Raw genomic sequence first — 57,671 nt, 5'->3', positions numbered from 1 at the left:
TCCTGATTTAATAAGGCTTGGATATCTTCTCCTGAAAAAGTCAGTTCTGTATCACCTAACAAATCTGTATGTGTGGCGTAAACCGGTTTTCCGATCTGGCTTTTACTATGTGCAAAGGCAATATTTACATTCGGATGATTAATGACAATTCTCAATAATTCTCCTCCTGTATAACCTGCGGCACCGATGATGCCTATATTTATTTTATTCATCTTCACTTAAATTAAAACGATCATTAGCAGTCGTCGGTTGGGAGCTTAAAATAAATTCAAGATCGTTTTCTGTCTGATTCATGATCCGATGTTTTCTTCCGGCTTCGATATGAATACCTTCTTGCTCACCTATTTTTATAAATTCTCCTTCAATTTCAATCGTAGCAGTGCCACTCAGAATGAAAAAAAACTGTTGTGACTTCTTATGGTAATGCAATTGCTCTGCTGTTCCAGCAGGCATTTTTTCCTGTTTAACAGATAATCCTTCTGTCTCAACAAATACCCAGCCATCACAATCTTCTCCCCATTTGTAATGATTTAAAGAGATATTTTTATTTACTGCCTGAGCCATAAGCCAATTAGTTAAGAACAAAATTGTGATCATGCTAATCATTAACAATTAACCCTTAATCGCACCGGCGACCCGGAATTAATCATTACTCTCGCTTACTTTCTGATAAATCATCACCTGATTTGAAGCAACTTTTGAGAATCCTCTCACGTCATCACCTGTCCATGCATTATTCATTTCACCATAACTTCCAAATTTCGAAGACATCAAATCAAATGGAGATTCAATTCCTTCTACATAGAAGCGGTAAGGAGCAAGGTGTACATGCACTTTTCCAGTTACATGCGACTGTGTATCAGACAAAAACGCTTCAATATTACGCATAACCGGCTCAACAAACTGGCCTTTGTGAAGAAGCGTGCCGTATGTGTTAGAAAGTTGTTCTTTCCAGTAAAGTTGCTGCTCGCTCAAAACGTGTTTTTCAAGTGTATGATGGGCTTTGATGATGATCAAAGGAGCTGCGGCTTCAAATCCAACGCGACCTTTGATACCAATAATTGTATCTCCAACATGAATATCACGTCCAATTCCAAAAGGCTGCGCAATGCCTGCCAATTTCTGAATGGCCTGAACCGAATTTTCAAAAGATTCGCCAGCAACACCTTTCAATTCACCTTCAACAAATTCCAAAGTAATTGTTTCAGGTTCTGTTTTAGAAACCTGCGTTGGCCATGCTTCTTCCGGCAAGTATTTTTCAGAAGTCAAAGTTTCCTTTCCACCAACCGAAGTTCCCCAAAGTCCTTTGTTGATACTATATGCAGCCTTGGCCCATTCACGACCAACTCCTTTTTTAGTAAGATATTCAATTTCAGCCTCACGCGAAAGTTTCAAATCACGGATTGGCGTAATAATTTCAGCTTCCGGAATGATAATGCGGAATGCCATATCGAAACGAACCTGGTCATTTCCTGCACCAGTGCTTCCGTGTGCAATCGCAGTGGCACCGATTTCTTTTGCATATTCAGCAACGGCAACTGCCTGAAAAACGCGCTCTGCACTTACGGAAAGCGGGTACGTATTGTTTTTCAAAACATTACCAAAAATCAGATATTTAATACAATCGTTGTAATAATCAGCTGTTTTTGAAATGGTTGCGTGATGTTTCACACCTAATGAATAGGCATTTGCTTCAATTGTTTTAAGCTCTTCTTCTGAAAAACCACCTGTATCAACCAACACAGAATGAACTTCGTAGCCTTTATCTTCGGCTAAATATTTTACACAAAAAGAGGTATCCAATCCTCCACTAAACGCTAATACTACTTTGGGCTGTGACATTCTATTGTTTTATTCTGGTGTTAATTAAAATGGAATTACAAAGTAACGAAAAATACCTCGCATCGGAGTTTAAAAGCTGCCGGGCGAGGTATTCAGAATGATATAATAATCAATAATATGAGTGCTGTACTTAGTGTACGAGCATCGCCTCGGCATTTTTCTTTTTGGCACGTTCTTCCCTTCGCAACAAAATACGTTGCTTGATACGCATCCAACGCTCGTAAAGACTGGATTCTTTAAGAAAATCCCAAGTGTCTTTTTCTGGCTGTGCTTCGGTTTTTTTATGTTCCTCAGGATTGTACATCATACCAGTACATAAGCAATGCTTACGGTTCGTACGGGTAAGTACGTCATAATTAACGCAACTCGCGCAGCCTTTCCAGAAAGCATCATCCGCAGGGAGTTCGCTAAATGTAACGGGCTCATAACCAAGATCAGAGTTGATCTTCATTACAGGCAAGCTGGTTGTGATACCAATAATTTTGGCATCAGGATATTTTTGACGTGAAAGTTCAAAAGCTTTTTGCTTGATCGCTTTGGCCATACCGCTCTGACGAAAATCCGGATGTACGATAAGGCCGGAATTGGCCACGAACTTTCCGTGTTCCCAGGTTTCGATATAACAAAAACCAACCCACTCTCCGGTATCAGTAGTGGCAATAATCGCTTTTCCTTCTACCATTTTTTCCATGATATAAACAGGAGAGCGTTTTGCTATACCAGTACCACGTTTTTTGGCACTCTCTTCCATTTCCGCACAAATAGTATCTGCGAAATGGAAATGATTTTCATTGGCGGTTTGTATAATGAACTTACTGCCTACTACTTCGGTATTTTTCATTTATGAATGTACTGACGAAAAATTGTTCGAAACAAAAATTAAATTCCCAGAAAACTACGATGGGACGTTTCAAAAATTTAAAAAAGATAGGGATAGAAGTTTTACCACATAGGTAAAAGGAAGTTAGACGGTCCTGGGGGACCTAAACCTGAAAGGTGTAGTATGAAGCACAGTATGTATTCCGTTGCTATTCATTTGACTTGGTTGGTCCGTCTAAGAGGATGCAAATTTTGTAAAAAAAAATGTTACTTGAAAGAAACAGGGATTATATTTTTATAGTTCGTCCAATGGAAAAAATATTCGGGAGTAACGACAAATTTTTTAGCTTGCATCGGTCTTATGAATTTGAATGAATTTTTGGAATGACAACCCTGACAGCTGACGATCTTCTTTACGGATATATCAACGGAATTTTCCCCATGGCAGAGCCGGATGGAACAATTTACTGGTATTCCCCCGATCCCAGGGCAATTATTCCTATAGACTCGTATAAACCACACAAGTCACTAAGATCGGTCATTAATAAAAGAACCTTTGAAATCCGGGTCGATTTTGACTTTGAAGGCGTCATGCACGGATGTGCCGGTCCGCGGGTTCAGGAAGATGGGACGTGGATTTCTAACGATATTATCTTTGCATATACCAATTTACATAAACTGGGTTATGCGCATAGCGTTGAGGCTTATCGTGAAAATAAATTGGTTGGAGGCTTATATGGCGTCTCCATCGGCGGCGTATTTTTTGGAGAATCTATGTTTTACAAAGAGGCAAATTCTTCCAAAGTTGCCTTCCATTATTTAATAGAAATTCTTCGCGCAAACGGATATCAGTTATTGGATACACAGTTTATTAACGACAACGTTTTACGATACGGGGCAATTGAAATTCCTCGTACGGATTACATGGAAAAGTTGAAAAAGGCGCTTCAACTGAATCGGAAATTTCTTCTAAATCCACCGCAAACTTCTTCTCCCAAACATTCTGCTTTTTAATAACCGGGTAACTAAGTAATTTTAGCCTGAAAAGTTAGTTTTTGCGTAAGAAGTATTTAAGTATTTACAAAGTGTCAAAACCAATTCTTGTTATCAAGTTCGGGACGGCGTCTATCACGCTTCCTTCCGGTGAGCCCGATGTTACGATTATTTCAGAAGTTGCCCGTCAGGTTTCGTTGCTTCATCCCAGATACCGCATCATCATTGTTTCATCGGGAGCAGTAGGTGCCGGGAAAGCTTATATCAATGATTATAAGGGAACGATGACGCAGCGGAAAGCAGCTGCTTCTGTCGGAAATCCTTTATTGGTTGGACTTTATGCCAGTTATTTCGCGCCAAATGGAATTTTTATTGCCCAAAGTCTTTGTGAGCGTCAGCATTTTGCAAACCGTAATAAGTTTTTGCAGCTGAAAAACACGTTCGAAGAATTATGGCAGAATAACATTATTCCTATCGTAAACGAGAATGACGTTGTCAGTGATCGTGAGCTGAAATTTTCGGATAATGACGAACTGGCTACTTTGCTGGCAGTTGGGTTTGGAGCGGAAACGTTGATGTTTTGTACTTCGGTGGGAGGATTACTGGATGAAGCAGGAAATATTATTGGGAACGTATCCAATGTTAATGAGGTTTTTAAATTTGTACGGACCGATAAATCTTTCCTGGGATTAGGCGGAATGGCTTCCAAATTGACATTCGCCAAACTTGCTACCCGCATGGGCATCAAGGTTTTCATTTTTGGAATGAAACAGCAGGACGAATTATTGAAAGCGCTGGAAGGAAAAGCCGGCACGGAAATGAGTCCTGAAAAAAGTACCCTATCTGCAAGAAACCGCTGGTTAGGAAGTGGGGGATTAGTATCGGGAAGATTACAGGTAGATGAAGGCGCATCCAAAGCTTTATTGAAAAGAAAGAGTTTGCTGGCTGTCGGCGTGACGGAAGTAACCGGAGATTTTGAAGCGGGAGAGATTATCGAAATTTATTCTCCTGAACAGGAAATGATCGCAGTAGCACGGGCGAGAGAAACGTCCGGCGCGATAAAGGTGAATTTGAAAACATTGAATTTTGAAGTGGCACACGCCAACGATATCGTTTTATTATAATGGAATTGGAATCTATAATACCTCTTTTAAAAGCAACGAAAGACGCCTCGGTGGCGGTTCGGAAATTATCTGGCAAACAGAGAGCGGATTTGCTTAATGCTTTGGCTGAAAAAGTTTTGGCGAATAAGGCCAATATCATCACAGAAAACCAAAAAGATCTGGTGTCAATGGATGATGCCGACCCCAAAAAAGACCGTCTGCTTTTGAATGAAAAAAGGATTATTGATTTAGCTCAAAGTTTGCGTGATGTAGCCGGTCTGCCGGATCCAACGGGAGAAGTTTTGCTGGAAAAAACGATCGAGCAGGGTATGTCATTGCAAAAACTGACCGTACCGCTTGGTGTGGTTGGCGTTATTTACGAATCCAGACCAAATGTTACGTTAGACGTAGCATCGCTTTGTTTGCGTTCTGGAAATGCCTGTGTTTTGAAGGGTGGAAAAGAAGCGCATTTCTCGAATAGTTATCTGGTTGGCTTAATTCATGAAAGTCTTGCGGAAATGGGAATTGATGAAGCTGCGGTGATGCTTTTGCCAACGGATCGAAAGTTTGTCAATGAACTTTTAACTGCAACCAAATACGTGGATATCATTATTCCACGTGGTTCGGAAGGACTTATTCAATTTGTCCGTAAAAATTCACTGGTGCCAACCATTGAAACCGGAGCAGGTGTTTGTCATACGTATGTTGACAAAACAGCCGATCTTGAAAACGCAAAAAATATAGTAGTGAATGCGAAAGTTTCCCGTCCTTCCGCTTGTAACGCATTGGATACTGTACTTGTTGACCGCGAAATTGCAGCTGCGTTTTTGCCGACATTGAAAGACGATTTTATCAGCTGGAATATTGAAGTTTTTGCAGATGAAACTTCTTTTGCAATTCTTCAAAAAGCCGAATATCCATTTTTACAAAAAGCAGAACCGGAAGATTTTGGAAGAGAATTTCTTGACTATAAATGTTCGATCAAAATAGTCGATGGATTAGATGCGGCCATTGACCATATCTATAATTTCTCATCAAGTCATTCCGAAGCGATTATTTCAAAAGATGCTGCTGCGATTGAAAAGTTTTTGAATGAAGTAGATGCCGCAGCGGTTTATGCCAATGCCTCAACGCGTTTCACGGATGGCGGCGTTTTTGCCTTGGGTGCCGAAATTGGAATTTCAACACAAAAATTACATGCCCGCGGACCGTTTGCTTTGGAAAAACTGGTTACTGAAAAGTGGGTTGTGAGAGGGGATGGGCAGATTAGAGCTTGATGAAATACTAATTGAAATGAGTATGGTATAAGCCAATTCATTTTTTACCACGAATGCACGAATTTTCACTAATATTAATCTAATGTATTCGTGAAAATTTGTGTATTCGTGGCATTTTTTCTTTTTATACCTTTGCCCAAAATATTGTTGTACCAGAAAGCCTGAATATGTCTTCTTTAACTGATTCTGAAAATATCCAACAACTTACGCAGGAAGTAATTTCTTTACTTAGAAAGCTGATTGAAACACCATCATTTAGTAAGGAAGAAGATCATACAGCTGCTTTGATCCAGGATTTTTTCAGACAAAAAGAGATTCCTTTTCAGACAAAAAAGAACAATATCTGGGCTTACAATGAATATTTTGATCCTGCAAAACCAACAGTTCTTTTAAATTCTCATCATGATACAGTTAAACCAAATAAATCCTGGACACTTGATCCTTTTCAGGCTTTGGTTGACGATGATAAGCTTTTTGGTTTGGGTAGTAATGATGCCGGTGGTTGTCTGGTTTCGCTGATTGCTACTTTCTGTCATTTCTATGATCGGAAAGATCTGACTTATAACATTGTTATTGCTGCGACAGCAGAAGAGGAAATTTCAGGAAAAGAAGGTTTGGAAATTGTTGTTCCTGAGCTTCCGGAAATCTCATTTGCCATTGTGGGCGAACCTACCGAAATGCATTTGGCAGTAGCTGAAAAGGGTTTGCTGGTACTGGATTGTACTGCAAAAGGGAAATCCGGGCACGCGGCAAGAGAAGAAGGAGACAATGCCATTTATAAAGCAATCCAGGATATTGAGTGGATCCGGAATTATAAATTTCCAAAAGTTTCCCCCACTTTGGGGCCGATAAAAATGTCAGTGACGATCATTAATGCAGGAACACAACATAATGTTGTTCCGGATACCTGCGTTTTTACAATTGACGTTCGGGCGACGGATCAGTATACTCTGGAAGAAATCATTGAAGTAATCCAGGAAAATATTCAGTCCGAGGTAAATGCGCGTTCGATTCGTTTGCGCCCTTCGAGTATTCCTATGGAACATCCGATCGTGCAGGCAGGTTTGAAAAGAGGAAGAACGGCTTATGGCTCACCAACAACTTCGGACCAGGCATTGCTTGATTGTCCGTCCTTGAAAATGGGGCCGGGACATTCGGAGCGTTCGCACACAGCCAACGAATTTATTTATCTGCATGAAATTGAAGCTGGTATTTTACAATATATCAGTATGCTTGAAGAAGTTGTGACTATGTAATTTCACATTAACACTTGTCAATTATGCTTTTTTTCAAAGAAGAAGACGTTGCGAAATTTGATACAATTCAGTTTCTGTTTATCAAAACTTCTTTGAAAGGAAATATTTTTGAAATCACGCTTAACCGCCCGGAAAAGCGAAATGCCTTCACACCAACAATGGCCAATGAAATTGCATTTGCATTGGCTTACGCAAAAAATCAAATTGAGATTCGTTGTGTTATCATCAAAGCAAAAGGTCCTGTTTTCTGTGCAGGCGCCGATCTTAACGCTTTTCATGATCCAACAATAGATCAAAAAAATCAAACACTTCCCGAACCAGTAGAAGAAGTCAGATTAGGTGATGCTTTTGCCAATTTACACAAACCGTGTATTGCTCAGGTGGAAGGTTCAGTCTTTGCCGGAGGATTTTTGATTATTTGTGGATGTACTTTTGTTGTGAGTATACCAGAAGCAAATTTCAGTTTACCCGAAGTAAAAAGAGGCATATGGCCTATGCAGGTTATGGCTTCTCTAATTGATATTATTCCAAAAAGAAAAATACTTGAAATGTCGATAACAGGAAAAAGTTATTCGGCAGAAGAAGCGCTTCATTTGGGTATCGTTACCCAAATTTCAGACAAGGAATTAATTGAAGAGGAAGTTAATAAACTTGCAAATCTGATCTGTTCAAATGCCCCTTATGCCATAAAATCGGGAATGGAAGCACTTCAAAACTTATCGGAAATAGAAGAAGACAAACGTCACAATTATCTAAAATCCCAATTAGAAAATCTACTTAAATCCGAAGATGCCAAAGAAGGCACAGCCGCATTCAAAGACAAGCGAACCCCGATCTGGAAAGGGAAATAAAGGAATAAACGAAAATATCTCAGCAGGGAAATGCCAGGGTCGCCCCGCCGAAAGCTGATTGCCGAAAGCCGAAAGCTAATAAATTAGCTTCCCGGAACAATCTCAATTTCCTCCCCATACTTATTATGGAATTTGAAATCGATAACGCCTAACGAAGTATCCTTAATCAGTTTAACCCAGGTTTTGTATTGGAAGAACCATTTTACCTGCTCAGAAATTATTCCTTTCGTGAAATAGGCATAAATAAACGGATGAAGCGCGATGGTAATACCACGTTCATTTTGTTTCGAAAGAATATAATCCAGGTTTGACAAGATAATATCTGTTACCAGAATACTGGCCTGAATTGTTCCCGTACCGCCGCAAGTAGGACAGGTTTCGCGGGTTACAATATTCATCTCGGGTCTTACACGCTGACGTGTGATTTGCAGTAACCCGAATTTTGAAAGCGGAAGGACTGTATATTTTGAACGGTCTCCTTTCATTTCGTCGCGCATCATATCAAAAAGAACGCGTTTGTTTTCCGCTTTCTTCATGTCAATGAAATCGACAACGATAATTCCACCCATATCACGCAAGCGCAACTGGCGGGCAATTTCTTTCGCTGCTTCGATGTTTACACTGAGCGCAGTCGCTTCCTGATCTTCTTCTGAATTGGACTTATTTCCACTGTTCACGTCGATAACGTGCAAAGCTTCCGTATGTTCAATAATTAGATAACCACCGTTTGGCAAACTCACCGAACGGCCAAAAAGAGACTTAATTTGCTTCTCTAAACCGAATTGTTCAAATATCTTATTCTTGCCGTTATGCAGTTTCAGGATATTTTCTTTGTCCGGTGCAATGTTGTGGATATAGGCTTTAATGTCTTCGTAAACCTCTTTCGAATCCACTGTAATACTGTCGAACGATTCATTCAACATGTCACGGATAATCGAAGAAGCACGATTCATTTCACCGATTACACGGTCACGAGGCTTGGCATCACGAAGCGTTTTGATACCGTTTTCCCATTTGTCAAGACAATCCTGAAGATCTTTGTTCAGTTCGTCTACATCTTTTCCAGTAGCAACAGTACGGATAATAACACCGAAATTGGCTGGTTTAATAGAAGACATCAGTCGCTGCAAACGTGTTCTTTCCTGTTTGTCAGTAATCTTTTTAGAAAGGTTTACTGAGTTTGAGAAAGGAACCAGAACGATGTAACGACCTGCAATGGAAATATCACACGATAGGCGGGGGCCTTTTGTTGATATTGGTTCTTTTACAATTTGAACCAGAATCGGTTGATTCTTAGAAAGTACTTTATCAATCTTGCCAAGTTTCTCAATTTCGGGCTCCATTTTGAAGTTACTCAACTTGCCCGAATTCGTACGCTTGGAAATTACATCTTTGGTTAACTTGTTGAGAGAGTTAATATTTGGCCCTAAATCCAGGTAATGCAAAAAAGCATCCTTCTCAAATCCCACGTCTACAAATGCGGCATTAAGCCCAGGCACAAGCTTCCTAACTGTACCAAGGTAAATATCCCCAACGGTAAAGCTCTGATCCGGTGTTTCGACGTGGTATTCTAACAGACGTTTATCCTGCAAAAGGGCTATACGTTCTCCCTTTTGAGTAGAATTTATTAGTAATTCGTTACTCAATGTTCAACCAACCAAATGGCTATATAAAGTTAATACTCAACCTCCTGCTTTACATTTAAAGACAGGCAACATATATATCGTAAGAGATAATATGACCGGATTCATAAGTTATACAAATCCGGTCACATATCAATTATTTCTTCTTATGTCTATTTTTTCTAAGACGTTTCTTTCTCTTGTGAGTGGAAATCTTATGTCTCTTTCTTTTCTTTCCGCAAGGCATAAATTTATGTCGTTTATATAATAAAAAATAATTGTTTTACTTATTTAATTGTCAAGACGCTCCTGAAGTTCGATAAGAGCCTGTTGGATAACGGGATCTTTCTCTTCTTTTTTAACTTCTGCCAATACTTTACGGGCCTCATCTTTGTTCCCTAATTCAACAAGTGTCAATCCTAAATAGAATTTTGCTTTTGTGTTAGCAGGGTTGTTAGTCAATATTTGTCTGAATCTGTCTGCTGCTTTCGAGTACTGATTCGAACGCATAGATAGAATACCAAGATTAAACAAAGCTAGTTCATTTGTTGGGTCCGTATCCAAAACTTCGCGCAACATCATAATTCCCGCCATCGGGTTTTCAGTGTTCACGTAAGTCATGGCCATATTAGCTTTTGCAGCCAGCAAACCAGGATTTTTTTCAATTGCCTTGCCATAAAATTCACGTGTTTTGTTACCAAGACTTTTCGCTTTGGCATCATCTACTGCAAATCCGTATGCTTCATAATAACGGTCACCAGCTTTTGTGATATTTTCAACAGAAGGTGCTAACTGCGCTACTTTTTCCGCATAACTGGCGGCGCTGTCAAACTTTTGAAGTTTGGCAAACGTATCAGACAATTTTAATCCGGCAGCTATTTTGTCTTTTCCGGTTGCGTGATTGAAGCCACTTCTCAGCAAATCAACGTTCTTTTGTTGTTCAGGGGATAAAGTGGCTCCATCATGCATGTTTGAGGGAGTTTCGGAAGCCGGAGTCGTTGGGGCCGAAGCACCAGGTGCCGCCGCTACTTCACTCTTCTCGGTGTCCACTTCCTTTGCTTTTGTATTGACAACCACCTTTGGAAGACTGTAAAGTGTTCCAACCAGGGCCAACGCCAATACACAAGAAAGAATTATAGACTTTTTCATACTGTTTTAATCAAACCTATTAAGGCAAATTATTTTTCAGCTAGATCTTTCAATTTGTCACTCACTTTAACTTGCTCAACAAAAACTTTTGCTGGTTTGAAGCTTGGTACAAAATGTTCGTCAATGATCATTGAAGTACCTTGTGAGATATTACGAGCTACTTTACGGGCACGCTTTTTATTGATGAAGCTACCAAAACCTCTAACATATAGATTTTCACCCTCTGCAAGCGAGTCCTTCACAACTGTGAAAAACGATTCTAGCGTTTGTTGAACATCGCCCTTGTCTACACCTGTTTTCTCGGAAATTTGTGCGATTACGTCTGCCTTAGTCACTTTGATTGTTTACTTTAAGTGGATATTATTTCGTTTATTTATTTCCTCCTCTAAATTTTGGGAACACAAAGGTAGGGTAATTTTACCATAATTTAAAAGGTTAGCATTTTCATTTTTTTTCTAATTGGTTAAAAAACAGTGTATATAAGTCAAAACGTTATGCTACCCGATCATTTACAACTACTTGAATTTAACGCAAAACTGAAATCCTGGTACCTCGAAAACCACCGTCCGCTGCTTTGGAGGCAAACCACCGATCCATATAAAATTTGGCTTTCCGAGATAATTTTACAGCAAACACGTGTAGCTCAGGGCACTCCGTATTATGAAAAGTTCCTGATCAACTATCCGACAGTATTTGATTTGGCGGCTGCTGATGAGCGTGATGTACTCAGACTTTGGCAAGGTTTAGGTTATTATTCACGCGCCAGAAATATGCATCATACGGCGCGTCATATTGTGGAAGAATGGGAGGGGAAATTTCCAGAAAGTGCTTTGAAACTTGCCAAACTGAAAGGTCTTGGTGCTTACACAGCTGCCGCGATCGCTTCTTTTGCATTCAATGAGGCTGTTCCGGCAATTGACGGAAATGTGTACCGTGTGATGTCCCGCCTCTTTGGAATTTTTACTGATATATTAAGTTCAGGTGCAAAAAATGAATTCACAAATCTGGCAAAAGAGATTATTCCTCAGGACGATCCTGCCACCTATAATCAGGCCATGATTGAATTTGGCGCGTTGCAATGTGTGCCGGTTTCGCCTAATTGTTCCGTTTGTCCTTTTACTTATATGTGTTATGCATATGAGTTTGGCATGCAAAATAAATTGCCGGTTAAGATGAAAAAGAATGCGGTGAAAAACCGGTATTTCAATTATTTCATTTTACAAAAAGGAGAAAGTCTGGCGATGCATGAGCGGTTGAAAAAAGATATTTGGAAAGGATTATATGATTTTTATTTGATCGAATCGCTGACAGATATTAATAATCCTGATGATTTGCCGGAAGATAAATTTCTGGAAGACTGGAAACAAAAGGGACAATTGCGGCAGGTTTTAAAAGAATACACACATTTACTTACGCATCAAAGATTGACTGTAAGATTCTGGTGGATTATTATCCCTGAAAATGAAATCGTAGAACTGCCGGAAGATATGGCATTTTATTCAACTGCGCAGGTTGAAGAATTGCCAAAGCCTATTTTAATGGATACGGTATTAAAGGAAGAAATCTTTTTGTAAACCAGTTATTTCTTCCTTAAAAGATTTCTCAGACGTTTTTTTGCTACGAGTACACAAATTTTTCACGAATTAACCAATCGAACATCGTGGAAAATTCGTGCATTCATGGCGAAGTTATTTTTCAGTTTGATATGAGTATTGTTAAACCGAATTGTGTTTTTAATAATATGAATTTGTACTGAACAAATAACGATTCAAAACGATGGCGAAGATCAATTTAAATGATGAACAAATTGAAGCCTATCACAGAGATGGCTTTTTGGTAGTCAAAAATCTTTTTTCTCAGGAAGAAATTGACAAACTATATAACAGCGCAATTGAAAATTCTGTCATGCAGAAAAATGCAATGGACTTAAATGATCAAACCGGGAAGAAGACAAAACTTTCTCTTTGGTTTACACCAGGAAATGATGTTTTTGGATACCTGATCCGCAGCGAGCGCATGGTGAATTCAGTTGCCCAATTACTAGGACAAGAAAGCGCTGTTTGTCATTTTCATACCAAACTGATGCAAAAAGAACCGAAAGTCGGTGGTGCCTGGGAATGGCATCAGGATTATGGTTATTGGTACAAAAACCAGTTTCTCTTTCCCGATCAAATGATGAGCGTAATGATCGCCTTAACGCCCGCAAATAAAGAAAACGGTTGTTTACAGGTCATTAAAGGTTCGCATAAGTTAGGAAGAGTAAACCACGGTTTTGCGGGCGAACAAGTCGGTGCGGATATGACGATGGTGAATAACGCATTGGAAACGATGGATTTAATTTATTGCGAAATCGAACCCGGTGATGCATTATTTTTCCACAGTAACCTCATGCACCGCTCCGAAGCAAATTTATCAGACAAACCTCGCTGGTCATTAATCTCTTGTTATAATTCACAATCCAATTTAGCCTACGCGGAAACCTCAACCTCATGGCGAGTTCCGGTAGATATCGTCCCGGATCATGCAATCACAGAATGGAACGCCACCCCATTTGAAAACGCTGACTTTTTGAAAAAGGAAAATGACCCGGCTTTGAAGACAACGGGGTGGGAGGAGGCAGTGAAGACAAAATAAAAAAGTCAGGGATTGTCAATTCTAGTCAGGCAATTGTCAGGAAGTGGTTATTGATTGTCAGATGTAGCCATTTATAGTTTTCCTACTATACCTGACAATCCTTGACAATCTCCTAACCACCCATGACAATAAATAACAACTTCCTGACTACTCCTGACAACAAATGACATCCATAACCATTCCTGAAACACCTAACCATATTAATTTTTATGCAAAAAATTGCCATGCTCGGTTCCGGTTTCATCGGACGTTTTTATGCGGAATCAATTCATGGCCAACGTGGCCGCGACCGTGTTGTTGCCATTTATGCGAGGCGTGAAGAAAGCGCGAAGAAATTTGCCGATGATTACGGCTGTGATTTCTGGTCGATCAGTATGGAAGAAATTATTTCCAGTCCGAGTGTTAATATGGTATGTATTGCCCTGCCCAATAATCTTCATGAGGAAGCGGTGATGCTTTGTGCAAAACATAAAAAAGCGGTTGTTTCTACAAAACCTTTGGGAAGAAATGCCGAGGAAGCACTGCGGATGATGCAGGCGGTGGAAGAAGCCGGAATTTTTGCCGGTTATCTGGAAGATCTTTGCTATAGTCCCAAGTTTTTAAAAGCACTGGAAAGTGTCAAAACAGGAGCTCTAGGCCGGATTATCTGGGCGAAATCCAGAGAAGCGCATCCCGGTCCGCATAGTGAGTGGTTTTGGGATATTGAACAGGCTGGTGGCGGATGTATCCTGGATCTGGGTTGTCATTGTATCGAAATTTCAAGAAATTTTATTGGCAAAGATATTCGTCCGGTCGAAGTCATGTGCTGGGCAGATACGCAGGTGAAACCGATTGATGCGGAAGATCATGCGATTGCTTTGGTTAAATATGAAAATGGTGCGATCGGGCAATTCGAAGTAAGCTGGACGTTTCGCGGTGGTATGGATTTGCGTGATGAAGTGATGGGAACAGAAGGAACAATCTGGATCAACAATTTCCTTCGGACCGGATTTGAAATGTATACTTCTGGAAGCGGCGGTGATTATGTAGCTGAAAAGGCAGAAAGTAAAAGCGGCTGGCTTTTTCCCGTTGGTGATGAAGTGAACGATCTGGGTTATAATCATATGTTTACGGATATGTTTAACGCAGCAGAAGAAGGTCGTGACGCTGCGGAAACTTTTTATGATGGTTACGTTGTGAACGCCGTCATTGACGCTGCCTATCGTTCTTCAAAAACAAAGTTGTGGGAGAAAGTAGAACTTCCTGTTTGGCGCGGACAGGAGGGAGTTACCAAGCCATCGAACTATGTAGAATATGATGAGGAACATTATTTAATTAAACAGGAAGTGACACATGACGGACGTAATAAACTGATTTTAAAAAATAAAATAACCGGAAAAATCAGTGAGCAGGATGTGTGAAAAATTGACTCATGTTGTAGGAAAGGCCACTCTATGAATTTATGCAAAATTTGAATTTGTATATTTGAACTAATATCCGGTATATTGAATTTAATTATCCACAATCATCACAAGCGCACAAAATCATGGCAAGTGTTAACAAAGTAATCCTTATCGGAAATTTAGGTAGCGACCCGGAAGTAAGATATCTGGAGAGCGGATCAGCCGTAGCAAAATTCAGCATCGCAACAACCGAAGCCTACACAAACAAAAATGGCGAAAGAGTTGAAAACACAGAATGGCACCGCATTGAGTTATGGGAAGGTCTTGCAAAAGTTGCCGAGAAATATCTAAAAAAAGGTAACTCTGTATATATAGAAGGAAGAATTCGGACAGACAACTGGACAGACAAAGAAGGTGTTCAGAAATCGGGCGTAACCATTCGTGCCAATAGTATGACTTTGCTGGGCGGACCGAATAATGGAGGTGCAGAAAATAGTAACCAGGGAACTCCGAATTACGCACAATCATCCGCTCCAAAACAAAACCAGGCACCAAGATCTTCTGATCCGATACCGCCATCAATGGCAGCCGGAAATGATGATGACGATTTGCCATTCTGATTTTACTAGAATTCTATTCAGAAATCATGTTTATTTCAATGTATGATGAAATTGACAATAATATTTTTGGATAGAATTCTTATATTGCATTTATGAACTTTTCTTACTCTTTGTGAAAGAAACTGCCGACAGTGACGATCCGTTGTCCCGAAAGCGTACTGGGATTTTTTATCCCGTTAAAAGTGCGCTTCCTATAATCACCGGGATGGTCATACCCATTGACCGTTTTGCCGTTTACGAATTAATTCTTGTCTTCCTACTTTTGGCTGTATCGCTCTTTCTTTCCGGAATCAGAGCCTCCTATGCAACAGCCGGCGCGATGGAAAATCCCTGGGAACGAAAAGGAGTTTCCGACGGTCATCTTCCAACCCGAATCCAGCAATTAGCACTTTCTATTATTCAGCGCGGCGTAACCTTACTCGCACTTTTGCTTGCTGCAAGATTTACCTGGCTGCAAGTACAAAATAATGATGAAACCATTTTTCAATGGATTTCATTGGGCGCATTGGCTTTCTGGATTTGGCTGGATGTAATTATCAGATTTCACGCGGCCAGAAATGCCGTTGAATTTATTCCAAAAATCGCCGGGACTACACATTTTGTTATTAAAGTATGTGAGCCGCTAACGAAGCCAATTACCAAATTGGGTTACTTTTTTGGCATCTTGACACCGGAAGGTTCTGAAATTTCTACGGAAAGACTGGAAGCAAAAGCGGAAAGTGAAGAGGAAACGGATCTGTTAAGAGGACTTGCAAATTTCAGGCAAACCAATGCCCGTAAAGCTATGCAGCCACGAATGAACATTACGGCTTTTGATATTGAGCTGAATTTTCATGAGCTGATGGATAAGATCAATAAATCAGGATATTCGCGTGTTCCGGTTTTCAGAGATAATCTGGATAGCGTGGAAGGAATTCTGAACGTAAAAGATTTATTGCCGCATTTACATCATAACGAGCATTTTAACTGGCAAAAATTACTTCGTGTCCCTTACCTGATCCCGGAAAGCAAGCGACTGGATGATTTAATGAAAGATTTCCAAAGTCGCCGGGTGCATATGGCGATTGTCATCAATGAATATGGCGGAACAAGTGGATTGATTACGCTGGAAGATATTATTGAAGAGATTTTCGGTGATATCAATGACGAATATGATGAGGAGGACGAAGTGAATTATACCAAAGTTGATGAAAATACTTACGTTTTTGAAGGTATGGTTTTGATCAATGATTTGTGCAGAATTCTGAATCTTGAATCAGATTATTTTGATGAGGTACGCGGAAACAGTGAATCACTAGCCGGACTTTTACTCGAACTTTTTTCAAGATTACCACGAACGGGAGAAATTGCAACGCACCGGGATATTACTTTTAAAGTTCAGTCAGCTGATAAAAAGAGAATTAAAAAAGTCAGGGTTTTGGTTAGCTAACGAAGACTTATTTGAGTTTTGAAATATTAATAATCCGCGAGGTTCCTTTTGAATTATAAATCTTAATATTGGAAATATTTTCTTTTGGTAATACCAAAATTCGTGAAGATTGGGATAAATATCCGGCTCCATAATTCCATTCATGTCTTCTTTTCTGGCTGTTTTTCAAAGTAATTTCTGCCCAGCTATCATTTGCTAATGGGTTTATTTTTACAAAATCCTTTTCTGGTTTCTGTGATTGGAAGGTTTTAAGAATATCATTATTCTGAGCCGCCAAAATTAATCTGCCTCCGTTATTCAGCGTTAATTCCGCCAAACCTTTGCCGTCGCCTTCAGCCAAAAAACCACTATTTGCTGGCGAAATTGGTACGAAATTTCCTTTCCCGTTTCCTTGAAGAAGTAATCCGTTAAAAGCATCCAGACGTCCGCTGATTGATTCAGGAGCGTAAGAATTTCCAGTCATAAGCAAATCCAGATGACCGTCAGCATTATAATCTCCAACCACAATTCCATAAACTGGCCCAAGTTGTGCAGCGATTGATAATGCTTTTATTTTGAATTTCCCGTTACCGAGATTTTCAATAAAGACACTTCTCATTTCTTCACAGCTAAGTTTCTTCGCATCTTTCAGTTCGTCTTTTGTGAAAATATCTTTCATTTCCGCTTTGGCATAATCGCCGTAATAAACGAAGCGTTTTTTAAGAAAATTCATCTGACTTGTCATCTCATCACGGGGATGGATAGGATATAAGTTCTCGCCGGAATATCTGAACATAACCGGATCCATCGTACCGCTTTTGTCAAAATCTTTAGCAAACATCGTTAGCGGTTTCGTTGCCGAAGGCCGTTCTTCTGAATTCAAACCAACATTTCCTGCCACGTAATCCATGTCTCCGTCTTCATCAAAATCTCCCGCTACAAGACTATTCCACCAGCCATTTGTATTTGTTAAACCGGTTGTAGAAGTTACATTTACCAGCTTTCCATTTGTATTTTTCAAAAAAGTCAACGGCATCCATTCGCCTCCCAGGATTAAATCCATCCAGCCATCATTATCAAAATCTGTCCAAAGCGAGGTGGTAACCATACCGATATTTTTCAGCTCCGGACAAATTTGTGCAGTTATGTCGGTAAACTTTCCGTGATCGTTTCTGAGGATTGAGCTTTTCGGGGAAGTCGGATATTGACCGGGCGTAAGTCTGCCGCCTATAAATAAATCAAGATCACCATCTCTGTCAAAATCAATGGCACTAACCGAAGAACCGCTGGTCGTGTTTATAGGCAACGCGGAGGTATCCAGTTTGAAATTTCCTTTTCCATCATTTAAATAAAGTCGGTCCTGATAATATTTTGAATCAATCGGAAATTCGCTGCTGCCACTTACGATATACAAATCCAGATCCCCGTCAAGGTCTGAATCAAAAAGCAGCGTGCCCATATCTTCCTCAAATTTCTGCTCTTTGGTTAACGGTTTTCCTATGAATTTTCCCAGGCCATTTTGAATGAAAAAACTTCCGGAATGTTTGAAAGCACCACCAACATAGAAATCTTCGAGTCCGTCTTCATTAATATCACCAACCGCAATTCCCGGTCCGTTTTGAGATAGTAAATGTGGCAAAAGTGGCTGGACTTTGAAGTCGATATACAATTCCTCTTTATGTGTATAATGAATTCCTAATGCATCTGAAACTTCCTGAAATATTGGTTTTGGGATAATTGAATTTATTTTCTGAGCATTTGCAGCTTTGTTATATTCAACTTTTAAAACCTGATCAGAGGAAATATTTGTCAGCAACTGCGTTTTCTTATCCGGCCAGATAACCCGGATGGAATCTATTTTTTTACTTTTTCCTAAACCAAAATGCAGCGTATTTTCAACTGTCGACTGATACCCACGATAGGGAGAATGCTCAATAAACTGCTTTTCATTTTTAGTATAAATCGTCACTTTCACCCCAAAGCCGTAAGGATTATCTTTTGTCCCATTTAGTTTGATGCGCAGATAATGATGATCAGGAAGTTTTTCCGAATGGTTTTTATAAACAAAAGCTTCATGATCAATATTATTGATGATCAAATCCAGATCTCCATCATTATCTAAATCAGCATAAGCAGCACCGTTTGAAAAAGAAGGCGTATCAAAACCCCATGATTCTGATTCGTTTTTAAATGTAAGATTGCCGTTATTTTTAAATAAATAATTAGCCACATGCGCCCCTTCAACTTCTTTCAAAGCCTGAACCGTAGGCGCATTATCCAGATTTCCTGACTGGATTTGCTGCTGATACTGAGCCATCCGATAAATCACAAAATCACGGTTTGTAATATCTTTTGGATAGCCATTGGTAACCATTAAATCCCGTTTCCCGTCGTTATCATAATCAGCAAATAATGCGCCCCAACTCCAATCCGTTGCCTGTACGCCTGAAAATCTTCCAACTTCACTAAAAAAAGGATGATTTGTTCCGGGACGATTTCCGTTGTTATGCTGCAAAGTATTACGCATGAATTGTGGCTGATAACCCATTCTTTGCTCAGAAAGAAAACGGTCATAGTTCATTAGCCCAAACATATTTTTGCGGCGGATATTGCCTTCAGGCAACATGTCCAGCGTTACAAAATCTACGAGTCCATCGTTGTCAATATCAGCTGCGTCATTGCCCATCGCGGAGTAGCTTTGGTGCCGGAAATAATCTGTGATTTCATTTTTAAAGCTTCCGTTTTGTTGGTTGATATACAGTAAATCGTTTGACAAATAATCATTGGAAACATACACATCCGGCCAGCCATCTTCATTAACATCCACAATGGAAACACCCAATCCGAAACCTTCCGTAAGAATATTTGCTTCTGCCGATACGTTGGTAAATTTTATCTGACCATTGATTTTTCCATCATTTCGATATAATTTATCGGTACTTAATGCCGAACCGTCCGTACGTTTTGGGCGGATCACATTAGGACCTTTTCGCTCCATGACATTGGTTACCAGAAAAACATCGAGATCACCGTCTTTATCATAATCGAAAAATGCAGCCTGGGTAGTGTTACCGGAATAATCAAGACCGTACTTTTTTGCTTCCTCAAAGAAAGTGTTATTTCCTTTATTAATGTATAGTAAGTTAGGACGAGGTGTAAGATTTGAATTCAAATTTTGAGGCCCGGCTCTACAAACATAAATATCTAAAAAACCATCTGCATTAATATCGACCATCGAAATTCCGCGGGCCCAGCTATCTGCCAATGAGATACCGGATTTCTCAGTAATGTCTTCAAATTTTAAATTTCCTTTGTTAAGATAGAGGCGACTTTCGGACATGTTTCCTCCCATGAAAACATCCTGTAAACCGTCGTTATTGATGTCGCCGACACCAACGCCGCCGCCGTTGTAGAAATATTCGTAAGTGAGGATATTGAGTTTTTCATCCTCTTTCAGTTCATTGGAGAAAGTGATCCCGGTTTCCTTTGAGGGAAGTAATTCAAATAAAGTATCCTGATTCTTTTTTTTGCAGGTAAACAGCGTGATGCTGATTATGGAAAGTAAGATCAGCTTTCGGATCATTTGGATGCGGTACTATCGGCGTTTATTTTAGAGAAAAAGCGAATTTCATATAATTCCTGATTCTTGCCGGGAAGATATGGTTTTTGCAGCTTTTTCAACACAAGCTGATCATTATCCAGTTTCAGAATCTTGTAGCCATTCAAAAAAGTACCAGCCGAATCCAGATAAACAAGTGAATCCGATTTCAGGATTTTGTAGTTATACTTCCTGAATTCTTCTTTCCTGCGCTCAAAAACAACGCCGTCTTTGGTATACTCAAAATGCGACCAATGCTCATCCTGAGAATTGTTGACGTGCGTAAAACCATTTACAAAATTTGAAATAGAATCCGTTTTCCAGGTCCCAAGAATCTGTTTTTCTTTCGACACACATCGCGTCAAAACTGAAATTAAAAGAAAAGCTACAATTACTTTTTTCACGCTATAAAAAAACATTTTAAAAGAGAGAAAGAAGCCAAGGTTTTACACTTGACTTCTTTCCTATCAGGTAATGAGGTTTTTTAGCCCCATTAACAATTAACCCTTAATAATTAACCATTAATAATTGCTATTCTGGATCAAAACCCCATTGCTCAAATCCACTTCACGTTGTGGAAGCGGGAAGTAATAATGTTTTGGTTTTACAAAATTACGACTTGGTTTGTAAGGTCCGCGGGCGATTTTGTAATGCGCCACGATATCAATCAAACCTGCTTTATCCCAACGCATCAAATCCTGATGTCTTTCGTTTTCACCGGCAAGTTCCACACGGCGTTCATGCATGATATCTTTGATGGTTGCGCCTGTGATTGTTTTCAAACCAGCACGTTTTCTCACTACATTTAATTCCGTATCACCACTTTGTCCTGAACGAATTTTTGCTTCTGCCGCTAATAAATAAACATCAGCAGAACGAAGGAAAGGTGCGTTCAGGCTTTGATCCATATCACCGCTTGCTGTAAACTGTGAATATTTCTTAAACGCATAACCAGTCACACGCGTCATATCAGCAGTAAATTCTGTTTCTCCCTGAGAACCTCTTTCAACTTTATCACCCGGACTGAAAATGGAATAAGCCAAACGCGGATCACCTTCTTCAAATTCACTTACAAGATCCTGAATCGGTTCATGAAAACCCCAACCACCAAAAGTCTGTGGTGTATGGTAAAAAGCAGGGGAGTTGTCTGTCGTCCAACCCGTTTCATATTGAAGAGAAAATAAAGTTTCAGTGTTATTTTCTGTCGTCAGTTCAAAATTCTGATTATATCCCGAGGCCAATTGGTAAGCTGCATTTCCGGTAACTTTCGTACTTGCTTCAATTGCTTTCGCCCAGTTTTCCTGGTACACATAAAGTTTTGTAAGGAAACCATAAGCTGATCCTTGTGTCACGCGTCCGGCTTCCGTTGCGCTGTATGATACCGGAAGTAACGATGCAGCTTTCAGGAAATCTGCTTCTGCCTGCGCACGAACTTCTGCCAAAGTAGATTTTGGCTTGTTGAAATTCAAAGCAAGTGCATCCGCTTCCAAAAGAATAGGCACTTCACCGTAAATCAGTGAAAGTCGCCAGTAAACAAAACCTCTCAGGAAATACGCTTCTCCCATGCTGCGGTTACGCAAAGTTTCATCCATCGTCACTTTTGGCGCATTAATCAACACAGCGTTCGCTCTTGAAATAACTTCATATTTCGTAGACCAGGTTGCCAGAATATGTGAGTTGGAAGCGTCGAAAGTGAAATTTTCCAAAGCGGTTTCATCTGAATGATCACCGGCGCGGTTCATGTCGTCCGAGCAGTTGTCAAATGTATATTCGGTGTGGGCAAATCCATCTTCGTTCAATAATGGGGCATAAACCGCGTTTGTAGCAGAAACCACATCATCGCCATTCCGCCAGTATTGCTGGGAGGTTACCTGTCCGTAAGGTGTTGTATCGAGTAAGTCTTTCTGGCAACTCATAAACGTTGCAAGAAAAATATATCCGGCTAGTATCGTTATCTTTTTCATAGGATTAAATTCGGCTGGGATAGATCTGAACGTTTAGATTAGAATGATAAAGTTGCTCCGATAGTCCATGTACGTGCCAACGGATACTGCGCGTAATCCACATTCAGCTGTCCGTTTACATAACCCAACTCTGGATTCAGACCGGAATATTTGGTGAACGTAATAATGTTTTGGCCCGAAACATAAAATCTCGCTTGCGACATTTTCAATTTGCTGATCACCGTTTTTGGAACTGTATACCCCAATGTCATATTTTTCAAACGTAGAAAATCACCTTTTTCTATAAATAAATCAGATGGCCGGTAGTTACGGTTTGCATTGTCAATAGTTACACGAGGAACCGTATTGCTCGTTCCTTCTCCATGCCAGCGATTTTGTTCTTCCGCATATAAGTTGAAAGAATAACTTGCATCAAGACCCTGCATACGGTCAGCATTGTAAATTTTATTTCCTCCAACACCAACAAAAAACAAATTCAGATCAAAGCCTTTGTAATTGGCACCGGCAGAAAAACCATAATTGATTTTTGGCTGAGGACTTCCAATAATCGTTCTATCCGAATCGTCGATTATACCATCTTTATTTAAGTCAAGGAATTTAACATCTCCTGGTTTAATCTGCCCGTCTGTTTTACGTGAATCGTTTGCAATATTTGCATCAGCATCGATCTGACTCTGGTTTTGATAAATTCCGTTTGTTTTATATCCGTAAAAAGTACCGTAAGGCTGTCCTTCATAAGTACGAACAATTTCCTGCTGACCTCTTCCGTACAATTGCGTAGCAAGAAATCCTCCCGGCGTAGCCAGTTTTGTGATTTTGTTTTTGATAAAAGTTGCATTACCACTTACATTAAAAGTAAGGTCGCCAATTGAATGACGGTAAGACGCTTCAATCTCCAAACCTTTGTTTCTTAGCTGACCGATATTTTGATCAGGAATAGTAGCCGTTCCGATTGTTCCAATCGAAGGTGGAGCCAAAAGCATATTTTTGGTATCCTTGATGAAATAATTTGCAGAGAAGTAAAGACTGTTTTTCAATAAACCTGCTTCCAACCCGAAGTTGCTCATTTCAGCAGTTTCCCAGCCGATGTGGGTATTCGCCAGTCGACTTTGTGCAGCTCCCGAGATATAATTCTGAACGCCGCCATTTCCAAATGCATAGCGGTATGATGAATTGATCAAAGCCAGATATTGCAGGGATGCTACGTTTTGGTTACCCAATTGTCCCCAGCCACCAGTCAGCTTGAAATTGCTGAACATCGGCAATGCATCCTTGAAAAACGATTCTTCCGAAATTCGCCATCCCGCAGAAAATGCAGGAAAATAACCCCAGCGATTTCCAGGAGCAAATTTGGACGAACCATCAGCACGGACCGTCGCTGTCAACAAATAACGATCCATGAAAGAATAATTGGCGCGGGCAAAATACGATTGAAGCGCATCATAACTGCGACTTCCATTTCCTCCATCCGACTGGGCAATGGAAACGATTGTTCCGGCATACTGCATATAACGAAGTGAAGGATCTTCACTTGCGAAATCACGTCCGCGCTGGTTTGAATAAATATCGTTGAAAGTCTGAGAAGTATAACCGCCCACAAAATTCAAAGAATGCTGACCAAATTTTTTGTCGTAAGAAAGAAAATATTCCTGCAAAAAAGACCAGTTTTTATCATGATTCAGGGTCAGCTGATTGTAAGAATTTGTTCTGAACTGGTCATTGATTTTGATTTCAAAATTGTAATTGTCGGAAAATGTTGCATCCATGGCCAGGTTTGCACGAAGTTTCAGACCTTCAATAATTTCCAATTCTCCCGTTACATTTCCCAGAAAACGGTTACGGGCTGCGTCCTTATCTTGTGTGTCAACAGTAAAAACCGGGTTGTTTATATCTCCAAAAGCACCAATTCCCTGTGTTGAGCTGTACGAGCCGTCAGCATTTCTAACAGGAAGTCCGGGATGGAAACGAATCGCGCTCCACAGCAAACCGGTTTGTGAAGACTGTGTATCCGGTGCGTTGCTGTGCGTATTGGTAAACTGGAAATTCTGTCCGATTTTGATTCTTGAACCGATTTTATGGTCCGAATTTATACGAAAAGTAAGTCGTTTGTAATTAGACTTTCCAATAATCCCTTTTTCATTATAATATCCTCCCGAGATTGAGAACGAAGAAAACTTTCCGCCACCTCTTAATGAAGCATCATAATTTTGCGTAACGCCTTGTTTCAACAATTCGTCCTGCCAGTTTGTAAGCTGCGTTTGATATTGTGCATCATTCCAAATCGCAGGAACTGGCAAACCGTCATTTGTGTAAGCTTCTCTTTTTAACGAAGCCAAAGTAGGAGCGTCCAGTACGTCAATCGTTTTGATACGATTTGTAACACCGACGTATCCGTTAACGGTTAGGTTAATCGGATTGTCAAATTTACCACGTTTTGTTGTGATTATGATTACACCATTTGCAGCACGTGTACCGTAAATGGCTGAGGCAGAAGCATCTTTTAAAATTTCAATCGATTCAATATCATTTGGGTTGACGTCATTCATGGTTCCTGACGGTACACCATCGATGACAACCAGAGGTGTTGAGTTGTTAACGGTACCAAAACCACGAATCTGAATTGAACCGGCATCACCTGGCGCACCACCATTTCTGACAATGTTAACCCCGGCCGCTCTTCCCTGAAGTGCCTGCTGTGCTCCACCTGATGGCAAATTCTGAAAATCTGCACCTTTAATAGAAGAAACCGCACCGGTAACATCTTTCTTTTCCTGCGTACCGTAACCTACAACCAGAACTTCTTTCAGCGCGCTGACGTCTGGAGCAAGCGAAATATTAACGGTATTGTTGTTATCAGAAACCACTTCCTGGCTCACATAACCGATAAAAGAAAATTTCAATGTTACAGCGGCATCGCCAACAGTTAACTGATATTCACCTTTTTCATTGGTAGAAGTTCCGGTCTGACTGCCAACAACCAAAACGTTCACGCCGGGCAAACCTTCACCTTTTTCATCGACCACTTTTCCGGATACTTTACGTTCAATCAGTTGGTTTGGGAAAATGATTCCTTGTGATTGTATGGCGGTGCCGGAAGCTTTCTTGCGAAGCAAAATCCGGGTATTTCCAACTACTTCATATGATACATTGATCGGCGCAAGAATCTGGTCCAGCACTTTGTTCAACGGACCTTTTAATTCTTTTAACGAAGTATTTTGTATTCCCTGAATGCTGTTGGTGCTATAAACAAATTTCACATCAGCCTGTTTTTCAATCAGATTCAGGATCTTTTTGATTTCAAGAGATTCCACTTTTAGCGAAATTTCCTTGTTTAAAAGTTCCTGTCCACGCAGCGTGTGCGCTGTGGAAATGCCACAGCATAAAATGAAGATCAATAGTTGTTTAATAGTAGCATTGGCTACTCTGTAAAAAACACGTTCACGAGGTATTTTTCTATTCATAGGTTAATTGATTTTCTGGGCTATTGATATTCAAAATGTAAATTTTCTAATGTTGGATTGATTGTCAGTTATTTCGAGCAACCTTCTCCACGGACAAAAAGCGATGTTCCTCTTCTTTCGTAAGTCGCATTAAGCGATTTACAGATCAGGTCAAGCTGATCAAACAACGAAAGATCCGTCAGATCTCCGGTAAACTTGCAGGCTTCAACGGCATCATTTTCAATGACGATATCGATTCCGTAAGCTTTTTCAAGCAGTGAGAAAGCTTCCTTAACCGGCGTTTCCAAAAACGTAAAACCATAGGCGACTTTTATTTCAGCGCGGTTTATTACCGGATTTTCAACAATAGCCAGTTCCATTTTTTTAGATTTTTTATCAAAAGTGATTTTCTGATTTCTGGTCAGGATTACTCCGTTGCTATTGGAAGAAGATTTTTCGGCTACTTCGTACACGGAAACGCGGCCTGTTGCTACCAAAACTTCAATGGAACGCGCATCATCATAAGATTTAATCGTAAAACTGGTTCCTAAAACCTGTGTTGCAAGATTTTCAGTAGATACGACAAAAGGCTTCGCAGGGTTTCTTTTCACCTGAAAAAAAGCTTCACCGTGCAGATAAACCAGTCTGCGTTCGGCACCAAAATGTTCAGGGAAACTGATACTGCTTTTCTCTTTTAAAATGACAACGCTGCCATCTTCCAGATAAACCCTTTGTGGTTTTTTTGAAGTGTTTTTTATTTCAACGACGCCCTGATTTCCCAATGTTTCAAGTTTCAAAACATCTGCATATTCCGATTTTTTCAAAAAGATCCAGCTTCCCAGAATAATCAGGACCGATGCAGCAATTCCTTTTATCCACGGCAAAAAACGAATGTAAACTGGTTCCCGAATCGTTTCGGAATATAATTTTTGCTTAATCCTTTTTCCGATTTTTTCTTTTTCGGCTTCAAAAACCGGCGATTCGTTGAAGGGATTATTTTCCAGATATTCGCTTATAAACTTCTCCTCATCCGGTGATTGTTCACCGGACAGGTATTTTTGTAATACTATATCAAAATCGAATTGATTCATTTTTCTATTCTGGTGTCTTGTTTCAATTTTGTGTGTGATAGATCCAGAGATGATCTTTTAAAACTTTTAGCGATTTGGTAATATGGTATTCAACCGCTTTTTCTGACAAATTCAATTCTTTCGCGATTTCCTTTACAGATTGATTTTCAAACCGGCTTAGCTGGAAAATTCTGCTCGTTTTTTCCGGAAGCTTTTTCAGAGCGTTGTCAAGCGCCTGTGAAAGGTCTGTGAATTCAGCAGGATTTTCGGTTAAAGCATTTTCATGCATCTTTTGTAAAATGACGTATTCCTTATACTTCCGCCAGGTTATTTTTGATTTGATGAAATTGGTGATCAAATTTTTCATCGAAATAATCAGGTACGAATTCAAATGCCTGATATTACTTTGTTCCCGACGATTCCAGAGGCTTTCAAATAAATCATGAACAAGCTCTTCCGCTTCTTCCTTGGTGCCGATCTGATGATAAGCGATACAAAATAACTTGTACCAATACCGGTCATAAATCTCCCCAAAGGCAATTTTGTTGCCTTCACTGAGTTTCATAACCAGCTGTTCATCAGTTAAAATTGGGCTCATCAAGTTTCCGTTTACAGGAATACAAAGGTAAGGTCAAACAAAGGTCAAAAACCCCTAACGAGTTTTACCATTTTTTTAAATTATTTTTTGAAGTCGGGGAAAGTTTCTGAATTTATTAATAGAAGTATTAATCTTGATACAAAAAAAGACCTCCCGAATCATTGGAAGGTCTAGTTGAATTTTCTGTAATCAAGCTGACAGCCGATCGCCGAAAGCCGAAGTATTTTTTACGCTGTTTTCGGTTTTACCATTTTGCTTTTAAGAAACTGAAATATCATCGGAAGCACTGAAAAACCGATGATGGCGAAAATAACCAACTCGAAATTTTTCTTAACAAACTCCTGATTCCCAAAGAAAAATCCTAATAAAGTAAGTGCCGGCACCCATAAAAGAGCTCCAAGTATGCAATAGACTATGTATTTTGAATAATTCATACTTCCTGCACCTGCTACAAACGGTGCAACTGTACGCACGATTGGAATAAAGCGAGCCATAATCACGGTGCTGCCACCATGTTTTGCATAGTATGCTTCTGTTTTTTCAAGATATTCTCTTTTCAGGAACAGAATCCGTTCCCGCTTTTTAATTTCTCCGCCAAACTTTTTCCCCATGAAATAATTCACGTTGTCTCCGAGAAGAGCAGCAATAATCAGGACTAAAATGATAAGCCAAACATTAAGTCCAGTTCCTTCATTAGCAGCAATTGCACCTGCCGCGAAAAGCAATGAATCGCCAGGTAGCAGCGGCATGATCACCAAACCGGTTTCTGTAAAGACGATCAGGAAAAGAATTACATAGGTAAGTGTACCATACTGCTGTACGATATCAAACAAATGCTTATCCAGGTGAAGGAAGAAGTCAATAAACTGCTTTAATAATTCCATGGCTTTAAAGTTTGAGCAATTATGTTATGAGATGAAAGATGAGTTAAAACAGTTATTTCGAATCAATTTTCCATTCCTTTTTTGTTTTTGCATTCAGGAAATGGTTAAAAGTATCGCCGCGTAATCCCAAACGAATCGTTTCTAATGGAATAAGCTCGCTTGGTGCGATATTTCCAAGATTTACGTTTGCGCCTAAAAGCTTGACAAACCAAACCTGCTGTGATTTCTGGGGTGCTTCCCAAAGCATTTTTTCAAAAGGAACCTGGGTTAATATTTCCTCTACCAAACCCTGACGAACTTCTCCGCTGGCTCTGAAAAGTCCAACATTTCCGGATTCTCTTGCTTCTCCGATTACTTTCCAGGCACCAGCTTCCAATTCAGAATTGATCAGCTGTATCCATTTATAAGGAGGAATTATTTTGTTTTCATCTTTTGATCCAACTTCCGACAGAACAGTCACTTGCTGAGCAAGTTTACGGATATATTCACATTTTACATCCTGCGCCATTTCCACAGATCCGTCGGAAACTTCGGCATATTTCAGATCATATTTATCCAGAAGTTTGCGGTAATCGTCAAACTGATTTCTTACTACAAAGGCTTCAAATAAGGTTCCGCCGAAATAAACTGGGATACCGGCATTTTTATATACCGCCAGTTTTTCATTCAGATTTGATGTAACATAGGAAGTGGCCCATCCCAGCTTTACGATATCTATAAATCCGGAGGCGCTGGAAATCATATCTTCGGTTTCCCTGATACTAAGCCCTTTATCCATAACCATCGTAATTCCCTTTTCACGAGGCTTTTCAGAACGGGAAGGAATTTGTGATAACGTAAAATTCATATTTGGATACTCTTTTAAGTCTTCGAAAAACTCGGGCAAAGGTAGCAATTACCTTTGATACGTAGCAATAAAATCCATAGTATTGACATGCTTCTCTGCGTAAATCTGTGTTAATTACTATTTTCCAATTATATACCGCTGTATATTTACTTTTCTTAATGATTAAATAAAATGAATGAATCTTTGAAGCCTGATCAGATCGACGACAAATTACGTCTGAAATATATGCAGACTTTTATCGGTAAACGGATGGAAGAAAGTCATTCGCCGGTAGGAAGGTGGCTAAACGGAACGCTGCTGGATATTCAGGAAGGAAGTATGAAAGTAGAGTTTGTGGTCAGAAAAGATATGTCAAATCCGATGGGGATTTTGCATGGAGGCATTGCGGCAACGATTCTGGATGAAGTTGTCGGGACGATGGTATATGCTTTGGGAAGAGAATTTGCTTTTGTTTCTGTAAATCTGAATTGCGATTTTTTGAATGCTGCAAGAGTTGGAGAAACTATTTTTGCCAGTGGAAATGTAATTCGCGCCGGCAAAAATATTGTGCATGTGGAGGGAAATATTGTGAGTGCGGAAGGGGTGATTATTGCAAAATGTACAAGTAATCTTCTTCAAACAGGACTAAAAATTCCACCGATCTCATAAATATCCCTGGGCTTGTAACTGGAATAATTCAGCATATTTTCCGTCAAGACTTAACAATTCGTCATGGGATCCGAATTCGATCAGTTTTCCCTTTTCAAGAAATAAAATCCTGTCCGCCATTCTGACGGTTGAAAACCGGTGGGAGATAAGCACCGCCATTTTTCCATGAATCAATTCACTGAAACGCTGGAAAACCTGATGTTCTGCACGGGCATCAAGGGCGGAAGTTGGTTCATCCAAAACAATCAGCTGCGCATCGCGCATGTAGGCGCGGGCCAACGCGATTTTTTGCCATTGACCGCCGGAAAGTTCGGTTCCTTCTTTAAATCTTTTTCCCAAAACCTGTTCAAAACCATTAGGAAGCTGGGTAATCAATTCATTTGCCATACTCATTTCTGAGGCGATCTGAATGGCTTCCTTATCATCAATATTTTCAATATCACCCACAGCGATATTGTCGGAAACTGTCATTTCGTAGCGGATGTAATCCTGAAAAATAATTCCAATATTAGCCCGTAAATCTGCCAGTTGGTAATCCAGAATATCAACTCCATCAATCAAAATCCGGCCTTCTGTAGGTTTATATAAACAGGCAAGAAGTTTTACCAAAGTCGTTTTTCCTGCACCATTTTCTCCAACCAGAGCCAGTTTTTCGCCTGGATTCAAAGTGAAAGAAAGATTCCTTATTGCCCAGAAATCGTTGTCAGGATATTTGAAACTGACATTTTCAAAAGTTATTCCTTTTTGAATCGGACGAGGAATTAATCTGCCATTTTCATTGGCCAGAATTGTCGGTTCAATTTCAAAAAACTCGAAAAGATCTTTCAGATACAATGCGTTTTCTGCAATTCCTGAAAAACGGCTCATGATACTTTGAAGCATTCCGTGCATTCTTTGGAAAGAACCGGAAAGAAAAGTCATAGTCCCGATGGTAATTATTCCGCTTAGGGTTTGTATCAACACAAAAAAGTAAGCGGCATAATAAGCGAGTGTTCCAATGGCTGATAAACCATATCCCCAACTTGCCCGACTGATCGAAATTTTACGATTCGCCAGATAATATTCTTCCGATAATTCTTTAAAACGTTTTGCCAGATAATTTTCCAGACCAAAAACCTTGACTTCCTTCGCCGTTTCGGCACTCGATCCGAGATATCGCAAATAATCAAGTTCCCGTCTTTCGGGTGTCCAGCTGCGGGTTAACGAATAGGTTTTTTCATTAAAATGTGTTTCTCCCAAAAAGGAAGGGATCACGGCGATAATGAGAATTAATATCAGCCACGGATTGAAAATGATCAAACCGGCTCCCAAAGAAAGTAATGTCAATATATCCTGAATCTGCGCCAGCGTTTGGGAAAGCAGTACCGTTCTTCCGGAAGTTTGCCGGCGGGCACGTTCCAGTTTATCATAAAAAATAGGATTTTCAAATTGGTACAAATCCAGTTTTGCGGCGTGATGAACGAGATCAACAGAGGTTTTATTTGCAACAAGATCGCCGAGTAAACTATCAAATAAATTTATACAGCGGTTTAGCAGATCTGAAATTATAGTCAGTCCAAGTTCTGCGCCTACAAGCAGCCACAGATCGTTATGCGAATCAGCACGGTTTCCGATTAGCCTGACCACTTCATCAATGATTTCCTTACCAATGTAAAGCATCAATAAAGGAAGCGCAGATTTGATCAGCCGGAAAAAAATATTTCCTAATGTCAGTAATTTGTTTGTTTCCCAGACGAGACGGAAAAATCTTGGAAGATTTTGTAGTGCGGAAAATCGCTTTTTAAAAGATAGGGACGAAGAGGCGGTTGATTTAAAAGATTGACTTGCAGGGATTTTCTTCAATATATATTATTAAGTTGGTGATGATGAAATAATCATTTTATATCGAAAAAAGTTCGCTGATTTTTAGCTTCTCTTTTGAAAAAGCAAACAGCGGGTCTGCTTAATTTATTACATTTTAAACGCTGAAACCTTACCTTTGAATTATGGAAAAAATATTCAGCGATTTGCCGGAAAGCCGTCAGCAGCAACTTATGGCATTTGACCGTTTGTTAACAATTATGGATGAGTTGCGGGAACAATGTCCCTGGGACCGCAAACAAACTTTGGAAAGTTTGCGACATCTGACAATCGAGGAAACGTATGAATTATCAGACGCCATTCTTGAAAATGATTTGCCTGAAATAAAAAAGGAGTTGGGTGATGTGCTTTTGCATATTGTTTTTTATGCCAAAATCGCTTCTGAAAATAATCCTGAAACGTCGATAAAGTTTGATATTGCTGATGTTTTGACCGGAATTTGTGAAAAGCTGATTTCCCGTCATCCGCATATCTACGGTGATGCAAAAGCGGATACCGAAGAACAGGTGAAGCAGAACTGGGAAAAACTGAAATTAAAAGAAGGAAATAAATCCGTTCTTTCCGGAGTTCCTGCGTCTTTACCAGCCTTGGTAAAAGCAATGAGAATTCAGGAAAAAGCACGCGGAGCAGGTTTTGACTGGGACGAAAAACAGCAGGTTTGGGCGAAGGTTGAAGAAGAATTACAGGAATTTAAGGAAAACTTCAATATTGAATCGGGCGAAGCAATTGACCAAAAAGAAGCAGAAGGAGAATTTGGCGATTTACTATTCTCACTGGTTAATTATTCCAGATTTGTTGATATTAATCCTGAAACTGCTTTGGAAAGAACCAATAAAAAATTCATCCGCCGTTTTCAGTACATGGAAGAAGCTTCCAAAGCGGATGGGAAAATGCTGACAGAAATGACTTTGACGGAAATGGACGAATATTGGAATCAGGCGAAAGCGCTGAAAGTTTAGGAGAAAATGCCTTACATATCATTCTCTCTCAACATTCTGATAAAATCATCTTCGTAAGCTTTTACTGCTTTCAATAATTCTTCCAGTTCTTTTTTCTCTGGTGTGCCCGGTTTTGCTCCGAAAATTTCATCAATTCTTTCGGAAGCTTTTTCGTAATCGCTTTCGTTTTTCAGTACCATCTTTTTGCTGCTTTTATCTGTTTTGATACAAAAATAACAATAAAAAGCCGACTCAAATGAATCGGCTCTTTTATTGTTAAATTCAACCTGATGTTCTAATATCCGTTATTTTGTGTCAAAGTAGGTTTTCCTCCCACCTGGCTGTTCAATATTTCCTGAATCGGAATAGGGAAATATTCATGTTTTCCTTTTACAAACTGAGCACCTTTCAGATAAGCACGTTTTGTGCCTTCAACAGCGTAATATGCGTTCATCGTTTCCGCAGCAATACCCCAGCGTACAAGATCGTAACGTCTGTTGCCTTCCATTCCCAATTCAAGACGTTCTTCAAAACGCACAGCTTTACGCGCATATGCCTGATCTGGCCATGGTGATGTATATTCTTTAATCACATAATTAGCAGCAGGTGTTCCGTCAGCATTTTTTACAAAACCTTCTGGTCTGGCAGCTCTCGCACGGATCTGGTTTACATATGCCCTTGCTTTGTCAAGGCTTCCGATTTCTGTTTCAATTTCAGCAAGCCAGAGCAAAACTTGTGCATAACGAATCATACGGAAGTTGTTGGCATTTAAGCGGTTATTTGAAGCAAAAGACGGATCTGATTTGTGAGAAACATGTTTCTTTGGAGAATATGGTCCTCCGTAAGTCTGGTCTCTGATGTAAGCTTTTCCAGGATGAACGCCCCAGTCAAGATATGGAATACCACGGCGACCAACTGTCCAGTCCAAACGAGGATCAAGCGGACCAGCATAAGGTGTAAACGGAGCAGTTGATTCAATTCCCTGGTCATTTGGAATATCGGAATCATCATAAGTATCAAGCAATGGCAACCCGTTTGCATCTGTTTTAAATGCATTAACAAGATTGTTAGAAGGCTGGAAAAATCCGCAGCAGGTAGTAAATGCACCACCGCCATATGGATAATTTAAAGTCGATCCGATATTTCCGTTTTCCCCACCAGCTGCACCGTCATTCACAGAATATTCTACTTCGAAAATTGATTCGGCATTGTTATTGGTACTAGCCTGGAAATTGTCGTGGTATTTAGCCATCAGACTATATTTTCCACTTGCTACAATTGCTTCAAGAATCGTTTTTGCCTCAGCATATTTTTTCTGGAACAAATATACTTTTGACAATAAAGCACCAGCTGCCCATTTTGTAGGACGACCAGGTTGTGATTGTGAGGTTGGCAAAACATCATATGCCGCTTTCAAATCCTCTTCGATTTTTGGATAAATATCAGTGCTGTTCGGTAATTTAGTACTTTCCAGATTGTTTGGATCGTACGTTTTGTCGTCGATGTAAGGCACCATGTTGTACATTTTCTTTAATTCAAAATGGTAGTTTCCACGAAGGAAACGAGCTTCTGCTGTTACCTGAGCGCGTTCTGCATCGGTAAAATCAGTTGCTTTTGCCAGGTTTTGAAGTACGTCATTTGAGCGGGCGATGCCGTCATACATACCTCTCCATTTTCCACGGAAATAAATGTTGTCAGAAGCAATGTTTCCGGTTTCAATTAAAGAAATCGGTGGCTGGTCACCTGCGTTGGTACCTTTGTGGGCGTCATCAGAAGCAACACTTCCGTAAACCCAGTTATCAGCACCAACGTTGTAGGAACGGTAAGCACCTTCGGCCGTTGCCCAACCGTCCAGAAGTGCATAAGCACCAACGAGTAGGGCATTCACACCGACTTTGTTTTGTAAGGTTGTTGAGCTAAGGGCCGCTTTTGGGTTGACGTCCAGAAACTTATCTGAGCAGGAACTTAGAATTCCCAGAATAACAGCCGAGAATAGTATGGCAATTTTTTTCATCTCTTTATAAAATTAAAGTTTTGCTAAGGTCAGGTGATTAAAAACTTACGTTTAGTCCAACGATATACTGTTTTGAAGCCGGATACGATCCGCCGTCAACACCAATCTGTCTGTCGTTACCGGCACCGTAGTTACGTAAATTGATTTCCGGATCCATTCCTGAATACTTCGTAATGGTGATCAGGTTTTGGCCCTGAACATAAATGCGGCAAGGTCCGAGTCCAAGTTTTGAAGCAATACTTTTTGGTAAAGAATAAGTCAGCTGAATATTTTTGAAACGGAAATAAGAACCTTTTTCCAAATAATAGTCAGAAGGAAGAATACTAACCTGATCGCTCGAATTCAGCTGAGGAAGGATCGCGTCAGTTTTGCCAGGTCTCCATGATTCGTTCAGCATGCGTGTACTTTTGTTACCGAAGAAAGTAGGGAAATCAGTCCAGTATTTTACGTAGTTGAAGATCTCATTACCCTGCACACCGGCTCCGAATAAAGCTAGTCCGAAGTTTTTATAATTCACATTGACATTAAGACCATAAGTGAATTTCGGGTGAGGATTACCAATGATGCTCAAATCTTTTGTATCAATTACGCCATCACCGTTAACATCAACAAATTTGAAACGACCAGCTCTGTTTTCATTTGCGCCAAGATTGTTTTTTGGCGCTTCTTTTGCTTCTGCATCAGTCTGGAAAATACCGTCATGTTTGTAACCGAAGAAGGATGATATCGGGTGATTTTGCTGTGTCACAACAAAGTTCTGGATACGCTCATCGTTGATACCAAAATACTGGGTATTAGGATCACCATTGGTTTTTGTTACCATGTTACGGTAAGTACTTACATTAGCTCCAACGGTATAAGTCAGGTCACCACCAAGCGTTGCGCCATTGTAGTTCAAACCAAGATCAACACCTCGGTTTCTCATAGAACCGATATTTTGGAAAGGTGCAGCAGCCACACCAGCAGTCAAAGGAGGTGATACCGGGAACAACATATCCGATGTTGTGCGTGTATACCAGTCTAACGCCAGGTCAAATTTCCCTTTGAAGAAAGCCGCGTCCAAACCTAAGTTGGTAGAAGTTGTGGTTTCCCATTTTGCTTTCACGTTACCAAACTGGATCAATTCATATCCCGGGATTGCAGAAGTTTTTGCTCCGTTTAAGTCATAGAAAGATAGCGCAGGGTTTGTGGCATATTGCGTAAACGAGTTGTAATTACCAATTTCCTGGTTACCAGTTTGTCCCCAGCCAACGCGAAGTTTGGCATATGACAACCATGACGCAGTTGATTTAGCGAAATTTTCCTCAGACAATACCCATCCACCACTTACAGCAGGGAAATAGGCAACTCGGTTAGCAGCGGCAAATCTTGAAGAACGGTCACGACGGATGGTTGCATCAAATAAATACCGGCTTTTCAAACCATAACTTGCACGTGCAAATTCAGAAGCCAGTCGCCAGTTTGCCGCACCACCGTTGTTGGTTTGAACACCAGTACCAGCGCTCAGATAACGGTTATCCAATGCATCAACCAGGAAGTTAGTACGTGTCGCATCAAAGTTTTCGTAGTAATTTTTGATAGACTCAGTACCGGCAATGATGTTGAATTTGTGAATGTTGTTCAGTACAATGTTGTAAGTCAATGTGTTGTACCAGGTCCAAGTCCATTCGTAGTTATTGGTAGTCGTCAAACTTTGAGTACTTCTTGCTTCCGCAGATTCAATATCTCTCGGCGTGTAGTTACGATAATTGTACAAGTTGTAGTCAATACCAAAGCTTGATTTTGCAGTAAGATTTTTAAGGATATCAACCTCTGCATAGGCATTACCAAACAAGCGAACTTCGTTTTGGTTATTATCTTTATTTCTAACCAAAAGAGAAACCGGGTTAACCGAGTTATCAATGTCTGTACCACGTGTTCCTGCAAAATTTCCGGCAACATCATAAACAGGAACAATCGGCGGAACGCGATAAGCAAAGGTGGTCGGGTTACTTTCGTTGCTATTTCCGTTTGGCTGCCCAACTCTTTGTGCATAACCAACCTGGAAATTCTGACCTACACGAATACGTTTTGTCACATTAAATTCAGTATTTGAACGTAAAGTATAACGTTTGAAACTTGTGTTGATCATGATACCCTGTTGATTGAAGTAATTCAAAGACATCGCATAACGGCCGCTTTCTGTTCCGCCAGAAACTCCAATCTGGTGATTTTGGATTGGTGCTGGCTGATAAATTTCTTTAAGCCAGTTTGTTCCTTCTTTATTGGCCTTTGTAATCAGCCATTTTGTTTTATTGAAATCAGCAGAGTTTACATCCGTGCTGTAATTGATATAAGTGCCATCCGGGTTTTTGGCAACTTTTGGATCACCTTCATAAGTTCCGGAAGGAAAAATGTAATCCGGGATTTGAGGTGTAGCTCCTTTACCAAACTGTGCATGCGTAGGATAGGTCAAGGATGTTCCGGCAGGAAATGCACCATCAACCATTTTTGCCTGGTTAATTGTGTTCGTTCTGGCTTCCCAGGTCAAATCAGCATATTGCTGCGTGTTCAGCATGCTCAGAAGTTTACCTGGACGTTGCGTGCCATAGTAAGTGTCATAAGTAAAAACCGGTTTTCCAACTTTTCCTCTTTTTGTTGTAATAATCACAACACCATTACCCGCACGGGATCCATAAATGGAAGCAGCAGATGCATCTTTCAAAATCTGCATGGATTCTATATCGTTAAGGTTCAGTGTGTTTAAAGTATTGGAAACACCGTTTGCCCCAACACCTTTCGTAGGAACGCCATCAACAACATATAGGGGTGAGTTGTCATTGATGGTTCCAAATCCACGAATACGTACAGAAACACCACCTCCAGGGCTGTTTTCATTACCAATTACCACACCCGGTACTTTTCCTTGAAGCGCCTGTCCAAGGTTGGTAGATGGTGTGCTTAATAATTGTTTGGCATCCAAAGTGGCTACCGCTCCGGTAATTTCCTTTTTGGATTGTGAACCATAACCGGTTACAACTACTTCACTCAGGTTTTTAATGTCATCAACCAGACTGACATCGATAACAGATTTGGTACCGACAACAATTTCCTGTTTGCCAAAACCTATGGAAGAATATACAAGTGTAGCACCAGTGCCTTTAAGGTCAATCGCATATTTCCCGTCCGCATCTGTTACGGTACCCGTAGTGGTACCTTTTACGGTGACATTTACACCAGGTAAACCAATATTATCAGTGGAGGAGACAACTTTACCTGTAACGCGTTTGTCCTGGGCTTGGGCAATACTACTGCTAAATATTGCCAGAAGCAATAAGGTAACAGCAAGAAATAAGAATCGTAAATTTTGTTTCATACGTGGGGATTTTGTTAGATGTTAAAAAAGTATTACTTATTGTCAAGATAATATTAAAAGTACTGATTCTTTATAACAAGTTGCTATATATAAGGTATTATTTTTATAATTAATATTAATATATAAATGGTTACTTATATACGTTTCATTGTAAATATTCAATCCGCAAACGTTTGCGAACGGTACTAATTCTAGCTTTCACACAATTTGGAATATGTTAAATCATATGAATAATCAGATGAGATTTTGCAACTCAACGACTATTTTTGTGGTTATCTATGGAGAGCATTACACGGATATAAATCAACAGGATCATTTTGAAAGATTTGAATGGAATTGAACTCGCAGAGCAGGACCTGATAGAAGTACAGGGCGCACGTGAGCATAATTTGAAAAATATTGATGTCAATATTCCACGGAATAAACTGGTCGTGGTGACTGGAATCAGCGGCAGTGGTAAATCTTCCCTGGCTTTTGATACGATTTATGCGGAAGGTCAAAGGCGTTATATGGAAAGTTTTTCAGCTTACGCCCGTGGATTTATCGGAGAAATGGAGCGGCCGGATGTGGATAAAATCAGTGGATTGTCGCCGGTTATCAGTATTGAACAAAAAACAACTTCGCGAAATCCGCGTTCAACCGTTGGAACAGTTACAGAAATTTATGACTTCCTGAGGTTACTATACGCAAGAGCAGGCGAAGCTTATTCTTATGTTACAGGCAGAAAAATGGTGAAGCAATCGCAGGATCAGATTGTGAACCAGCTAATGACACAGTTTTTAGGACAAAAAACAATTCTCTTAGCGCCTGCCGTAAAAGGAAGAAAAGGACATTACCGTGAGCTTTTTGTTCAGATTGCACGCTTAGGTTATACCAAAGTGCGTGTCGATGGAGAAGTGCAGGATATTGTTCCAAAAATGCAGCTGGATCGTTACAAGGTTCATGATATTGAAATTGTGGTGGACCGGGTTGTTCCAAAAACTGAAAAGGAAGATCCGCAGTCGAGATTCCGGTTGAGCCAATCGGTGGCAACAGCAATCAAGCAGGGAAAAGGTGCTTTGATGGTTTTGGATGAAAAGGGAGAAACCTACTATTTCTCTCAAAACCTGATGGATCCGGAATCGGGGATCAGTTATGATGATCCTTCTCCCAACAACTTTTCGTTCAACTCGCCTTATGGCTGGTGCCCTACTTGCCAGGGATTAGGTTTGGTTGAAGAAATTACGGAAGATTCCATCATGCCGGATCGTTCTCTATCCATTAGTAAGGGTGGAATTGCACCGATGGGAGAATATCGGGAAGCCTGGATTTTCAAACAACTGGAAGTTTTGCTGAAACCTTTCAAAGTAAATCTTACCACACCACTCGAAAAATTTCCGGAAGAGGCAATAAAAGTTGTGCTTTATGGAAGTGAGGAGCCTGTGGCGGTTCCTTCAAAAAAATATCCGGGAACAGAATGGGATACCAAATTTGATGGAATTATCAATTTCCTGAAACGTCAGCAGGAAACCGGAAATGATAAAATCCAGGATTGGCTTAAAGATTTCATGACCATCAATACTTGTCCGGAATGTAATGGCAAGCGTTTGAGAAAAGAATCTTTGCATTTCAAGGTAGACGGAAAAGATATTGCTGATTTGTCAAATCGTGATGTACGTGATTTGTCAAACTGGCTGGAAGGTCTTGAAGATCGGCTTGAAGAAAGACAAAAAATCATTGGTCACGAGGTTTTAAAAGAAATTCGGAAACGGGTTGGTTTCTTATTGGACGTTGGCCTTGATTATCTGACTTTGAACCGTGCCCTTCGTACCCTTTCGGGTGGAGAAGCGCAGCGTATCCGATTGGCAACACAAATTGGAACACAGCTTACCGGAGTTTTATATATTATGGATGAGCCGAGTATCGGACTTCATCAACGGGATAATGTCAGACTTATCAATTCTTTGAAAAGTCTGCGTGATCTTGGCAATACGGTATTGGTAGTTGAGCATGATAAAGATATGATGCTTGCTTCCGATTATATTGTTGATATTGGTCCGGGTGCAGGCCGTCATGGTGGAAATGTAGTAGGTGCCGGAACGCCTGAGGAATTTCTGAAAAACGGTTCTTCAACCGCTGATTATTTGAGCGGAAGACAAAAAATTGAAATTCCCAAAGTTCGTCGGAAAGGAAATGGAAATTATCTTTCATTAAGAGGATGTACAGGCCATAACCTTAAAAATGTGACAATGGCATTTCCTTTGGGAACGATGATTTCTGTTACGGGAGTTAGTGGAAGTGGAAAATCATCTTTGATTCACGAAACACTCTTTCCGTTATTGAACCATCATTTTTATAAGTCAAGAAGAGAACCGCTTGCTTATAAATCGATTGAAGGTTTGGAAAATATTGATAAAGTTATTGAAGTTGATCAGTCGCCAATCGGACGAACTCCACGTTCAAATCCGGCTACTTACACCAATCTTTTCACAGATATCCGTACACTTTTTGCAGAATTGCCGGAAGCTAAAATCCGGGGTTACAAACCTGGCCGTTTTTCTTTCAACGTAAAAGGCGGAAGATGTGAGGATTGTGAAGGTGCAGGAATGAAGCGTATTGAAATGGATTTTCTTCCGGATGTGCATGTGAACTGTGAAACCTGCAAAGGAAAACGTTTCAATCGTGAAACTTTGGAAGTTCGATTTAAAGGAAAATCTGTTGCGGATATTCTGGATATGACGGTTGAAACGGCTCTGGATTTCTTTGAAAATCAGCCCCGGATTTTGAGAAAAGTTCAAACACTTTTTGACGTAGGTTTAGGGTATATAACACTTGGCCAACATGCTACGACACTTTCAGGTGGTGAAGCACAACGTGTGAAATTGTCTGAGGAATTGTCAAAACGTGATACCGGTAAAACGCTGTACATTTTGGATGAGCCGACAACCGGTCTGCATTTTCAGGATATAAAACATCTTCTGGTGGTTCTTGACAAACTTGTTGAAAAAGGAAATACGGTTTTGATTATTGAACATAATCTCGATGTTGTCAAAGTCTCAGATTACGTAATTGATCTTGGTCCGGAAGGTGGGGCGTTAGGAGGAAAAATTATTGCCGAGGGAACGCCTGAAAAAGTTTCGAAAGTCAAAGGAAGTTATACCGGGTTTTTCTTAAAAGAGGAATTGAAAGGATGAGTTTTAGGCGTTAGTTATTAGCGGTTAGAATTTAGCTACTTATCGCGCAGTCAGGTTGAGTATGAATGCTCAGACCTGACTGTTTTTTTTACGTATCAATTTATTATATTTCCACGTACACTTGATATTGTTATGGATACGAAATTAACCTTAAAGCTGGATAAAATTGTTATTGAAAAAGCAAAGGAATATGCTGCTTCCCACAAACGAAGTTTGTCTGCAATTATAGAATCCTATTTACAATCCTTAACGGGAATAGGTGATACAGATAATATTGAAGAAATTGAAATAACCCCTTTTGTAAGAAGTATGTCATCAGGATCAAAATTACCACCTGATTTTGATGACAAAAAGGAATATAGGTCTCACTTGGAAGAAAAATATAAGTGAAAGCTAAATTATTCCTTGATACAAATGTAATAATGGATTTGCTGTCTGAAAGGATCCCATTTTACAATTCGATTGCGAAAATTACTTCACTTGCGGATAAGGGGGAAATAATAATGGTTGCTTCTGCTTTATCGTATACGACAATAAATTATTTATTGACTAAGATTGATCGTGTTGATATAGTTCGTGATAAGCTTCGGAAATTTAAGATTATTTCAGAAGTGGCAATGCTTGACGATGAAATAATTGAGAAAGGATTAAATTCGAATTTCTCCGACTTTGAAGATGCAATTCAATATTTTAATGCCTTGAAAGCAAATTGTAATATTATTGTCACAAGAAACATCAAAGACTTTAAAGAATCACAATTACCAGTCGCCGGATGAATTTTTAGCGAGTATTAAGAAAAAATAATTTTAATCCTCACATCCACTTACTCAAAAACTGATTAAAACTCTCCTTATACTGGTCACTTACCGGAATAGTCACACTTCCAATCTGAATAGAATTTCTCGTAACCGCACCGATTTTATCCAGGTTGACAATAAACGACCGATGTACCCGCATAAATTTTGCCGGCGGTAATTTCTCTTCCAAAGCTTTAAGACTGGTAAGCGAAAGAATCGGTTTCGTATCAGATTTTAGGATGACTTTGACATAATCTTTCAAGCCTTCAACATATAAAATATCGTCGTAGGCAATTCTTACGAGCTGATATTCAACTTTCAAAAATAAATAATCTTCCCTCATTTCTGGTGCTGAGCCATTAGCAGCTCTTTGCACCAGATCAACATATGCTTTTCCCTTGGTAGCGGCTTTCAGGAATTCTTCGTAATTGAAAGGTTTCAGTAAATAATCCAGCGCATCAACACGAAAACCGTCCAGTGCAAATTGATTGAATGCAGTTGTAAAAATAATCCTTGGTCCCTGATTTCCTGATTTTTCAATAATTCTTGCCAGTTCAATTCCAGTAAGATCCGGCATTTGTATGTCCAGAAATATCAGGTCGACGGAAAGTTCATGAATTGCTTCTAATGCTTCTACGGCACTGGAATATTTTCCAGCCAGATTCAGGAATGGGGTTTTATTGATAAATGCACAAACCAAACCCAGTGCAAGAGGCTCATCATCTACGGCGATGCATTGTAATACGTTCATGCAGTTTGCAGTTCCAGATGTACTTCAAATTCTTTTTCGCTGGTATTTTCACTTACATCGAGCTGGTATTTTCCCGGATAAAGTAAGTCGAGCCTTCTTTGTGTATTGGTAAGACCAATTCCATTACTCTCATCCAGCAATGTCCTTTTTTCCGTAAATAAAGTATTACGGACATCAATATAAACTTTTTGACCTTCCTGCCAGATTTTGATATCAATATGACTGGGCTGAACAGCGCTCACCCCATGTTTGAAAGCATTTTCAATAAAAGGTAAAAACAGCATCGGCGCTATGGAAACATCATGAAGCGGAACCGGAGGTTTCAGGCTCACAGTTACTTTATCCGTAAGTCTCAATTGCATAAGCTGAATATAATCCTGAGCAAAAGCAATTTCCTGACTTAATAAAACAGTACCATGCTGGGTTTCATAAAGTACGTAGCGCATCATACGCGAAAGTTTATGCAAAGCCTCCCTGGCTGCTTCTACGTCAATTACGGTGAGTGCGTATATATTGTTTAATGTATTGAAGAAAAAATGCGGATTAATCTGCGCTTTCAGAAACGATAATTCCGAATTTATTTTTTCCTGTTCAAGATTTTGTCTGTATTGTTTGTCGCGTTCTGCATTTTGGACGGCGGCCACGCTGGTACTAATTCCAATAATAATTAATGCCGTAAGCATGGAAAAGTAATCCAGTTTGTCATGCGTTTTTTTATCGCCATTAGCCTCTCGTGCTAATTTAAAGGCACGGTCCATCTGCTCACTATGTTTGATATAAATTTTGACCTGTTCCATAGTTGTAGCCAATATAAGCACGGACGCAATATTGAATAATATAAAACGCCAATACCGGTTTTTAGCCAAAAATTTTGGAAACCAGAAGTATACATTCAGATAAAATATAACGATCAGGAGAGAGAATAAAACGGCCTGCTTGATCCAGAAGGAAATTGGAAACTGAATTTGCCAGCTAAGCGGCTGCCACATTAGAAACAAAGCCAGAAAACTCCAGCCCAGGAGATGTAAAAAGAACGGGGGATATTTTTTAACTGTGGGAGTATCCATGCAAATATTTTTATTCAGCGCTGATTAAATCAATCGATCACGATACAATCTTACTGTGAAAATATCAAAGTGCCTAGTCCAATCGATCAAAGTATGTTATAAATCGACCGTTAGGCTAAGAGCGTCTATGAGTGAATTTGGCGAAATCATGAATTGGGAAAATCAAATACTGGAATAATTATTTAATAATATGAAAAACAGCTGTTTGTGGAATCTTTCCTTCAAACCAGCGGTGTTCGCTACCCTCTCATCGTCCAGAAATGCCTTTTGATCGGTATTACCTAGCTTTCCATCTATTGCCTTTTTTTTACAGTTTAATAGATACTTATTTTGAACTTGATTTATACACAATATATTGCCCCAATGACCATGAACATGAAGAAACAATTTACATTATTAGCACTGATCCTGGGACTCACAACTTCTGCATTTGCACAATTTGGTGGCGGAGGAGGTGGTGGCGGAGGCCGTCCTGGTGGCGGAGGCGGCGATTTTCAGCGCGGTGGCGACAGACAAAAAGCTGCTATTCCGGGAACACTTGATGATGCACCAAAAGGAAGTGGAAAAATAAGAGGGATTTTAGTGGATTCACTTACTAAAAATCCGGTTGAATTTGCTGCATTGGCACTTATAGACGATAAAACAAACGCACCCGTTGACGGTACTACGACCGACGAAAAAGGTGTTTTTAGCATGACCAAGGTTGCTTCGGGAAGTTTCAAGATTTTAATTTCTTTTATCGGTTACAAAACAAAAACCATTAAAGGAGTCAAAATTGATAAGAAAACAGATCTTGATCTTGGCTCGATTGTACTTTCGCCGGACATCGTTCAGCTGAATGAGGTTCAGGTTGTAGGTATGGCACAAATGATTGAAGAGAAAGTGGATCGCCTTGTATATAATGCTGAAAAAGATATTACAAGTAAAGGTGGTGACGCAAGTGATGTAATGCGGAAAGTGCCGATGCTTACGGTGGATTTGGACGGAAACGTCTCACTTAGAGGAAACTCGAATGTTCGCGTTTTGATCAACAACAAGCCATCAACGATGGTAGCGACCAGCGTTGCAGATGCGTTGAAACAAATTCCTGCGGATATGATCAAATCGGTTGAGGTAATTACTTCGCCGTCAGCAAAATATGATGCGGAAGGTTCTGGTGGTATTATCAATATCATTACTAAAAAGAGTACGATACAAGGCGGAACGCTGAATCTTGATACGGGTGTTGGGAACCGTGGTTCCAATTTAGGTTTAAGAGGAAATTACCGCACTGGAAAACTTGGTTTCAATTTGGGAGGTTTTGGCCGGTTTAACTATCACCAGCCGGGAAGAACAGATAACTTGCAAACAGGTGATGGCTTCTCAGTTTCACAAATTACGAAATCTAAGAATAACGGTGCTTTTGGTTCTTATAACCTGGGAATGGATTATGAAATTGATAAGAACACGACAATTTCAGCGGGTATTCGCTACGGTTTAAGAAATGCACTTACACCGCAAAATATTTTGACAAATAATACACAGGCCGGTGTTACAAAATCTTCTTATCGTGATGTTGATGTAAAAGATTTATCAGGAACATGGGATATCAATGTTGATTATATCAAAACATTAAGCAAACCACAGCAGGAATTAAGCATCCTTGGTCAGTATAGCCGCAATAACCGGACAAATGATTATGATGCAGATTTGTATTCTTACAGTAATAATGTAATTGGTGAAGTTGTAGGCCAGTCGGGTAATAATAACAAGAGCTCGAACCAGGAAAGTACGATTCAAATCGATTATGCAACTCCGATTAAAGATAACCAGTTGTTAGAAGTCGGTGGAAAAGGAATTTTCCGTCAGGTGATCAGTAATTATAGTTATTTCACAAACAATGTACAAGATTCTGTAAGTAGCCTTAATTATGATCAGAATGTTGGAGCAGGTTATGCATCTTATACTCTGACCACGAAAAGTAAATTTACTGTAAAGGGAGGAGCGCGTTATGAATACACTACAATTGATGCAAAACAGGCAGAAGGTGGAAATCTTAATTTGCCTTCCTATGGAAATCTTGTTCCGAGTTTGAATGTTTCTAAAACTTTTGGAAAAGGACAAACGATTAAGCTGGGCTATAACCGTCGTTTACAGCGTCCGGGTATTCAGTTTCTGAATCCTAACACAAATGCTTCAAACCCGCAAAATATTACAAGAGGAAATCCTAATCTTAAACCTGAATTAACAGATCAGATTGAGTTGGGGACAAGTTTTTTCAAAAATAGTTTGTATTTCAACGTATCGACTTTTGCGCGTTTTACGAATGGTTCGATTGAAAACATTCGTACAACTAATGAAAATGGTGTAATTACTACCACGTACGGTAACATTGGAGAGAAGCAGAACTATGGTGGAAATATCTTTGGTAATATTACACTATTCAAAATATGGTCTGTTGGTGGTGGACTTGATGCCTACTACGTGAATTTGAAAAATAACAGTCCGTTGGCAGCACTTCAATCACATAACAGTGGTTTCGTTGTTAGTGGCCGTTTCCGTACAGGTGTTACCTTGAAAGGTGGCTGGGGAATCCAGGGTGGTGGTTTTGCAAGAGGTAAAGAAGTTCAGCTGCAAGGTTCCGCAGGTGGTTTCAGAATGTATGACCTTGGTATCAAGAAAGATTTCAAAAATAAAAGAGGAAGTTTAGGTTTGGCCATGGAAAACTTCCTGACCAGTGCCTTGAAAATGAAAACGGATCTTTCATCCGCAACATTTGATCAGGTTAGTACTATGTATCGTTACAACCGTGGTTTCCGCCTTAACTTCTCATACCGTTTTGGTAAGATGACTTTTGTGGAAACAAAACCACGCAAAAGGAAATCGGTTAGCAATGATGACCAGAAAAGTGATGGTGGCGGAAATGACGCAGGAGGAGGTGGAGGCCAGCAGGCCGTACCAGCAGTCACACCGGCTATTACGCCAGGGGCAGCAGGTCGTCCGCAAGGAGGTTTTAACCGCCCGCAAGGACAAACTGGTATGGCTCCAAAAACAGCAGCCGACAGTACCTCTCGTAGAATGGGAGCGAAACCTGCTGGTTCAACAGATAGCACGCTTACAATTACACCAACTGCGCCGGCTGGTATGGATTTACTTCCAAAATCAGATGGCAAGTTTGGAACAATGGATAGCACAAATGTGAAGCCAGATAGTACAATGGCAAAACCGGTCATTTCTACTCCTACAACACCGGCAGACAGTACTTCTCAAAAGAGACCGGTAATGGTACTTCCAGCCGGAACGACAGATAGTACGCAGAAAAAACCGGCAGTTATTGTTCCTGCAACGCCGGCAGATAGTACAAAGAAACCCGCAGAAACTGTTCCTCCGATTAAAAACTAGAATCGGCTCTTCATGAAAAAAATCCCCGTTTGCCAGGCGCAAACGGGGATTTTGCTTTTATTGAAAACGATAAATTTTACAAAGTACCGTTTTGTGTCTTAATATCTTTTAAAATTCTGTCAGCTCCGGCTTCAAGTAATTCGTCCGCCAGGGCAGTACCCAATTCTTCCGGGAATGCGCTTGATCCGCTTTCTGAACGGCGGATTAATTCCTGACCATCAAGACTTATAATTCCGCCTGAAATTGTGATTTCATCATGGTTTAAAATCGCCAAAGCAAAAACAGGGATACTGCAACCGCCTTGTAAACGTTTCAAAAATGCTCTTTCAGTCCTTAAACAGATTTCTGTCTGTTCATGATTAAGCAATTTTTTTAAAGTATCTTTTTTCTCCTGCGAGAGAGAAACTGAATTTTCTATGGCCACACTTCCCTGTCCAACGGCAGGTGTAAATTCGTCAAGCAGCAAATGTTCAGCAATTGATCCGTCATATTCCATGCGGTGAACGCCGGCATAAGCCAAAAGCAAAGCATCACATTGTCCTTCTTCAAGCTTACGAAAACGTGTTTGCAAATTGCCACGCATATCAACGATTTTGATATGGGGATAATAATGTTTCAGAACAGCAATTCTTCTGGTGGATGAAGTTCCGACTACAAAAGGTTCTCCGCTGCCAAGGGAAAGAGTTGTATTATGGCTTACCAAAACATCATTGGCATGTTCTCTTTCTGTGAAAGCAATTAATTCAAAATCATCATCCAAATGCGATTGAAGATCTTTTGCACTGTGCACAGCGATATCAATATCACCGCTTCTAAGCTGATCTTCCAGTTCCTGTGTGAAAACGCCTTTGCTTCCTATTTTAGATAAAGAGCGATCCAGTATTTTATCACCTTTTGTCTCTATAATAACGATTTCGGTAGTAACACCTCCTTTTTGGAGCAGATCTTCAACATAATATGCCTGCCAAAGAGCCAATTTACTACCGCGTGTTCCTATTTTAATATGCATGATTCTTTTTTAGCTGTTAGCTTTTGGCTGTTAGCTTATTTATTGTTTAAGACAGATCGTCTAATTTATCGAGACAAATTTAAGCGTTACAATTTATTTTCTAAACCCCAACCGTATCCCCTTCATCCGTAATAATTTTCTCTTCAATATAGGCAACAATCAAAGAGGCAACATCGATCCCGCTGATTTCCTCGATACCTTTTAATCCGGGTGAAGAATTTACTTCCATCACCAACGGTCCGCGTTCTGATTGTAATAAATCAACTCCGGCAATTCTTACACCTAATGCTTTGGCAGCTGCGATAGCGGTACGTTCTTCTTCCGGCGATAATTCCACGGCAAAACCTTCACCGCCACGGTGCAGATTGGAACGGAAATCACCTTCATGTCCCTGACGTTTCATTGCTGCGACCACTTTATTTCCAATCACAAAAGCACGAATGTCTGCACCTTTGGATTCGGCTATAAATTCCTGGATGAGGAAATTGGCACGTAATCCGTAGAAAGCTTCAATCGTGGATTTGGCAGCTTTGGTTGTTTCCGCCAATACTACGCCAACTCCCTGAGTCCCTTCCAGCAATTTGATAACAACCGGAGGGCCGCCTACCATATTGATCAGCTCGGTAACCTGGGCAGGATTTTTGGCAAAAACAGTTTTTGGAATATCTACGCCCGATTTCGCAAGTACCTGCATACTGCGCAATTTATCACGCGACCGCAAAATCGCCTGAGATTTTACGGTTGTAAAAACTTTCATCAATTCAAACTGTCTCACAACAGCACAGCCAAAAGCATTCACGGAAGTCCCGATTCTTGGAATGATCGCATCGATTCCTTTTATCGCTTTTCCTTTATAAATGACAGTTGGTTTTCCTCCTTCAATCATGACAAAGCACTTGACGTGGTCAATAACCACAGCCTGGTGACCTTTCTTTTTGATTGCCTCCACCAGACGCTTCGTTGAGTAAAGGTCAGGATTGGTGGATAATACGGCGATTTTCATATAAATCTAGTGGATTAAGCGAGTAGGGTTGGCCTCAGTATCAGGATTCTTTTTGTGCCTGATTTTGTCAGCATTTTGTTTGGCGGAAAGATCTTTTTGTGATACGTCAACGATAAAACGCCCTTTTAGTAATTTTCTTCCGAGCAATATCGGATAGCTCATCTTTTTACGGTTAGCTAATGAAAACTCGGTACGTATTTTTCTGCCGAAAATGGTGATCTGCGTTTTAATTACATATCGTTTTTCCTCCTTTCCGGAAGAATTTCTGACAACGGTTTCCTTGAAATCGCTCACAGTAAAAGATTGTTCAGGCGCCCCTCTTTTTGCATCAAGGTAAAAACATAATCTTTCATGTTCACCTTCTTTGATCAGTCTCACACGTGCACAATGAATGGCGGAAGTGGTTGCTCCCGAATCAACGCGAACGGGAACGTGATACCATCCAAGTTCTGGTAAATCTACAATATCGGTTGCGCCGATAAGCTCAATTTTTTTTTTCATCTGCGTTGAAAAAATGGCGCAATAGTCAATGATAAATCAAGAAAAACCATTTTTGCCCTGACGTTTCGTTCTATGTGGTAATAAGCAACGTTCACTTCCTGAACCATATTTTCCAAAGCGTCGAAATTAACTGCTTTTGAAAAATTCTGCACGAAAGTAAGTTCTTCCTGCGGAACCCGCAATAGCTCCGCAGCTCCCTGGCTCCATACCAGCATATCACGGAAAAGCCTTAGAGCATATTCGAAAAGCCCTTTTTGCTTTTCTTTGTTCATACCATCAAAAGCATCAGCCAGTCTTACAAGGCTAGCCACGTCGTATCTGTAACAATACCGCATCCATTCAGCAAACCACGCAGACCGGTCATCAGAAGTTTCATTAACAAGACGCAGCGCTTCAGATAAATTTCCATCACAAAGATAAGTAATCTGGTTTGCTACGGCCTCACTGATAGATTGTTGTTTCAAAAACTGACGAACTTCTTCATCCGAAAAAGCAGGAACGGCAACGCGTTGTGTTCTTGAAATGATGGTAGTCAACAATCGGTCAGATTGGTCACTTACCAACAGGAAAAGTGTTTTATATGGCGGCTCTTCAAGAATTTTCAGCAATGCATTTGCCGAAGAAGCATTCATGATTTCCGGCTTCCATATTAAGAGAATTTTATATTCTCCCTCGTAAGATTTAACAGAAAGTTTTTTTAGGATTCCCCTGGCTTCTTCCACTGAAATGTTTCCCTGCTTGTTTTCAGCAGTTATAAAATCCAGCCATTCAGGTAAAACTCGGTAAGGCGTTTCGAGCAAAAATGTACGCCAAAGTGGTAGAAAAGCTTCACTGGTATTTCCGCTTATCTTTTTAGAAGTAGCAATCGGAAAAATAGAATGGAAATCCGGGTGGATTAATTTATTCATTTTTGCGCAGGAAGCACAAACGCCACAGGCATCTTCCTCGCTCCGGTTTTCACAATTTATATAGGTCGCAAATGCCAGTGCCAATGCCAATCCTCCGCCTCCGCTTGCACCATCGAACAGCAATGCATGGGCCAAATGGCTTGTTTGCACAGAACGAATCAATGTAGATTTAATAGGCGCCAGTCCTGGAATGTCTTTAAAAAGCACGTTGGTTTTGGGTTAATCTATTTTTTAATTCTATAATGTTAACGCTGATTTTGTGTTTGATCAAAAACCTGTTTCATTATATTCTCGTCGGACTCATCAAATGTCACACCACGCCGGTTAACAGTATCTTTTGCAACCGCAACAGCTTTGTCAAAACGATATTCAGTTAATCCTTCCGCATTTCCACCCCAGGAAAAAGAAGGAACATGTTTGGATTGAAAACCGGCTCCAAAAACATTTACACTTACGCCAACAACCGTTCCGGTATTAAACATGGTAGAAATTCCGGCTTTGGAATAGTCTCCCATAAATAATCCGCAAAAAAGCAAACCGGAACTTTCCAGTTTTCCAGTTACGTAGCTATGAATTTTTACAGCGGTATGGTCATTTTTCAAATTCGAGTTATTGGTATTTGCGCCCAGATTACACCATTCGCCCAATACCGAATTTCCCAAATATCCGTCGTGGCCTTTGTTACTATATCCAAAGATAACACAGTTACTCACTTCGCCACCCACTTTACAAAACGGTCCGACGGTAGTATTAGGACGTATCTTAGCTCCTTGTGCCAGAACCGAACTTTCTCCAATCGCAAAAGGACCCTGGATAGTAGCGCCTTCTTGAATAGAAGCATTTTTTCCAATATAAATCGGTCCGTTTTCCGCATTTAATATAGCAGCTTTGATTACCGCGCCTTCTTCAATAAATATATTTTCAGGATTATAGCAATGTGTGAAAGGATCGGTAATTTTCTCTGATTTCTTTGAGGAAGTTATTCTGGCAAAATCAGCTTTTATCTGTGCGCCATTATTTAAGAATATATCCCAGATCTGACGAATAATAATTACTGGTTCATTATATATCTGACTGACCAGTTTATCAGGTTTTTCGGTTGGCGACCATTCCGTTGAAGAAGTTCTTACAGCAAGAATTTCATTTTCTTTTGATAAAAGAACAGATTCCGGAGCAAGTTTTTCAATCGCCGCAAGAAATGAAGCATCCGGGCAAAGCGCTCCATTAATATATAAGTTGTCTTCGGATTTTTTAATTGGAAAACGATGAGCAAGATATGATTCCGTTTGATAGGAAATATCGGTTTGAAACCATTCACTCCATTTTTCAGCAATAGTCCGGATTCCACAGCGAATTCCTGCAACCGGTCTGGTGTATGTAAAAGGCAATAATTGTAATCTAATTACTGGATCGTCGAACAGGATGATACTACGCATATTCAGTTTTAGTATGTATCGCCAAAGTTCGGCCATTTTTTTGGTACCGACAAAAAAAGAAAGCAGTCTCTGATCGCTTTCGCTTTGAGACTGCTTTCTTTACGACTGTTAATCCTTTAATAAGATTAAGCTTCTTTTGTACCGTAACGTTTTCTGAATTTATCAACACGTCCCGCTGTATCAACAAGTACATTTTTACCTGTATAGAATGGGTGAGACTTAGAAGAAACCTCCACTTTGTAAACAGGATAAACTGTTCCATCTTCCCAGGTAATGTTTTCGCTGGTTTCGATTGTAGAGCGTGTAATAAACTTGTCGTCGCTGGATAGATCCCAGAATACTACTTCTCTGTAATTGGGATGAATATCATTTTTCATTGGTATATGCAATTATGTGTTTCTATACAATTCTCAAAAAGGATTGCAAAAGTAAAAATTCTTATCTATTAAACCAAGCAAATCTGAGTTATCTTTCTCAATATCTATGCGATGAGTCTAAATTATTCAAAATCAGACCTCGCTAATCTGCTTTTGAAGTACTTCAATACCTTTTTTCGACTGACTATCGAAGTCCTGATAAACAAAACATTCAATAGAAAGTCCGCCTTTATATTTTATTTTTTTCAAAGCACTTAAATAGGGTCTGAAATCATCTCCCGCAACACCGGGCGGTGTGCGGTCCTTTTTTTCGGCAATATGGCAATGCACAATATGCTTTCCGTATTTCACAATCTGGTCTGCCGGCTCGTCTTCTTTTGACATATGGAAAATGTCGCAAAGCAATTGAAACGACGGGCTATTAACAGCGTCAATAATTTCAACGCCTTCCGCCAAACTGTTTATAAAATTAGTTTCTCCGCGATTTAGAGGTTCCAACGCAATTTTGACTCCATACTTTTCCGCAAGCGGCGCCATTTTTTTACTTAGTTCAATATGCTGTGCTTTTGCCTTGTCACGATCAAATCCTTCCGGAATAATCCTGGACGCGCCGCTGCCAAATACAATATATTTTGATCCGCATTCTTTCGCACGTTTCAAAGCAAGATCGGTTCGTTGTAAAATGGCTTCATGATTTGCATCCGGGCCCAATGTTTTTAGTTGTCCTGGCAAAAGGATAACATAGGAACGGATTGGGAATTTGTCGTCTTTCAATTGCTGGAGATTTTTGGCATACTGCAAATCCCCATCTTTCGGAATAAGAAATCCACCAACAGATTCCTCTATGTACGAGCAGCCATATTGTTTCAATAAGTCGGCCTTTTCATAGGATGCATAAACACCCAGAGGCAACGAAAACTTTGAAGATATTTCAGAAAAATCGCTAGCTTGTACAAGTGTCTCCGCACCTATGATCAAACCGGCAGAAATACCTGCGGTTTGTTTCAAAAAATTCCTTCTTGATTGAGGCTTTTCAGGCTGATCCATTTGATTAAAGTGTAAGTTAGAAGAAATGCAAGTAGTTGAAATAGTTAAAGTAATATGTAGAGAAATTTACCCGCGTTTTTAAAAAAGTTTACAAATTTTAAAATTTGCCGTTAAGTAAATTTTTTATAATTAATTGAATATCAATTGTTATACTAACTTTCATTTCTTGTTTAAATTAGGTTGGTTAAAAAAAAGTTTGCAAATTTTTTAGGAAAATTGAAAAAAGTTTTTTTTTAAAATCTTTTCCGTCTGTTTTTTTGCTTAAATCACTTGTTACGAGAATTTTAACAATTTGTTAAACTTGGATGTTGAAATTTGTGCTTTAAAAAGCGTAAAACCCAGTTGCACTTTCGATTTATTTTCACGTATTTCATGGAAATTTTTTTCAGATCCCTCCCAAAATTCATTAACATTCTTTAAATCTTTCACCTCAGAAAATATTTGACATGTCCATGTACGTAATAAAGCGTGACGGTCGCCGTGAGTCGGTAAAATTCGACAAAGTGACTGCCCGTATTGAGAAGCTGAGCTATGGCCTCGATAACAATTACATCCAGCCGATAGAGGTAGCTAAAAAGGTTGTATCCGGAATCTACGATGGCGTTACGACGGCCGAACTGGATAATCTTGCTGCGGAAACCGCTGCTTCCATGACTACCAAGCATCCTGACTACGCTATTTTAGCAGCCCGGATTGCGATCTCAAACCTTCACAAAAACACATTGAAGTCGTTTTCGGCGACAATGAAACGTCTTTACACGTATGTTGACAGCAAAACGGGTGAAAATGCCTCGTTGATTTCCAAGGAAGTTTACGAAGTAATTCGTCAAAATGCTTCATTACTTGATTCTACTATTATATATGACCGGGATTATGCTTATGATTATTTCGGTTACAAAACGCTTGAAAAATCTTACTTATTAAAGGTAGACGGTAAAATCGTTGAACGTCCCCAACAAATGCTGATGCGTGTTGCAGTTGGTATTCATCAGGACGATGTTCAGGCGGCGGTTGAAACATACCATTTGCTTTCTGAAAAATGGTTTACGCATGCAACGCCTACATTGTTTAATGCAGGAACGCCAAAACCACAAATGTCTTCTTGTTTCCTTTTAACAATGAAGGAGGATAGTATTGAAGGTATTTATGATACGTTAAAGCAATGTGCCTTGATTTCTCAATCTGCCGGTGGTATTGGTTTGAGCATTCACAATGTACGTGCGACAGGTTCGTATATTAAAGGTACCAATGGAATGTCAAATGGTATCGTGCCGATGCTTCGTGTATTTAATGATACGGCGCGTTATGTTGATCAGGGCGGTGGAAAACGTAAAGGTTCTTTTGCAATATATATGGAACCATGGCATGCTGATGTTTTTGATTTCCTTGATTTAAGAAAAAATCATGGTAAGGAAGAACAACGCGCACGTGATCTTTTCTACGCTATGTGGATTCCGGATTTGTTCATGAAACGTGTGGAAGCGAATGACACCTGGTCATTATTCTGTCCGCATGAGTGTCCCGGATTATCTGATACGCACAGTGAAGAATTTGAAAAACTTTACGAAAGATACGAGCTTGAAGGAAAAGCACGTAAAACGATAAAAGCGCAGGATCTTTGGTTTGCAATTCTTGAATCGCAAATTGAAACGGGTACGCCTTATATGTTGTACAAAGATCACGCGAACTCGAAATCAAACCAGAAAAATCTGGGTACGATCAAGTCTTCGAACCTTTGTACAGAAATCATGGAGTATACAGCTCCTGATGAAGTAGCGGTTTGTAACCTGGCTTCGATCGCATTACCGAAATTTGTTGAAATGAAAGCGGACGGTTTTTACCGTTTCGATCACCAGAAATTATATGAGATCACAAAAGTGATCACCCGCAACCTGAACAAGATTATTGATCTTAACTATTATCCTGTTCCGGAAGCTGAAAATAGTAACAAAAGACATCGTCCGATCGGTATTGGGATTCAAGGTTTGGCAGATGCTTTCTGTATGATGCGGATGCCTTTTGATTCGGAAGAAGCGCGTCAATTAAATAAAGATATCTTCGAAACCATTTATTATGGTGCAATGGAATCTTCTATGGAGTTGGCAAAACTTCACGGTCCATATCAAAGCTGGGAGGGAAGTCCGATTTCACAAGGTATTTTCCAATTTGACATGTGGGGTGTTAAACCAGAAAGTCAGCGTTGGGACTGGGGTAAACTAAGAAAAGAAGTAATCCAGAATGGTGTAAGAAATTCTTTGTTGCTTGCTCCTATGCCAACAGCTTCTACAAGCCAGATTCTGGGTAACAATGAATGTTTCGAACCATTTACTTCCAATATATATGTACGACGGGTTCTTTCAGGAGAGTTTGTGGTTGTGAACAAATACCTCTTGAAGGATCTTGTGAGACTTGGTCTTTGGGATGAGGAAATGAAAAATAACCTGGTTCGTGCCAGCGGGTCAGTTCAGGCGATTCCAAATATTCCTCAGAACATTAAGGACCTTTATAAAACAGCCTGGGAAATTAAGCAAAGAAGTATTCTGGATATGTCTGCTGACCGTGGTGCATTTATCTGCCAGTCGCAGTCACTGAATATTTTCCTTGAAGAACCGAATTTTGGTAAACTGACTTCAATGCATTTTCATGCCTGGAAAAGCGGCTTGAAAACAGGTATGTATTATCTACGTACTCGTGCAGCCTCTGCCCCTGTTCAATTCACATTGGGCAAGCAAGCAGAAGCACAAATCGAACCGGTTACAGAAGTGGTTGCGGAAAAAGCGCTTAATTACGTTCAGTATGCCGAAGATCATACAAAACCGGCAGCACCTCGTGATAGCCGCGCAGACATGCAGTGTTCGCTAGATGATCCGGAAGGATGTGAGGCATGCGGATCTTGATCTGGTAAAATACAATATAATGAACGGGCTCTCAGTTTTAATTGAGAGCCCGTTTTGTTTTAACGGATGCTGATATAATTTGGTATTGAAATCTGATCAGTATCTAAATTGGGGGTATTGAATTAAAATTAGCCATATGATGAAAACATACTTAACAGTTCTTCGGGCAATATTAATGCTTACAACGGTTTCTTTGCTGGCACTTGGAGCACTATTCTCTTATCAAAACTGGGTGGGTAGTAAGAATCTGTTATGGATTGGGCTGATATTATTTATGGTTATGATTTGTGATCATTATATAACTAAAAGAATTCGTCTTAAGCGGGACATTCAAAATCAGAAAGATAATTAGGTATAGGAGGTAGTTTAATATAAGAGTACTTTTAGCCATATTTTCTTTCGGGTTTACTTTCAATTTTCCTGCTGTATCACTATCCTTTCAATAAATTCTGAATTATCAAGCTCCATCGGAGCTCCCTGTTTCTAGCCAGAAATTACCCATTGCAATTTTTCCGACTCCATAGGAGCCACCTGTGAACAATCTGTGAAACTAATAATCTGTAAAACCATTTTCCATTTCCTTATTATAGTAGTGTAAAAACTACGAGTAAATGGCTCCTCCCTGAAAGCTCCGATTGTTTTCTTCTGCCATGTCCAGTATTAAATGATCCTTTATCCCAACGATGCCGGGAACGAGCAATCTCTTTAAGTGCTTTTCTAACCTGTTTTACTTTCCCAACCTATCGCCCCAAAAAAACTTCAAAAAAACTTTGGGGTGGATTTTCCTCATTTTGAGCTTCTTACAAATTATTTCAAAAAAGATTTTGAAATAATTTGTCTTTGCACTTGCGTGTTAAAAAAAAAGGCTGCACTTTTGCACTCCCAATCGGGTAGTACGGCGCTGAAAACGATCAGCGCGACAAGTTTCGGAAGATGCGGAGCACAGTTCTTTGACATGATGAAGAGAGTAACAAGATAGTTCGTTTAAGAAGATAACGTGGGATCTTTCGGGGTTACCACAAAACAAAATTTACAATGGAGAGTTTGATCCTGGCTCAGGATGAACGCTAGCGGCAGGCTTAATACATGCAAGGCGAGGGGGCAGCAATGTCACCGTCGTACGGGTGCGTAACGCGTATGCAACCTACCTTC

45 protein-coding genes and 1 rRNA gene (1 of these 46 running past the window's edge) are annotated in these 57,671 nt (G+C 40.0%); 18 read left to right on the top strand and 28 right to left on the bottom strand.

Annotation, left to right across the window (positions count from 1 at the left end; translation table 11 throughout):
- The 4 genes from argC to IEE83_RS25470 form a co-directional block, all read right to left on the bottom strand.
- Positions 1-212, bottom strand: partial view of an N-acetyl-gamma-glutamyl-phosphate reductase gene (gene argC, locus IEE83_RS25485; RefSeq protein ID WP_194123604.1) — the beginning only. It extends 772 nt beyond the left edge of the window; the window shows 212 of its 984 coding nt (coding positions 1-212); it begins with the start codon at positions 210-212; the stop codon falls past the left edge of the window.
- Positions 205-564, bottom strand: coding sequence for a cupin domain-containing protein (locus tag IEE83_RS25480; protein WP_194123603.1), 360 nt, complete (start codon positions 562-564; stop codon positions 205-207). The genes argC and IEE83_RS25480 overlap by 8 nt, the downstream gene beginning before the upstream one ends.
- A 78-nt stretch (positions 565-642) precedes the next feature.
- Complete coding sequence (argG, locus tag IEE83_RS25475; RefSeq protein ID WP_194123602.1) at positions 643-1,842, bottom strand: argininosuccinate synthase; 1,200 nt, start codon at positions 1,840-1,842, stop codon at positions 643-645.
- Between the two features lie 130 nt (positions 1,843-1,972).
- Positions 1,973-2,683 (bottom strand): GNAT family N-acetyltransferase, encoded by a 711-nt coding sequence (locus IEE83_RS25470; protein WP_194123601.1) that lies wholly within the window; start codon positions 2,681-2,683, stop codon positions 1,973-1,975.
- A 362-nt stretch (positions 2,684-3,045) separates the two neighbouring features.
- Here IEE83_RS25470 and aat point away from each other — a divergent pair, with 362 nt between their 5' ends.
- The 5 genes from aat (at position 3,046) to IEE83_RS25445 (ending at position 8,141) form a co-directional block, all read left to right on the top strand.
- Positions 3,046-3,675 (top strand): leucyl/phenylalanyl-tRNA--protein transferase, encoded by a 630-nt coding sequence (gene aat / locus IEE83_RS25465; RefSeq protein WP_194123600.1) that lies wholly within the window; start codon positions 3,046-3,048, stop codon positions 3,673-3,675.
- Positions 3,676-3,746: 71 nt separating this feature from the next.
- Positions 3,747-4,778, top strand: coding sequence for a glutamate 5-kinase (gene proB / locus IEE83_RS25460; protein WP_194123599.1), 1,032 nt, complete (start codon positions 3,747-3,749; stop codon positions 4,776-4,778).
- 5 nt (positions 4,779-4,783) lie between these two features.
- Positions 4,784-6,034, top strand: coding sequence for a glutamate-5-semialdehyde dehydrogenase (locus IEE83_RS25455; RefSeq protein WP_194123598.1), 1,251 nt, complete (start codon positions 4,784-4,786; stop codon positions 6,032-6,034).
- A gap of 167 nt (positions 6,035-6,201) precedes the next feature.
- Positions 6,202-7,290 (top strand): M20 family metallo-hydrolase, encoded by a 1,089-nt coding sequence (locus IEE83_RS25450; RefSeq protein ID WP_194123597.1) that lies wholly within the window; start codon positions 6,202-6,204, stop codon positions 7,288-7,290.
- Positions 7,291-7,313: 23 nt separating this feature from the next.
- Positions 7,314-8,141, top strand: a complete 828-nt coding sequence (locus IEE83_RS25445) for an enoyl-CoA hydratase/isomerase family protein (protein WP_194123596.1) — start codon at positions 7,314-7,316, stop codon at positions 8,139-8,141.
- A gap of 83 nt (positions 8,142-8,224) precedes the next feature.
- Here IEE83_RS25445 and IEE83_RS25440 read toward each other — a convergent pair whose 3' ends face one another.
- The 3 genes from IEE83_RS25440 to IEE83_RS25430 form a co-directional block, all read right to left on the bottom strand.
- Entirely contained in the window at positions 8,225-9,787 is a 1,563-nt protein-coding gene (locus IEE83_RS25440; protein WP_194123595.1) for an Rne/Rng family ribonuclease, read from the bottom strand.
- Positions 9,788-10,054: 267 nt separating this feature from the next.
- A complete protein-coding gene (locus IEE83_RS25435) occupies positions 10,055-10,912 on the bottom strand; it encodes a tetratricopeptide repeat protein (protein WP_194123594.1) in 858 nt (285 codons plus the stop codon).
- 29 nt (positions 10,913-10,941) lie between these two features.
- Positions 10,942-11,247, bottom strand: coding sequence for an HU family DNA-binding protein (locus tag IEE83_RS25430; RefSeq protein ID WP_090341329.1), 306 nt, complete (start codon positions 11,245-11,247; stop codon positions 10,942-10,944).
- Between the two features lie 159 nt (positions 11,248-11,406).
- Here IEE83_RS25430 and mutY point away from each other — a divergent pair, with 159 nt between their 5' ends.
- The 5 genes from mutY to IEE83_RS25405 all read left to right on the top strand — a co-directional run bounded on the left by mutY (position 11,407) and on the right by IEE83_RS25405 (position 16,977).
- Positions 11,407-12,486 (top strand): A/G-specific adenine glycosylase, encoded by a 1,080-nt coding sequence (mutY, locus tag IEE83_RS25425; protein ID WP_194123593.1) that lies wholly within the window; start codon positions 11,407-11,409, stop codon positions 12,484-12,486.
- 202 nt (positions 12,487-12,688) lie between these two features.
- On the top strand, positions 12,689-13,546 hold the full coding sequence (locus IEE83_RS25420; protein ID WP_194123592.1) for a phytanoyl-CoA dioxygenase family protein: 858 nt from the start codon (positions 12,689-12,691) through the stop codon (positions 13,544-13,546).
- Between the two features lie 209 nt (positions 13,547-13,755).
- Entirely contained in the window at positions 13,756-14,946 is a 1,191-nt protein-coding gene (locus IEE83_RS25415) for a Gfo/Idh/MocA family protein (protein ID WP_194123591.1), read from the top strand.
- 125 nt (positions 14,947-15,071) lie between these two features.
- Positions 15,072-15,548, top strand: a complete 477-nt coding sequence (locus tag IEE83_RS25410; protein ID WP_194123590.1) for a single-stranded DNA-binding protein — start codon at positions 15,072-15,074, stop codon at positions 15,546-15,548.
- A gap of 112 nt (positions 15,549-15,660) precedes the next feature.
- Positions 15,661-16,977 carry a transporter associated domain-containing protein gene (locus IEE83_RS25405; RefSeq protein ID WP_194123589.1) on the top strand — a complete coding sequence of 439 codons (1,317 nt, stop codon included), beginning with the start codon at positions 15,661-15,663 and terminating at the stop codon, positions 16,975-16,977.
- 7 nt (positions 16,978-16,984) lie between these two features.
- Here the strand turns inward: IEE83_RS25405 and IEE83_RS25400 are convergent, their stop codons facing one another.
- The 8 genes from IEE83_RS25400 to IEE83_RS25365 form a co-directional block, all read right to left on the bottom strand.
- On the bottom strand, positions 16,985-20,539 hold the full coding sequence (locus IEE83_RS25400) for a VCBS repeat-containing protein (protein ID WP_194123588.1): 3,555 nt from the start codon (positions 20,537-20,539) through the stop codon (positions 16,985-16,987).
- Positions 20,536-20,958 (bottom strand): hypothetical protein, encoded by a 423-nt coding sequence (locus tag IEE83_RS25395; RefSeq protein ID WP_194123587.1) that lies wholly within the window; start codon positions 20,956-20,958, stop codon positions 20,536-20,538. Before IEE83_RS25395 ends, IEE83_RS25400 begins: the two co-directional genes overlap by 4 nt.
- 117 nt (positions 20,959-21,075) lie before the next feature.
- The gene (locus IEE83_RS25390; protein ID WP_194123586.1) at positions 21,076-22,518 is read right to left on the bottom strand and encodes a RagB/SusD family nutrient uptake outer membrane protein; all 1,443 of its coding nucleotides are present in this window, start codon (positions 22,516-22,518) and stop codon (positions 21,076-21,078) included.
- Between the two features lie 38 nt (positions 22,519-22,556).
- Entirely contained in the window at positions 22,557-25,979 is a 3,423-nt protein-coding gene (locus tag IEE83_RS25385; protein ID WP_194123585.1) for a TonB-dependent receptor, read from the bottom strand.
- A 68-nt stretch (positions 25,980-26,047) separates the two neighbouring features.
- Entirely contained in the window at positions 26,048-27,049 is a 1,002-nt protein-coding gene (locus IEE83_RS25380) for a FecR family protein (RefSeq protein WP_194123584.1), read from the bottom strand.
- A 22-nt stretch (positions 27,050-27,071) separates the two neighbouring features.
- Entirely contained in the window at positions 27,072-27,626 is a 555-nt protein-coding gene (locus IEE83_RS25375; protein WP_194123583.1) for an RNA polymerase sigma factor, read from the bottom strand.
- Between the two features lie 227 nt (positions 27,627-27,853).
- On the bottom strand, positions 27,854-28,510 hold the full coding sequence (locus tag IEE83_RS25370; protein ID WP_194123582.1) for a DedA family protein: 657 nt from the start codon (positions 28,508-28,510) through the stop codon (positions 27,854-27,856).
- Between the two features lie 52 nt (positions 28,511-28,562).
- Positions 28,563-29,357 (bottom strand): phosphosulfolactate synthase, encoded by a 795-nt coding sequence (locus IEE83_RS25365; protein WP_194123581.1) that lies wholly within the window; start codon positions 29,355-29,357, stop codon positions 28,563-28,565.
- Positions 29,358-29,528: 171 nt separating this feature from the next.
- Here IEE83_RS25365 and IEE83_RS25360 point away from each other — a divergent pair, with 171 nt between their 5' ends.
- Positions 29,529-30,005 carry a PaaI family thioesterase gene (locus tag IEE83_RS25360; RefSeq protein ID WP_194123580.1) on the top strand — a complete coding sequence of 159 codons (477 nt, stop codon included), beginning with the start codon at positions 29,529-29,531 and terminating at the stop codon, positions 30,003-30,005.
- On the opposite strand, the gene IEE83_RS25355 is transcribed toward IEE83_RS25360, so the two are convergent.
- Positions 30,000-31,847, bottom strand: a complete 1,848-nt coding sequence (locus IEE83_RS25355; RefSeq protein WP_228102073.1) for an ABC transporter ATP-binding protein — start codon at positions 31,845-31,847, stop codon at positions 30,000-30,002. The two genes, IEE83_RS25360 and IEE83_RS25355, sit on opposite strands and share 6 nt — an antisense overlap.
- A gap of 143 nt (positions 31,848-31,990) precedes the next feature.
- Between IEE83_RS25355 and mazG the strand changes: the two genes are divergently transcribed.
- A complete protein-coding gene (gene mazG / locus IEE83_RS25350; RefSeq protein WP_194123579.1) occupies positions 31,991-32,824 on the top strand; it encodes a nucleoside triphosphate pyrophosphohydrolase in 834 nt (277 codons plus the stop codon).
- Positions 32,825-32,835: 11 nt separating this feature from the next.
- Here mazG and IEE83_RS25345 read toward each other — a convergent pair whose 3' ends face one another.
- The 3 genes from IEE83_RS25345 to IEE83_RS25335 form a co-directional block, all read right to left on the bottom strand.
- Positions 32,836-33,003 carry a hypothetical protein gene (locus IEE83_RS25345; protein ID WP_194123578.1) on the bottom strand — a complete coding sequence of 56 codons (168 nt, stop codon included), beginning with the start codon at positions 33,001-33,003 and terminating at the stop codon, positions 32,836-32,838.
- 95 nt (positions 33,004-33,098) lie between these two features.
- Entirely contained in the window at positions 33,099-34,817 is a 1,719-nt protein-coding gene (locus IEE83_RS25340; protein WP_194123577.1) for a RagB/SusD family nutrient uptake outer membrane protein, read from the bottom strand.
- Between the two features lie 37 nt (positions 34,818-34,854).
- A complete protein-coding gene (locus IEE83_RS25335) occupies positions 34,855-38,172 on the bottom strand; it encodes a SusC/RagA family TonB-linked outer membrane protein (protein WP_194123576.1) in 3,318 nt (1,105 codons plus the stop codon).
- Between the two features lie 317 nt (positions 38,173-38,489).
- Between IEE83_RS25335 and uvrA the strand changes: the two genes are divergently transcribed.
- The 3 genes from uvrA to IEE83_RS25320 all read left to right on the top strand — a co-directional run bounded on the left by uvrA (position 38,490) and on the right by IEE83_RS25320 (position 42,121).
- The gene (uvrA, locus tag IEE83_RS25330; RefSeq protein ID WP_194123575.1) at positions 38,490-41,345 is read left to right on the top strand and encodes an excinuclease ABC subunit UvrA; all 2,856 of its coding nucleotides are present in this window, start codon (positions 38,490-38,492) and stop codon (positions 41,343-41,345) included.
- Positions 41,346-41,477: 132 nt separating this feature from the next.
- Positions 41,478-41,735 carry a DUF6364 family protein gene (locus tag IEE83_RS25325; RefSeq protein ID WP_194123574.1) on the top strand — a complete coding sequence of 86 codons (258 nt, stop codon included), beginning with the start codon at positions 41,478-41,480 and terminating at the stop codon, positions 41,733-41,735.
- The gene (locus IEE83_RS25320; RefSeq protein ID WP_310588587.1) at positions 41,732-42,121 is read left to right on the top strand and encodes a type II toxin-antitoxin system VapC family toxin; all 390 of its coding nucleotides are present in this window, start codon (positions 41,732-41,734) and stop codon (positions 42,119-42,121) included. Before IEE83_RS25325 ends, IEE83_RS25320 begins: the two co-directional genes overlap by 4 nt.
- Positions 42,122-42,158: 37 nt before the next feature.
- Here IEE83_RS25320 and IEE83_RS25315 read toward each other — a convergent pair whose 3' ends face one another.
- Together IEE83_RS25315 and IEE83_RS25310 are read right to left on the bottom strand one after the other, a co-directional pair.
- Entirely contained in the window at positions 42,159-42,893 is a 735-nt protein-coding gene (locus IEE83_RS25315) for a LytR/AlgR family response regulator transcription factor (RefSeq protein WP_194123573.1), read from the bottom strand.
- Complete coding sequence (locus IEE83_RS25310) at positions 42,890-43,960, bottom strand: sensor histidine kinase (RefSeq protein WP_194123572.1); 1,071 nt, start codon at positions 43,958-43,960, stop codon at positions 42,890-42,892. The genes IEE83_RS25315 and IEE83_RS25310 overlap by 4 nt, the downstream gene beginning before the upstream one ends.
- Before the next feature lie 375 nt (positions 43,961-44,335).
- Here IEE83_RS25310 and IEE83_RS25305 point away from each other — a divergent pair, with 375 nt between their 5' ends.
- Positions 44,336-47,341, top strand: a complete 3,006-nt coding sequence (locus tag IEE83_RS25305; RefSeq protein ID WP_310588586.1) for a TonB-dependent receptor — start codon at positions 44,336-44,338, stop codon at positions 47,339-47,341.
- A gap of 76 nt (positions 47,342-47,417) precedes the next feature.
- On the opposite strand, the gene hemC is transcribed toward IEE83_RS25305, so the two are convergent.
- The 7 genes from hemC to IEE83_RS25270 form a co-directional block, all read right to left on the bottom strand.
- Positions 47,418-48,350, bottom strand: a complete 933-nt coding sequence (gene hemC, locus IEE83_RS25300) for a hydroxymethylbilane synthase (protein ID WP_194123571.1) — start codon at positions 48,348-48,350, stop codon at positions 47,418-47,420.
- A gap of 100 nt (positions 48,351-48,450) precedes the next feature.
- Positions 48,451-49,353: a 30S ribosomal protein S6--L-glutamate ligase gene (gene rimK / locus IEE83_RS25295; protein ID WP_194123570.1), complete on the bottom strand. Its 903-nt coding sequence runs from the start codon at positions 49,351-49,353 to the stop codon at positions 48,451-48,453.
- A 6-nt stretch (positions 49,354-49,359) separates the two neighbouring features.
- Positions 49,360-49,854, bottom strand: coding sequence for an ATP-dependent zinc protease family protein (locus tag IEE83_RS25290; RefSeq protein WP_194123569.1), 495 nt, complete (start codon positions 49,852-49,854; stop codon positions 49,360-49,362).
- Positions 49,851-50,969, bottom strand: a complete 1,119-nt coding sequence (gene holB, locus IEE83_RS25285) for a DNA polymerase III subunit delta' (RefSeq protein ID WP_194123568.1) — start codon at positions 50,967-50,969, stop codon at positions 49,851-49,853. Before holB ends, IEE83_RS25290 begins: the two co-directional genes overlap by 4 nt.
- Positions 50,970-51,007: 38 nt before the next feature.
- The gene (locus IEE83_RS25280; RefSeq protein WP_194124809.1) at positions 51,008-52,198 is read right to left on the bottom strand and encodes a putative sugar nucleotidyl transferase; all 1,191 of its coding nucleotides are present in this window, start codon (positions 52,196-52,198) and stop codon (positions 51,008-51,010) included.
- Positions 52,199-52,323: 125 nt separating this feature from the next.
- Positions 52,324-52,575, bottom strand: coding sequence for a type B 50S ribosomal protein L31 (locus IEE83_RS25275; protein ID WP_194123567.1), 252 nt, complete (start codon positions 52,573-52,575; stop codon positions 52,324-52,326).
- 132 nt (positions 52,576-52,707) lie between these two features.
- Positions 52,708-53,622, bottom strand: a complete 915-nt coding sequence (locus tag IEE83_RS25270) for a sugar phosphate isomerase/epimerase family protein (RefSeq protein WP_194123566.1) — start codon at positions 53,620-53,622, stop codon at positions 52,708-52,710.
- Between the two features lie 452 nt (positions 53,623-54,074).
- On the opposite strand from IEE83_RS25270, the gene IEE83_RS25265 reads away from it, so the two are divergent.
- Both IEE83_RS25265 and IEE83_RS25260 read left to right on the top strand, forming a co-directional pair.
- Positions 54,075-56,519 carry a ribonucleoside-diphosphate reductase subunit alpha gene (locus IEE83_RS25265; protein ID WP_194123565.1) on the top strand — a complete coding sequence of 815 codons (2,445 nt, stop codon included), beginning with the start codon at positions 54,075-54,077 and terminating at the stop codon, positions 56,517-56,519.
- 1,032 nt (positions 56,520-57,551) lie between these two features.
- Positions 57,552-57,671, top strand: a 16S ribosomal RNA gene (locus tag IEE83_RS25260); the annotation flags it as partial.

It is taken from the genome of Dyadobacter subterraneus (assembly GCF_015221875.1).
GTDB classification, from domain to species: Bacteria; Bacteroidota; Bacteroidia; order Cytophagales; family Spirosomataceae; genus Dyadobacter; species Dyadobacter subterraneus.
This window is presented reverse-complemented; position numbering and strand designations above follow the sequence as displayed.

Excerpts from the sequence above, each read along its gene's own strand:
- IEE83_RS25480 (WP_194123603.1), bottom strand. The coding sequence starts at position 564 with ATGGCTCAGGCAGTAAATAAAAATATCTCTTTAAATCATTACAAATGG.
- argG (WP_194123602.1), bottom strand. The coding sequence starts at position 1,842 with ATGTCACAGCCCAAAGTAGTATTAGCGTTTAGTGGAGGATTGGATACC.
- IEE83_RS25470 (WP_194123601.1), bottom strand. The coding sequence starts at position 2,683 with ATGAAAAATACCGAAGTAGTAGGCAGTAAGTTCATTATACAAACCGCC.
- aat (WP_194123600.1), top strand. The coding sequence starts at position 3,046 with ATGACAACCCTGACAGCTGACGATCTTCTTTACGGATATATCAACGGA.
- IEE83_RS25450 (WP_194123597.1), top strand. The coding sequence starts at position 6,202 with ATGTCTTCTTTAACTGATTCTGAAAATATCCAACAACTTACGCAGGAA.
- IEE83_RS25445 (WP_194123596.1), top strand. The coding sequence starts at position 7,314 with ATGCTTTTTTTCAAAGAAGAAGACGTTGCGAAATTTGATACAATTCAG.
- IEE83_RS25435 (WP_194123594.1), bottom strand. The coding sequence starts at position 10,912 with ATGAAAAAGTCTATAATTCTTTCTTGTGTATTGGCGTTGGCCCTGGTT.
- mutY (WP_194123593.1), top strand. The coding sequence starts at position 11,407 with ATGCTACCCGATCATTTACAACTACTTGAATTTAACGCAAAACTGAAA.
- IEE83_RS25420 (WP_194123592.1), top strand. The coding sequence starts at position 12,689 with ATGGCGAAGATCAATTTAAATGATGAACAAATTGAAGCCTATCACAGA.
- IEE83_RS25415 (WP_194123591.1), top strand. The coding sequence starts at position 13,756 with ATGCAAAAAATTGCCATGCTCGGTTCCGGTTTCATCGGACGTTTTTAT.
- IEE83_RS25410 (WP_194123590.1), top strand. The coding sequence starts at position 15,072 with ATGGCAAGTGTTAACAAAGTAATCCTTATCGGAAATTTAGGTAGCGAC.
- IEE83_RS25400 (WP_194123588.1), bottom strand. The coding sequence starts at position 20,539 with ATGATCCGAAAGCTGATCTTACTTTCCATAATCAGCATCACGCTGTTT.
- IEE83_RS25390 (WP_194123586.1), bottom strand. The coding sequence starts at position 22,518 with ATGAAAAAGATAACGATACTAGCCGGATATATTTTTCTTGCAACGTTT.
- IEE83_RS25385 (WP_194123585.1), bottom strand. The coding sequence starts at position 25,979 with ATGAATAGAAAAATACCTCGTGAACGTGTTTTTTACAGAGTAGCCAAT.
- IEE83_RS25380 (WP_194123584.1), bottom strand. The coding sequence starts at position 27,049 with ATGAATCAATTCGATTTTGATATAGTATTACAAAAATACCTGTCCGGT.
- IEE83_RS25375 (WP_194123583.1), bottom strand. The coding sequence starts at position 27,626 with ATGAGCCCAATTTTAACTGATGAACAGCTGGTTATGAAACTCAGTGAA.
- IEE83_RS25370 (WP_194123582.1), bottom strand. The coding sequence starts at position 28,510 with ATGGAATTATTAAAGCAGTTTATTGACTTCTTCCTTCACCTGGATAAG.
- IEE83_RS25365 (WP_194123581.1), bottom strand. The coding sequence starts at position 29,357 with ATGAATTTTACGTTATCACAAATTCCTTCCCGTTCTGAAAAGCCTCGT.
- IEE83_RS25360 (WP_194123580.1), top strand. The coding sequence starts at position 29,529 with ATGAATGAATCTTTGAAGCCTGATCAGATCGACGACAAATTACGTCTG.
- mazG (WP_194123579.1), top strand. The coding sequence starts at position 31,991 with ATGGAAAAAATATTCAGCGATTTGCCGGAAAGCCGTCAGCAGCAACTT.
- IEE83_RS25345 (WP_194123578.1), bottom strand. The coding sequence starts at position 33,003 with ATGGTACTGAAAAACGAAAGCGATTACGAAAAAGCTTCCGAAAGAATT.
- IEE83_RS25340 (WP_194123577.1), bottom strand. The coding sequence starts at position 34,817 with ATGAAAAAAATTGCCATACTATTCTCGGCTGTTATTCTGGGAATTCTA.
- IEE83_RS25335 (WP_194123576.1), bottom strand. The coding sequence starts at position 38,172 with ATGAAACAAAATTTACGATTCTTATTTCTTGCTGTTACCTTATTGCTT.
- IEE83_RS25325 (WP_194123574.1), top strand. The coding sequence starts at position 41,478 with ATGGATACGAAATTAACCTTAAAGCTGGATAAAATTGTTATTGAAAAA.
- IEE83_RS25315 (WP_194123573.1), bottom strand. The coding sequence starts at position 42,893 with ATGAACGTATTACAATGCATCGCCGTAGATGATGAGCCTCTTGCACTG.
- IEE83_RS25310 (WP_194123572.1), bottom strand. The coding sequence starts at position 43,960 with ATGGATACTCCCACAGTTAAAAAATATCCCCCGTTCTTTTTACATCTC.
- IEE83_RS25305 (WP_310588586.1), top strand. The coding sequence starts at position 44,336 with ATGAAGAAACAATTTACATTATTAGCACTGATCCTGGGACTCACAACT.
- hemC (WP_194123571.1), bottom strand. The coding sequence starts at position 48,350 with ATGCATATTAAAATAGGAACACGCGGTAGTAAATTGGCTCTTTGGCAG.
- rimK (WP_194123570.1), bottom strand. The coding sequence starts at position 49,353 with ATGAAAATCGCCGTATTATCCACCAATCCTGACCTTTACTCAACGAAG.
- IEE83_RS25290 (WP_194123569.1), bottom strand. The coding sequence starts at position 49,854 with ATGAAAAAAAAAATTGAGCTTATCGGCGCAACCGATATTGTAGATTTA.
- IEE83_RS25280 (WP_194124809.1), bottom strand. The coding sequence starts at position 52,198 with ATGCGTAGTATCATCCTGTTCGACGATCCAGTAATTAGATTACAATTA.
- IEE83_RS25275 (WP_194123567.1), bottom strand. The coding sequence starts at position 52,575 with ATGAAAAATGATATTCATCCCAATTACAGAGAAGTAGTATTCTGGGAT.
- IEE83_RS25270 (WP_194123566.1), bottom strand. The coding sequence starts at position 53,622 with ATGGATCAGCCTGAAAAGCCTCAATCAAGAAGGAATTTTTTGAAACAA.
- IEE83_RS25265 (WP_194123565.1), top strand. The coding sequence starts at position 54,075 with ATGTACGTAATAAAGCGTGACGGTCGCCGTGAGTCGGTAAAATTCGAC.